The following is a 50,778-nucleotide window of genomic DNA, read 5'->3' on the forward strand; positions in this document are numbered from 1 at the left end:
AACCTATTTAATATAAGTGCTTGTTGACATTAGAGGTTACTCTTCATACATTAAGGGCATGAATATAAAATACTCACTTACTTTCTTATCTTTTTTTAGCTTCTTTATATAGAAGAGGCTTCCCTGTTTGTGAGATAAAATCAATCGAATAGTAAAGCCTCCCAACTGGGAGGCTTTTTTGTTTACGCTGTTAAATACAGTGACATTTTTGGAATGAGGAAAACCAAATGAGCAATGATGTTTTAGACACGCTTAGGCACGATATAAATGAAATCGATTCTGACCTACTTGTGTTATTAGCGAAGCGACGCCGTATTAGCCATGGTGTTGTTGAATATAAGATAGCGAATAATAAACCAATTCGTGATGAAGCACGTGAATTAGCATTACTCGAAAAATTAATCGGTTATGGTAAATCTCTTGGTTTAGATGCCTACTATGTAAATAATGTTTTTCAAACCATATTAGAAGACTCAGTATTACATCAACAAGCTATGCTGCAAAAAAGCCTCAACCCTGATGCGCTAAGTGAAACCCATCGGGTGACCTATTTAGGCGGACAAGGATCTTACAGTCAACTTGCGTGTCATAAGTACTTTAGTCGCCGACCAGGCAAATTAATTGAAATTGGCTGTAGTTCTTTTGATGAGATCACCGGTAAAGTAGAAAATGGCCAAGCCGACTTTGGCTTGTTACCGATTGAAAATACCAGCTCAGGCAGTATTAATGAAGTATTTGATTTACTCCAGCACGCGCAAGTCTCTATTGTCGGCGAAGTCACTCACAGCGTAGAGCATTGTTTATTAGCCGCCCCAGACACAGAACTTAACCAATTAACCAAAGTGTTTGCTCACCCGCAACCGTTTGCTCAATGTAGCCGTTTTTTACAAGGGCTTGGCGATTTGCAACATGAAACCTGCGATTCAACATCGAGTGCATTAAAATCAGCACTTGAAACACCTAACAGTGCGGCTATTGGCTCTGCACAAGCAGGTAAAAATGTAGGGCTTGAAGTCATTAAGGCCAATCTTGCTAATCAAAAAGAAAACCATAGTCGCTTCATTGTGGTTGCACGTAAACCGCTACATGTATCTAAACAAATCCCCACTAAAACCAGTTTAATTATGGCAACTAAGCAGCAAGCAGGCTCACTCGCCGATGCGCTGATGATTTTTAAACAGCATAATATAAATCTAGTAAAATTAGAGTCTCGTCCTGTACCAGGAAATCCATGGGAAGAAGTATTCTATGTAGATTTAGAAGCGAACCTTGCTGATAGCCAAGTGAAACATGCGTTAGAAGAGCTTAAAGAGCATACCCAGTACGTACGCATATTAGGCTGTTATCAAAGCGAATCACTGCAAGCTGTGAGCGTACAAAGCTAGTCTAAAGCAACATTAAAAAAGGGCCTGCGGGCCCTTTTTTAGTTTTAATTAATCTGTCACGTTTAATCGAGTACTTTGGCGTCGTTCGCTTTATTTAATAAACTGCGACTTTGTGTCAAAAAGTGCGCTGTGGAGTCAGAAAAGTAGGCTTTTGCATCAGCAAAGGCATCGATTAAGGCTGGCTTATCCCCTGCTTTTAACTTTTTAAGCGTCTCTGAGAACAAACACTGATACTGCGCTAATAAGCTTTCTACATTATCAAATTGCGCCAGCATAATATCAGTATACAACTCTGGCGATTGCGCAAAGAGACGACCGACCATCATCAGCTCTAACTGATAAATAGGTGATGAGCAACTACGCAGCTCTGCCAGTGTATGTCCTTGTTTTGCTAAAAACTGACCGTACACAAAGGTGGTTAAATGGCGCATAACCTGAATGATTTGCATCGCTTCATCGTGTTTTTTAGCATCAAGTTCTACTAACTGACAGCCCCAAATTTGTAGCTGCTTTAATAAACCTTGTGCCATTTCAGGATTACGCCCTTCACATACCACCACAGTTTGTTTCACCCAATGAGAAATATCAGGACCAAACATGGGGTGTAAGCCAACAACAGCGCCATTGTGAACTTTTTTGAGCACATTTAACGGCGCTTGTTTAACCGATGTAATATCAACCAGCAAACAATCATCATCGAGTTTAGGTAACGCGTTAACAACCGTTTCGAGGGCATTAATTGGCACACTGATCATCACCAGTTTTGCGCCTTTTAAAATCTCTGCTGCCTGTGATTGCTGGGCTTTATCTAAAACTTTAACTTCGTAACCCGAGCGCTGAAATTGTTTTGCAAATAGCTGCCCCATTGCCCCTTCACCACCAACAATGACAATCGGAGATAGTTGTGAGTCGGCACAAGCTAATTTGGCCTGTTGATTTTGATAAGCTTCACGCATCATGCGCCTGAGAATGTCTTCGACTAAATCAGGGTTTACACCTTGATTAATTGCCTCTTGGCGTCGTGCAGCTAATAAATCAGCTTCTCTATCGGGTGCATGTAGTGGCGCGCCAGTTTGTTGTTTTATTGCGCCAATTTGTTGAGTAATACCATTGCGCTTTGCAAGTAAGGCAACCAGTTGCGCATCGCATTCATCTATACCTTTTCTTAGCTGCGCTAAATCACTTATCTCTGCCACGTTCTCATTCCATCCAAAAAAAGCAAAATCGTAAATAAATACTTACAAAAAAGTAAACTAATCAATACGATAAATACTAACAGGATACGTTAGGGGTTAAAAGGCTAATTAGTGAAAAGATCAGTATGAGTCACTCAACTGCGACCAAGGTAGGATAATTAAATGAATAGAACACAGCTTGCGTAAAGTGAATTAAAAAGCATATAAAAATGTAAGTCTATGCCGAGTTTAAACAATGAAAATTAAAGTGGCTTAATAGCCACTTTAATTAGCACTTTTTATCTAATATTCCAATGCCATAGTCGCAAGCGACATAACACTTTCGAATGATTCTGCACCGGCGATAAATAAGCCATTGTGACAAAACATAGCATCATCTATACCGGTCACTGCTTGAAATTCACTATCAGATAATCCAGCCCACGGTGCAGGTAATGGCTTTCGGTCTTCAAACGAGCCTAGCTCTGCAGGTACCGTTTGCACTATCCACTTACCAGAATGCGATGGATACACTACATATAGCGCCTCTTCTGATAAGCTATGTACGGTTTTTTTCCACGGCGTATAACGCTCTAGTACGATTAATCGTGGATCGTCTGCTTGTTTAATTGCTTGAGCAACAATCTTTTTAGCATTTAAACCACCCTGCGCTGAGGCAACAAAACGAAGCAGCAAAGTGTGTGCAAATTCCACCGCTTGATCAAAAGCAGCATCAAAATTACTTTCCTCTTCCCATGTTGGGTTAAACATAGAAATTGTTTGGCTTAAACTAATGCCTGTAGCAACACCTTCAACATGACCACAATCAATGGCATCAATAGTTGATACAAGCCCTGCATCAACTGCATTCGCCACATCTTGATTATCATCACATATTGCTAAGCCATATTTTTTCCACACCAAGCCAAATGACGAAAAAGGAATCCCATTTTCGCGAGCACCGGCACCGCCGCGCTGATGATGATCAAACCGGTCAGTTTCTGGGTCATATTGGCCGCCGACATCAATAACCACATCAGCGTCATTAATAATCGCATTATCGCGTGTGCGTATCAGGGTAAAAGAAGGGAAAATAATTTTAAGCGCAGCGATACTAAAAACATCATCTGCATGAAAATTGCCGTTGTGCGTAACTATCGTTTTATCATTCATTTTTGTACATCATTTTTTGCAAGAAGTGAGAAGATATTGTGCTTTGAAGTGAACCACACTTTAACGCATGCTGGTTAAGGTGTGTATTGGTTTTTAAATGTAGCGATATAAAAATTGCAATAGCATTAAAACCAAAACGGGTTGCAACCCAAAGGTTGCAACCCGTTTTTTTGCGTTGATAAACAGCGCGTATTAGTTAAGTTTTTCTCTAATACGTGCAGATTTACCAGAACGCTCACGTAGATAGTAAAGCTTAGCACGACGAACCGCACCGCGACGCTTAACTGTTACGCTATCAATAAGAGGGCTGTGCGTTTGGAATACACGCTCAACACCTTCACCGTTCGAGATTTTACGAACTGTGAATGCTGAGTGAAGACCACGATTACGCTTAGCGATTACAACACCTTCAAAGGCCTGTAGACGCTCTTTAGCACCTTCTTTTACTTTTACCTGTACAACTACTGTATCACCAGCGCCGAATGCAGGTACGTCTGTTTTAAGCTGCTCATCTTCAAGCGCTTTAATAATATTTTGGTTTACTTTTGCCATTATGTTTCTCACTTTCCTAGGTGTAACTGTCTTCTAGCCACAAGCTTTTTGGTACTCTTGCTGAAATTTCGCGAGTAATACCGCTTGCTCCTCAGTCAGAGCTAGGTTATGCAACAAGTCAGGACGGCGAAGCCAAGTTCTACCTAATGACTGCATAAGCCGCCATTTTGCTATCTCTTGGTGGTTTCCGCTGAGTAATACAGCAGGCACCTGTTTGTCGTCCAATGTTTCTGGCCGTGTATAGTGAGGACAATCTAGCAAGCCATCCGAAAATGAATCTTGCTCTGCTGACTGGTTGTGTCCTAACACCCCTGGCACTAATCGCGCAACTGCGTCAATTAATGTCATGGCAGGTAGTTCACCCCCACTCAAAATAAAATCACCAATTGACCATTCTTCGTCAACGTACGACTCTATTATTCTCTCGTCTATACCTTCATAGCGACCGGCAATTAAAATCAGTTTTTCAGAGTTTGCGAGTTCGCTAGCCCCTTGCTGATCTAATTTGCGCCCTTGTGGCGACATATAAATTACTTTTGCACCATCACCTGCAGCCTGTTTGGCTTCAAGAATGGCTTGTTTTAATGGTTCAACCATCATTAACATGCCTGGCCCGCCCCCGTAAGGACGATCATCTACGGTTCTATGCTTATCAGTTGCATAGTCACGTGGATTCCAGCAGTTAAAATCGATTAAGCCATTTTTAACAGCACGACCGGTTACACCTTGCGTTGTAATTGCATCAAACATATCCGGGAAAAGGCTGATAACCCCTACCCACAACGAACTTGTTTGACTCATTAAAAGCTTGGATCCCAATCTACAGTAATTTCTTTCGCATCATATTTAACTTCTTGAATAACTGAATCAGTTAAAAAAGGAATTAAACGTTCTGCTTGGCCAAATGCATCTTTACTGTTTGCTTTCACAACCAGTACATCATTTGAGCCTGTCTCCATAAGGTCATCAACAATGCCTAAGTTATAACCTTTATCAGTTACAACCGACATGCCGATGAGATCTCGCCAATAGAATTCACCTTGCGGTAATTCTGGTAGCTGCGCTGAATCAACAGAAATTTCTACATTGGTATAAGCCATTGCTTGGTCTCTGTCATTTACTTGCGCAAACTTAGCGATAAAGCCTTTGTTGTGGCGACGCCAGTCGACCACTTCTAAGGATTGCCATTTACCTTGCTGCCCTATCAACCACGGGCTGAAATCGAAGATCCCTTGGGGATCATCAGTAAATGAATGCACCTTAAGCCAGCCCTTTATACCATATGGGGCGCCGAGCTTTCCTACGACAATTATTGATGAGGTGTTCTCTTGACTCATGGTTACACTTACGCCTATTAAGCCGCTTTACGAGCGTCTTTAACTAATTTAGCTACACGATCTGAAAGACCTGCGCCTTGACCTAACCAGTGTTCAACACGTGGTAAATCTAAACGAAGTTTTTCTTCTTGACCTGAAGCAATTGGGTTAAAGAAACCTACTTTCTCGATGAAGCGACCGTCACGCGAGAAACGGCTATCCGCAACCACAATTTGATAGAAAGGGCGTTTTTTAGCGCCACCACGTTGCAAACGAATAGTTACCATACCGTCCTCTAAATAGATTGACTGTTTTCATTAATAAGATTTACTCCCCAGTATGGGGAGCCGGTGAATTGTACGAGTTTTTAGCAACAATGCAAGTAAGAAGTGATGCAAAAAGCCAGTTTAGTAGATTAAACCGTGATCCAAGATGAAAAAGTATATGAATAAGCTATTCTGTGCATAGTTTATTCAACAATAAAGAGGCATTTTGCCTCTTTATTGATTACTTTTTATCTCGTATTGGGGGTATTAAAGGTTAAATTATTAAAATTTTGGACCACCGCCACCCATCATGCCAGGTGGTAACATCCCTTTCATGCCACGCATCATTTTTTGCATGCCACCTTTACCTTTCATCTTCTTCATCATTTTTTGCATTTGCGTAAATTGCTTAAGCAGTTTATTGATCTCTTGTACTTGCGTACCAGAGCCCGCAGCAATACGCTTTTTACGCGAACCTTTGATGATTTCTGGGCGTGCACGCTCTTTTTTGGTCATAGAGCTAATAATCGCTTCCATTTGAATAAAAGTTTTATCACCCATTTGCCCTTTAACCGCATCTGGGATGTTTTGCATGCCAGGCAGTTTATCGAGCATCGACATCATGCCACCCATGTTTTTCATTTGCTTTAGTTGATCAGCAAAGTCATCCAGCGTAAAGCCATCACCTTTAAATACTTTTTGTGCTACTTTTGCCGCTTGTTCTTTGTCTACTTTCATCTCGACTTCTTCGATTAATGAAAGTACATCACCCATGCCTAAAATACGTGAAGCAATTCGGTCTGGGTGGAAAGGCTCAAGGGCATCAGTGCGCTCACCCACACCCATAAACTTAATTGGCTTACCAGTAATATGACGAATAGATAAAGCAGCACCACCTCGGGCATCACCATCTGTTTTAGTCAGTATCACACCGGTCAGCGGTAAAGCTTCGTCAAATGCTTTTGCTGTATTTGCCGCATCTTGACCTGTCATTGCATCAACAACGAATAGCGTTTCGATTGGATTAATTGCATGATGCAAGGCTTTAATTTCATCCATCATGTCGCTATCAACATGCAAACGACCCGCAGTATCGACTAATACAACATCAATAAATTTCTTTTTCGCATGAGAAATGGCGGCAGTTGCAATATCAACTGGTTTTTGCGAAATATCACTTGGGAAAAATTCTACATCAACTTCTGTTGCTAAGGTTTCTAATTGCTTAATTGCTGCTGGACGATACACATCGGCACTTACCACTAGCACAGACTTTTTCTTGCGCTCTTTTAAAAACTTAGCCAGCTTACCCACACTGGTGGTTTTACCCGCACCTTGAAGACCAGCCATCATCACTACCGCCGGTGGCTGTGCGTTAAGGCTTAGCTCTTCGTTGGCTTCACCCATGGCTTTTTCAAGTTCTTCGCGAACAATTTTTATAAATACTTGGCCAGGGCTCAAGCTTTTGGTGACTTCAACACCAACCGCACGCTCTTTAACTTGCTTTACAAACTCGCGAACAACAGGCAACGCCACATCGGCTTCTAAAAATGCCATTCGCACTTCACGAAGTGTATCTTTAATGTTGTCTTCAGTTAAGCGACCACGGCCACTAATATTTTTTAGGGTTTTACCTAATCGTTCTTGGAGGTTCTCAAACATGTAACGGTTCCGAAAAGACGTTTATATCAACTCTATTAATAAGGTCGATGTTATTAAAATTCAATTGAAAATAGTATACCGTAAATGGTGGCATACAATACAGTGTTGAAGTGCTGCTTATTGAGTTTCTTTTTACAGGGTCTATGCATTTGCGTTGCTATAAAATACAATGACCAGATAACGAACACGAATTATTTGACTTCAATTAAGTGGCCAAAGCAAAATGCTGATTATTAGTTTAACTATTATTGCCAGTTTATTTTATGTGTTAGCAACGTCTCACGTGCTTTCGCGATTGTTTCATCGTCAGGGACCAAGCCAAAAAATTACCATAATACTGAGCACTGTCGCTATTTTGGCGCATATGCTGCTTTTAGTAAACTCGGTGTTTAGAGCCGATGGCCAAGATTTAAGTATTGTTAATGTTGCATTACTGACTTGTTGGGTAATAGTGCTTTGTGTCACCACCGTCTCTTTGAAGTTCCCTGCGACACTGCTATTACCTGTTGTATACGGCTTTGCTGCCCTGTTAACTATTGCTAGCCTGTTTATTCCTCATCACGTTTTACTTCATAGCATTAATGTAGAGCTTGCGTTAGTTGCGCATATTTCACTGTCGTTATTAGCCTACTGTATCTTAATTATTGCCACCCTTTACGGCGTACAATTTTACTTTATTGATAAACGTTTGAAACGTAAAGATTTAGCAATAGTACATAGCCATTTACCGCCACTAATGGTGGTAGAGCGTCAACTTTATCAACTATTAAATTTAGGCACAGTATTATTAAGCGTGGCGCTGATTACAGGGTTTGTATTTCTTGATGGCATGTTTGCCAAAGAGTTTATTCATAAAACAATCTTATCTTTAGTTGCTTGGGCTATTTTTGCTACGATTGCCGTTGGCCATGTAAAACGAGGTTGGCGAGGGAAAATGGTGGTAGTGAGTATTATGATTGCAGCATTTACACTCACACTCGCTTATTTTGGCAGCCGTTTTATACAAGAAGTGGTTCTAAATAAGTTTTAACTTGACTCTGAAAGCTCACTCTAGCTTAATACGCATTGGTTTATAAAAAAAGGATCCATCGTTGGACGACATATCGACAAGTACGCTGTTTATCATTTTAGGTTTATTGGTACTTTTTTCTGCTTACTTCTCCGGGTCAGAAACCGGAATCATGTCAATCAACCGTATTCGTTTACGACACCTCGCTAAAGAGAATCATCGTGCTGCGAAACGCGTTAGTAAATTACTCAGTCGACCTGACAGGTTGATAGGTCTTATCCTTATTGGTAATAACCTTGTCAATATTGCGGCTGCCCAAGTTGCCACCATTATTGGTATTCGTTTGTATGGTGATTTAGGTATTGCTATAGCAACAGGTGCATTAACACTTGTGGTGCTGATTTTCGCTGAAGTAACGCCAAAAACACTGGCCGCCCTCTATCCTGAGCGAGTCGCTTTTCCAAGTTCGGTGATACTCAAAGGGTTACTAAAAATTCTCTTCCCATTTGTTGTCGTTGTTAACTGGATGACCAATGGTATATTGCGCTTATTTGGTATTAGCGCTGCACAAATAGATGAGCACAGCATGAGTAAAGAAGAATTAAAAACCGTGCTAAATGAATCGGGGGCGCTGATCCCCGCTCGTCACCAAAGTATGTTGACCTCTATTTTAGATTTAGAGCAAGTTACCGTTGAAGATATTATGATCCCTCGCAATGAAATTGTGGCGATTGATATTAATGACGATTGGAAAATAATCAGTAAACAACTTACTCACGCTCAACATACTCGGGTGCTTTTATACCGCGACAATATTGATGATGCTGTTGGCTTTATTCACTCTCGTGATGCGCTTCGCCTTTTAACTAAAGAGCAGTTTGATAAGCCTTCGCTATTGCGTGCGGTACGTGAAATTTACTTTATCCCTGAGGGCACCTCGCTGAACACTCAGCTACTAAAATTTCAGTTATCAAAAGAACGTATTGGTATTGTTGTTGATGAATATGGCGACATTCAGGGCTTAGTCACTCTTGAAGATATTCTTGAAGAAGTTGTGGGTGATTTTACTACCACTCAAACTCGGACACCGAGTGAAGAAGTAACCACACAAAACGATGGCTCTTACATTGTCGACGGCGGTGCTAACGTTCGCGACTTAAATAAAGAAATGGGCTGGGAATTCCCATTAGACGGCCCTAAAACATTGAGTGGCTTGATTGTTGAGTACTTAGAAGATATCCCCGATGCTAATTTAAGTATTCGTATTGCAGGCTATCCGGTTGAAGTACTTGAGGTAAAAGAAAACATGATTAAACAAGTTAAAATTCAACCAAACAAACGTAAAAAATAAACCAATAAAAAAGGAGCCTGCTGGCTCCTTTTTAATCTAATCTAAAAGAACAATCGCTCTAACCAACCTTTATCTAAATCATCTTCGCAGCGTCTTAGCTGTGCGCCATAACGGCTTGCCCGATGTTTTACTTTATTGGCAACGCTCATTAACCATTTTTTCTTACGATAGGTGCCTCGTTTATAACCGCCCCATCCCTCATGATAATTTAAATACTGTGCGTAGGCGTCCCACTTAGACACACCATTAACTTTATGGGTTTTATAAACAAACCACGCCATAAAATCAATCGCATCTTCAAATTCGTCTCTGTCGGCGCCACTGTTACCTGTTTCACGAATATAATCAGACCAAGTAGGCGTTTTAGCTTGAGAATAGCCATAGGCATCGCTTGCACGACCAGTAGGGATTATCCATAAGAAGTATTCCATAGGCGGTGCTGCATCGTGGCGAAAAGAACTTTCTTGATACATCATGCTCATTAACACATGTTTTGGGGAGCCCCACTTTTCCTGCGCGTCTTTGGCATCAAAATACCAGTCAGATTTCTCTTCGAAAATTTTACAAATATCTTCTGGTTGCTTTGGGGGAGCTGTTGCACACCCAGCTATAGTGAGCAGCAAAGATAAGGTAATAATATTTTTTTTCATTTTTTAAGATCTCACTGAACTTTTTAAAAAAGTGTGGGTCTGAATCTATGAATGCAGCAGTACAGCATTGTTTCATCCCTAAAGAATATTTACGCAGCTACTATGAGCTGCGTTTTTTTTTGCCTGCTACTTACTTGGGTCTGTTGACCTTTCAAGGTTGCATTTGCAGCAGTTTGTTTGGTATTTAGGCAAGGCAAAGCCTATGTGGTGTGGTTATTCCCCATAAATAGGCGATAACGCAGCATCAATGCCAAACAGGTGCTGCCCTTCGGGTTCTGCCTAGGAGCGATTTACTCTTTGTTGCTCGGTTTTTACCTAGCCCACTAGGTTACAAACCTCGCGCCGCGATTAAACCGCTCCTAGTTTGAACAAATTGTAATCCGCAAAGGTCAAAAGACCCTGAAATATGTATCTAAAAACGCGGTAAATGATTGTTTATCAGCGTGTTCAATTGCCTTTTGGGCTTGGTACGACTCTGCAGCTTGTTGCTCTAGCCACGATTTTGAAAATTCAGTATAACTTGCTGTTTCATGGCTTTGTTTGTACTTCTTAGCAAGTGACAGTGCAAAGTGGCCATTATCTAACCCTGACGCTTTTAACTGCTCAACATAACGACCAGAATACGTTAATGCCGGATCATGAATCCAAGTCGCCATGCGCTTAATAGTGTTTGAGTAGTAGTCAACATCGTAAGCAGTATCCATCCACTGAGCAACATCACTCAGCTGACTAAATATTTCATCACCCCAAGATTCTAGGCTGCGCTGCTCATTATTAAAATTAAGCATCAAGCCTTGTTCTCGACCTTGGTTAACCACAGTATCAAGATTTTCAGTGCTACGAGTTTGCTCTTGCCAATCCATAGACGCTGAATCTTTTAATAAACAATAAGTTAAAAACACATCTAAAAAGTGTATTTGCTCTAAGTCAATCCCAACTTCACTAAACGGGTTAACATCCAATGCACGAATTTCAATATATTCTATACCCGCTCTTAGCAATGCATCGGTGGGCGTTTCACCATTTTTTGCATTACGTTTAGGACGAATTGGCGAGTAAAACTCGTTCTCTATTTGCAAAATGTTTTTATTTAATTGCTTTGGCGTAGCACTGGTGTAATCGTCAATACTGCCGTAAATATCTGAAGGCGTATTTATGGCTTTTTTAAGTCCTGCAACATATTCATCTAATGAGTTATACATTACTCGTAATGACGATTGTGCGCTATTGGTATAGCCTAAGTTACCTAATCGTAATGCGGTACCCACTTCCAAATATAAAGTGCCTTTACCGAGTTTTTTAAACGGTAAGTCGCTTTTACGCCCTTGTAAAAAAGAACTACATAATGCCGGTGATGCGCCAAACATGTAGCTAATTAACCACAGTTCGCGTTTAAAGTTACGAATTAACGCCAAGTAACTATCCGATATGAAATCTTCAAGTTTCGCATTACTTTGCTTTAATGAGTGCAGTGACTGCCATAGCGTTTGTGGAAAAGAAATATTGAAATGCACGCCTGCAATCGCTTGCATCATACTGCCGTAACGATTCTTCAAGCCTTCGCGATATAGGGTTTTCATTTTACCGACATTAGAGTCGCCAAATTGTGCCAATACAATATCGTCTTGATGATTTATAAAGCACGGCATACTAATTGGCCACAATAATTCATCGCCCATATGTTCTAGGGTGAACTTTTGTAAATCTTTTAGCTGCTGCAAAGTTTGCTTTGATGACTCGCTAACCGGTGTAATGAACTCAAGTAAAGACTCAGAAAAATCAGTGGTAATATGCCCATTGGTGAGCGCACAGCCCACCCCTTGAGGATGAGCCTGTTTAGAAATAGAACCATCGTGGTTAATTCTTAATGATTCTCTCTCAATACCGCGCATAATGCCTTTAATAGCCTGTTGATTATCTGCATTAGATAGCGCGTTGAGCGTGTTCTTTAAATTATAAGTTGTCAAAAAAAAGTTTCCTCGAGCCAAGTGGCTTAATCATAAGGTTATGGGGTCTTTTTACCTTTACTCAAGATTAAACGATGAAAAAACTATATGAATTTATTAGATATAGTTTTTACTGGATTTTAAACACGCTTTGTTTCACGCTATAAAAGATAATCTTGCCATTGCCACTACGAATATACAATTTCTTTTACATATTATTTGCCATAACCCCCCGCTGACAACATGGCGTTTTAAAACGCTTTGATAAGATACAGTTAAACCCTAAAAGTTTGTCATAACTGAAAAATTCAATTACGCTTAATATTGATAAAGATCATATAAATATCAAAAAAAATGTCTTATTCCTGCTATTTTACACATATCACTAACGTACATTAGTTTTAGTAATTACAATAGCCGCCATAATAAAGAATGATAAAGAGTCACTATGCGTCGTAATCAAAGCTTAATAGATGAAGAAGTTAACTTCGAAGAACACCAAGAGTTGGTTTCAACCACTGACTTACGCGGTGTTATTACTTATGCCAATCATGAGTTTTGTAGTATCGCAGGCTACGAGATGGATGAACTGATAAATAAAAATCACAATATCGTTCGCCACCCTGATATGCCAAAAGCTGCATTTAAAGAAATGTGGGACACTTTAAAACAAGGCCATTCGTGGCGTGGCGCGGTAAAAAACTTATGTAAGGACGGCCGCTATTATTGGGTTGATGCATTTGTAACGCCTATTTTTGAGCATGGCCAACTTATTGGTTATCAGTCTGTACGAATAAAACTAGAGCAACGCGCAAAACGCAGAGCGCAAAAGCTCTATGCCAAAATTAACGCTAATAAATCATTATTTAGCTGGCGCGAACGCACATCATTAAGACAAGGTTTGAGCATTGCGGGTATTTTAATTTGGTTAGCCAGTGTCGCAATGTGGGGCTCTCTTTCGCTTGCCGCGATTAACTTATTAGTATGTATTGTTATTTTAGTTTTAAATTATGATGAGCTGGTAATAACACCTGCAACCCTCAAACAACAAAAAAGCCAAGCAGACTCTGTATCTCGTTATGTGTTTAGTGGCTCGCACCCACACAGCATTAGTGAGTATAGAGAGCAGATGCTCAGTGCTAAATTAAGAACGGTACTGGGACGGGTAAAAGATTCAACCTTGAGTTTTAATTCGATTGCCCAAGGGTTAGATCAACAATCGACGTTGACCGAGCAAGGTATTTCTTCTCAAGGCACTCAGCTAGAACAAATTGCTTCAGCGATGTCACAAATGAGTACCACGATTGGTGAAATCTCTAACAATACCAATAACACAGCTGATAAAGTGGGCATTACTTATCAAAGCTGCTCTGATATCAAGAATCATATTGCAGATAACAGTAAAATGGTGTCTGACTTAGCTGTACAAGTTGAGCAAGCGGCCGCCACAGCAACGGGGCTTGCCTCTGAAGCGGATAAAATTGGCCAAGTCATGAGTGAAATAGAAGGGATTGCTGAACAAACTAACTTATTGGCACTCAATGCGGCTATTGAAGCGGCACGCGCCGGTGAGCATGGGCGTGGTTTTGCAGTCGTTGCCGATGAAGTAAGAGCGCTGTCGTCACGAACTCAAAACGCCACAGCACAAATTCATAGCTCAATTAAAGAAATTCAAGATACCTTGTTTAGCTGGTCTAAAATCATGCAGAGCACAAAACAACAAGCCGATGACTGTGTTAATACAACAGGACAAACACAACAAGAGCTTGATAGTATTTTTATTCAAATTAGTGAAATTTCACAGCTCGCCACGGATATTTCAGCCGCAGCAGAACAGCAGCAGGTTGTAAGTAAAGACATTGGTAGTAATGTTGAAAAGATTAAAGGCTTAGGGGATGACAATTTACAATTGAGTTTTAGCGTAGCGCACGGTGCGGCTGAACTAGTTGAAGGCTCAAGAAAAGTGAATGACTTATTACTGACTTTTAAAGTTTAACAAACGCCCTAAAATAGAAACAAAAAAGCCGCTGTAAACAGCGGCTTTTTGCTGTGCTCAGATTATCGACTCGTAAACGCTAAGCCGTCTTCGTTAGCATCAATGACAATGATACAACCTGGTTGAAATTCATTATTAAGCAGTTTTTGTGCTAATGGATTTTCAATGGTTTGCTGTATTGCCCGTTTAAGTGGACGAGCGCCATAGACAGGATCAAAGCCACTGGCAGCAATTCGCTCAAGAGCAGCATCTGTCAACTCAAGTAAATACCCCATCTCTGTCAATCGTTGACGTAATTTACTTAACTGAATATCTGCAATTTCTTTAATATGATTATGTGAAAGTGAGTGAAATACCACAGTTTCATCAATACGGTTAATGAACTCGGGTCTAAATTCATTATGTAAAACACCCATGACTTTTGCTTTAAGCTCATCATAGTCATTACTTCCCGCTTGCTCTTGAATGATATCTGAGCCCAAGTTAGAGGTCATAATGATAACCGTATTTTTAAAATCAACCGTACGCCCTTGGCCATCCGTTAAACGCCCGTCATCAAGGACTTGTAATAAAATATTAAACACATCTGGATGCGCTTTTTCTATTTCATCAAGCAAAATAACCGAATAAGGTTTACGACGAACAGCTTCGGTTAAATAACCACCTTCTTCGTAACCTACGTACCCCGGAGGCGCACCGACTAAACGTGCAACTGAGTGTTTTTCCATAAACTCAGACATATCTATACGCACCATGGCACTTTCGGTATCAAACATATAGCCTGCTAGTGCCTTGGTAAGTTCTGTTTTACCAACCCCTGTAGGCCCTAAAAATAAGAACGAGCCAATTGGACGATTGGGATCAGCAAGCCCTGCACGCGAACGACGAATGGCATTAGCCACCGCAATGACGGCCTCATCTTGACCAATGACTTTGTTATGTAACTGCTCTTCCATTTGTAATAGTTTTTCACGTTCACCTTGAAGCATACGCGCCACTGGGATCCCGGTCCAACGTGATAAAATTTCTGCAATTTCATCTTCGCCCACCTGATTTTTAAGCAAGCTCATTTCTTGCATTTCTGCTTGTGATGCTAAATCGAGTTTGCGCTCAAGCTCAGGTATACGTCCATATTGCAGTTCAGACATACGCTGCAAGTCACTTGCTCTGCGAGCCACTTCTAAATCAAGTCGTGCCTGCTCTAGCTCAGCTTTAATAACCTGCGTGCCTTGTAAAGACGCTTTTTCTGCATTCCATACTTCATCTAGTTCACGGTATTGCCCTTCAAGCTCAGTGATCAGCTCGACCATTTCTGTACGGCGCTTTTGACTTGCTTCATCTTTCTCTTTGGCCAGTGCGTTATCTTCAATTTTTAATTGGATAATGCGGCGCTCTAATTTATCTAAAGCTTCTGGCTTTGAATCAATTTGCAAGCGAATAGAAGAGCCCGCTTCGTCAATTAAATCGATTGCTTTATCGGGTAATTGGCGATCACTAATATAACGATGCGATAACTGCGCTGCGGCAACGATTGCAGGGTCGGTGATCTCCACTGAATGGTGTAATTCGTAACGCTCTTTCAAGCCACGCAGAATAGCAATGGTGTCTTCTACTGAGGGCTCTTCTATTAATACCTTTTGGAAACGGCGTTCAAGCGCAGCATCTTTTTCAATGTACTTACGGTATTCATCTAAAGTGGTTGCGCCTACGCAATGGAGTTCACCGCGTGCTAAGGCAGGTTTTAACATGTTACCCGCATCCATAGCGCCATCACTTTTACCAGCACCAACAATGGTATGAATTTCATCAATAAATAAAATAACTTGGCCTTCTTCTTTAGCCAACTCATTAAGTACTGATTTTAAACGCTCTTCAAATTCACCTCGGTATTTTGCACCAGCAACTAATGCGCCTAAATCAAGTGATAATACGCGCTTGTTTTTTAAGCCCTCAGGCACTTCACCATTAATAATACGCTGCGCAAGCCCTTCAGCTATGGCTGTTTTACCCACCCCTGGCTCACCAATTAACACAGGGTTATTTTTGGTACGGCGTTGTAATACTTGAATAGTGCGGCGAATTTCATCATCACGACCGATTACAGGGTCAAGCTTACCTTGCTCTGCACGCTCAGTTAAATCGATGGTGTACTTTTCAAGTGCTTGACGTGTTTCTTCCGCATTAGGATCGTCAACTTTTTGGCCACCACGAATCGCCTCAATTGCCGTTTCAACCTTACTCGCAGTAATGTTAAGTGCTTTAAAAACACTGCCAAGCGGGCCTTTATCTTCACACGCAACTAATACAAACAACTCACTTGAAATGTATTTATCTTTACGTTTTTGGGCGTATTTATCACATAGGTTTATCAGTGAAACCATGTTATTTGACAACTGTACATCGCCACCAACACCTTCCACTTTAAATAACTTTTCTATCTCTTGTGATAATTTAGTGTTGAGTTCATCAACGCTGATGCTCATTTGTGCAAATAGTGCACGCACACTTGAGCCGCTTTGTTTTAACAAAGCGTACATTAGATGCACAGGTTCAATAAATTGATGATCGCGACCTAGCGCTAATGATTGCGCATCTGAAAGCGCAGACTGAAATTTACTTGTAAATCTATCTAAACGCATGGGGGTTTACCTATAAAAAAACGAATTACTTAATAGATGGGTATGTTAGCGGGTTTGTTCAAGGTATTGTGGGAAAAATAATCACCTAATGATTATTTACTTGCGCCAGATCAAACTTGCCATACGACCGGTTTGGCCATCGCGCCGATAAGAAAAAAACAAGTTAGCTTGAGTTACAGTGCAATATTCACCCCCGCTAATGTTTATAACGCCCTGTTGATTAAGTAAAATAGTTGCTATTAGATAGATATCAGCTAAATACTTTTCATTATTTTGAGCTTTGAACGCGCTGTGCATTAGGGGGTTATTTGCTGTAAATAACTCGACTACCTCTTGACCGACTTGAAATTGATTAGCCCCTATTGCAGGACCTAACCAAGCATGTATATTCTCCGAGGCATTTTTAAAACATGCCAGCGTATTGTTGATCACCCCTTGCTCTAACCCTCGCCAACCAGCATGAATTGCGGCCACTTCTTGCCCGTCACTCGATGAGAGTAAAATAGGTAAACAATCAGCGGTCATTATGGCTAAAGGTTGATTGCGTAATTGCGTATATAGCGCATCGGCTGTGAGTGTTTGGTTGGGGTCAAATCGCTCATCCACTGTAATTACATCAGCGCTATGAACCTGATTTAACCAAATTGCCGGTTTAGGCAAATGAGCATTTACACGTGCTCTGTTATTTAATACATCTTGGCTGTTATCACCTACATGCAACCCTAAATTCAAACTATCGAATGGAGGCTTAGATACGCCCCCTTCACGTGTAGTACTCAATGTATCTACACCATGAAGAGATTGCCATGTAGCTGATAAGCCAAACATTGTTAACTCGCTATATCAGGGTTTGCTTTTGTGTCTTCACGCAGTGCTTGAGTCATTTGGACCATATCATCAGGGATAGGCGCTTGCCAGGTCATCATTTCACCGGTGATTGGATGCGCAATACTTAATTTAACGGCATGAAGCGCTTGGCGTTTAAAGCTACGCAGTAACTCAAATAACTCAGGCGTTGCCCCTTTTGGTGGACGAGGACGACCGCCATAAGATTGATCGCCAATTAATGGGTGGTTTAAGTACGCCATATGCACACGAATTTGGTGTGTACGACCTGTTTCAAGACGTAAACGCAAACGAGTATGGGCGCGGAATTTTTCGGCAACACGGTAATGCGTAATAGCTGGTTTACCCATTTCATGAACTGCCATATGCGTACGCTGCGTAGCATGACGACCAATTGGTTTTTCAACCATACCACCGGCTGTCATAGTGCCATTACATAACGCTTCATATTCACGTGTGAAGTTTTCGCGCTTTTGCAGTGCTTTAACTAAATGTGTTTGTGCCTGAATCGTTTTAGCAACAACCATTAAACCTGTTGTGTCTTTGTCTAAACGATGCACAATACCCGCTCGTGGTACGTTAATAATTTCTGGGTAGTAGTGTAGTAAAGCATTTAACACCGTACCATCAGGGTTACCTGCGCCAGGATGAACCACTAATCCCATTGGTTTGTTGATCACTAAAATATCATCGTCTTCATAAACGATGTTTAATTTGATATCTTGTGCTTCGTATTCACGAGGTGCTTCTATTGTTGTTTCAACAGCTACAACTTCACCACCGAGTAGTTTTTCACGCGGGGTGTTGAAAATTTCACCATCAACGGTGATTTTATCATCTAAAATCCACGTTTTTATCCGTGATCGTGAATAATCAGGGAACAATTGTGCTAATACTTGGTCTAGACGTTTACCACCTAAGTCTGTTGGGACCTCGGCTTGGAGAGATATTTGCTCTGACATTAGTAACTTTACCCAATTTACCAGTGCAAGCTTTGCTTGACTGGGTTAGAATCGCTTTTAATAAAAGCATAACATAATACGCATAGTTTACTCGGTTTTACCCACTTGGCCTAGCCGAAGACATCGAAGGTAACAAATAAAATGATAAATAAAATAGGGAAACGTGCATTCGCCATTGTTTTTTCAGTTTCAGTGCTTAGTTTAGGGGCCTGCTCGTCTGCACCTGACCAAGAAGATATTCAACGCGTACCCAACAGATCGGCACAAGCACTATACGAAGATGCAAAACAAACGCTTGATTCTGGTTTATACGCTCGTGCAATTGAATTATTAACGGCAATTGATTCTCGCTACCCGTTTGGTCCGTTTTCAAAACAAGTCCAAATGGATTTAGTGTATGCACATTACCAATCAGGTAATACAGAGCAAGCGCTTGCTACAATCGACCGTTTTATTCGCTTAAACCCAAACCACAAAGATTTAGATTACATGTACTACATGCGTGGCTTGGTTAATATTAAGGCGGATAAAAATGCTTTCCAAGAATACTTTGGCGTAGACAGAGCCGACAGAGATGCTAAACGCACCCGTGTTGCTTATACCGACTTATCAACTTTGGTTAAACGTTTTCCAGAAAGTGATTATGCGCCAGAAGCAAAACGTCGTTTAGTTTGGTTATTAAACCGCATGGCACGTTATGAGCTAAAAGTGGCAACTTACTATTACGAACGTGAAGCCTATTTAGCAGCCGCAAATCGCGGTAAATATGTGGTAGAGCACTACTCACAAAGTAGTTATCTTGATGCGGCACTCGCCATGATGGAAAAAAGTTACGAGAAGCTTGGCTTGACTGAACTAAGTCAGCATGCAGAGCAAACGCGTAAATTTAATAGCAGAAATAAATAACACGAAAAAGGCGCTAGTTATAAAATTAGCGCCTTTTTTTACGAGGTTTACTCGACTATATAGCCTCTTCATCCTCTTCTGCAGTACGAATTCGAACCACACGTTCTACGTCAGTGACAAATATTTTACCATCACCAATTTTGCCAGTTTGTGCTGTTTTAACAATAACATCAATAGCACGTTCTACGTCTTCATCACCGAGCACAATATCTAGTTTTACTTTAGGTAAAAAGTCAACCATGTACTCAGCACCACGGTATAGCTCTGTGTGGCCTTTTTGACGCCCAAACCCTTTTACTTCACTTACTGTCATACCCGTAATGCCTACATCAGATAATGCTTCACGCACATCATCGAGCTTAAACGGTTTAATGATTGCTTCTATTTTTTTCATAGTAATTACTTTTGAAAGCTTCAGTTGCCTCGATTTTAGACAATCATGAGGTTCATAGCAAACAAAGAGATTGAATAGCACCGGTGAAAAATAATCATGGTATGATTATTTTAATAAAAATAACTATACTAAAACATCACCGAGTTAATGAGATTTATATGAAAACTAAGCACCGTGGATTTACCTTATTAGAGTTAATGGTCACCGTGGCCATTGTTGGCATTATAGCCACTATTGCGTTGTGGAACAGTAGCGATATGCTGGAAGAAAACCGAGGTGAAAATTTTTTATTAGAACTTAAACGTAATATTAGCTTTGCACGCTCACAAGCGGCTAGTACCGATGAGATCGTAATTGTGTGCGCTGCTCCAGGTACAAAAGTAAAAAGTAGTGATAAAACCCTAACTTGCTCAAGTAAATGGGATGTTGATCAAGTAATTATTACCTTTATAGATGCTAATAATAATGGCCAATATAATAATGAAACAGATAGCTTGATCAGAGTCATGGAGGAAATTAGTCCTAATGATCGCGTTTCATTTACAGATACCCGTATACGATTTAATACCAGCGGACGTATAACTACAAATCCTGGGAACTTCATATTTTGTCCTAACGGCGACAACAAAAACCAAAAAGCGTTAACATTAACGCAATCAGGCACCGCTTTTTATTTAGGGGATACCACAGAGAGCTGTGGTTAAAAGCCATTTCATACTTTGTCGTTTTTTTGATTGTTTACTAAACTAATATAATGGACTGTTCAATGAAAGGCTTCAGGGATGAAGTTAATTATAAGTGTTCACAAAAATGGTGGCGTTACATTATTAGAATTACTAGTAACCATTTCAGTTATAGCGATACTAAGCCAACTTTCTTTATGGTTTTTTCCTGATTTCTTGGCGCTCAATCGCGCAGATAACCAGATTAATCTATTACACAGAAACATTAATTATGCACGTCTTTATGCAATAGAAAATAATAGCTACGTCACTCTATGTGCCTTGAAAAATAATGAGTGTTTAGAAGATGATTGGGACAATCAGGTGTCACTTTTTATTGATAACGACAAGTCAACCTCTTTGGATGATGACGAGCGCCTTATTAGTACCTTTGAACATACCCATCCCTCTGATAGCTTAGAGTATCCTCGGGATGCCATCACTTTTAGACCCGACGGCTCTTTAAACGGCTTTCAAAACGGTACTTTTATCTATTGCCCAAATAACGAAAAAGCAAGCCTTGAGGGGCTTGCTCTGTCAATAAGTCAAACTGGGCGAATACGAATAAAATCTACCAACAAATGCCAAAAATAACTAATGTTATCTACCCCAGCAATAGTTGATGTCGGTATTGCCTTTACTACCCGTTGCTCCTTTTAAGCCAACGTCATTAATGGTTAATGACGTGCAATCAGCATCCCCTTTCACGGCACCAGCAATGGGTTTAGCAGTGATTGTAAATTCATTGCTATTAACCACATTAATTGTTAGCTCAAAATGACCGTTTTCAGTTTTACTTTGAATACCTAAGTCGCTAAACGAAGTTGAATATGCTCGGTTATCCACAAAGTATTGCTCTTGCTTGTTTGCCGCATCTAAAAGCGCAGAAGCGGCTTCTGCGCGTGATGCCCTTTTTATATATTCACTGTAATTAGGCACTGCAATGGCGGCAATGATGCCAACAATCGCAACGGTGATCATTAACTCAATTAATGTAAATCCTTGTTGTGTCTTATTCATATACAGCCCTTAATTGTTGATCTCATCGTTTTCTTCACGCTTATAAATATATGTTTGCTGCGTTTTAAAACCAAAGCCAATGGGTTGTTTATCATTCACTAGCTTAATTTTACCATCTACCACTTTTAAGCCAGGTCCTGTAATTTCTATTGGCTTAAGTGGATTTTCAGCTTGTTCCCCTTTGATCCCAGGGCCAATTAGAAAAAACTGGCTCTCTTCGATAACATCTTCCTCTGGATTATCATCACATTTTCCATCATTGTTAGAATCAGCACAGGAATTAGTCGCACCAAAATAAAGCTGTGGTGTATCTGGCACATCATAACTGGTTGCAAATTTTAGTTGTTCATACACTTTAGTACCGTAATGCAAATGAAAAGCATAAAGTGCGCCGCCACCGCCACTTAAAGAACATTGATTCTCTACAACTTCATCAGATGCTGGCGTGAAAGAGGTAAAATAAGCAACCCCACCAACAACGGTAGCTGCAGCTAATGACTTTTCACCTTTCGCTAGCTCATAACGCCACCCTTTCTTTTTCGCCAGTTCAGCTTCAACAAGGGTGAAACCATCTAAGTCATCTAAAGTATTACCAAAGGGGTCACTATTCATCACCATTAAATCTGCAGGCACAATTGGCGCAGGAGCATTAGTTTTAAATGAACGCGTCAGAGTATTCTCATCACGGATCATAAACAATTGATCTTGCTCGTTTGTATTCGTTGGTTTTGAACGGTTACCGCTGCCAATAACAACTGCATCATAAGGAGTATCTAAACGAGTAATCACTTTATTACCATTAACCGTGGTCTCTGTTACTTTACTAAACAAAGTACGCGCAACCAATGGCTTATAAAAGAAGCGTCTATCTTGAGTATCTTGATTACTACCTAGCTCTGCAAGTTTGAAATGGCTAAACTCACTGCTATCTTCTCCAGGCATATCAATTCGCCAAATATTACCACCGGTATCTGAGGCATAAATTCTATCAATGTAGCCATCATAATCTGAATCAAGCGTAGTTAAATCAGCAGCAATACTGTGTTTACCTTTAAAGCCATTACTGTCTGGGGTTAACGCCCAAACTAAGCTGCCTGTTTTTGCCTCAACAATATAAATACCACGCCCTTTTGAGTCCTCTGCTCTTATTGCCGCATCTTTATTTGTATCGTAACCCGCGCCAAACACAAGCAAAGGCTTATTACCAAAAGCTTTAATATAAGCTATTTGTGGCTTTGACCACGTTTGTGCCAATTCAGTAAAGTCGCCTTTACCCCCTTCAATTGGTTTGCTCCAAAGACGTTTTGGCTGATTAGGATTTGTAATATCTAAACCATAGTAGTTTTTACCACCACGGCGCATTCCTGCAAAAGCCCATACCTCGTCTCCTTTGCTAGCATCTATAATACCGTCATTCAAACCTTCACTATTTAAGCTTTTATTACTAAAGTAGACACTGATAGGGCCATCCATACCATATACTTTACTATCTGCTTGTTTATTTCTAAGTGGTTTAATAATGTCAAACAGTGCTGAAGGTATAAATGCCCAACTTTCACTTACAGTCTCACCGGCATCTTTAAACATATGTAAGAAGCCAGCATTTGTCCCTATGAGGATGCGAATATCATCATTACCATAATCAATTGCAATTGGTTTTGAATGCAAAGGATCACCAAATATATCAGCGCGTTGGTCTTGTGATGAGCCATCTTTGTCCTCATCATCAACATCTACTCCTCTTGCCCAATTAACATCTTGAGTGGATAAGGTCAGCGGGTTATTAACAATGCCACTGAGAATGTCACTAACAGCCGAAGTATCAAAACTAACAATCGAGCCTTGATTCTCCGTAAATAAATTACGAGCAAGTGGATCTATGGTGCTTAAATAATGGTTTACCCCCCCCTGCGCAACCGCGTTACCATCAGCGGGTTGGCCCGCAGGTAACCAAAATGTTTTTGCCTCTTTTGAAATTAAACCGTCACTATTAAGGGCTTGTTTGTTGGTTGCATCGACTATTTGGCTGCCCGATACCTTTAACTTTTTCAGGTTACCACGCCAGCGCGCCCCGGTTTCTGGATAAAACATAGCAAAATAAATAGCATCACGACTTCGAGTTTGATCTACATTGTTACTCGCCACTGACGGCGATGAAAAACTGTCATTTACTTCACGAATACGAGAAATCGTATTTTTAAGTGCATCAGATAGTTGCGCAGCTGTATTCGCATGTAAGTATTGCCCACCACCGTAATCTGCAGTCTCAGTAAGTAAGTTTTTACCTGAGTCACTCATACCCGTACCAAAACCGATAGGAAATACACGTCCTATGTCAAGTACGTTCTTAGTTTTGCTATACAAGTCAACTTTTACATCATCTGTACCGTGAATAATTTTTGCTAGCGCCGCCAAATAGCTGTTACTAACAGCAGGCGGATTACCAGAGAAATAACTATTATGAAGGTTGTATATATCATTATTTCTATTTGAATCGTTGGTTGGATCGCCGTCTGTCATTAAAATAATATTAATACTGTTATCACACCTAAGTGGCTCGCCAGTAACAGGCGCAAAGGGTGATTTATATATCCCTGATGACTCTGCTGTAAAATCTCGTTCATTAGTATTTCCCCCGTAATATACGTTTTGTCCCGTGATATACAGGTAGGCTTCCCAGAGTGTTTCTGTTAATGGAGTTGAACCACTTGCAGGTAACTCTTCTACTTTATTTAGTAAAAATGACTTTTCAGCCCCTACTCTGGCTAAAACATACCCACCATTACTACCATTAAAGCGCATTAAACCAAATTCAATATCATCGTTATCGTTCACTAATTGGGTGATAGCATTTTGCGCAACTCTTAAGCGGCTATCACTACATGTGGGTTCATAATTGTAGTAACTAGTTCTTTTATAACATTGCTCATTTCGTTTATAACTGTCTTTACTTTCAAAGCAATCAACCTCGTAATAACTACTACCGCTTCTTTTATAACAGGCATCACCATCATTTACATCCCATGCCATACTTCCCGATGTATCAAAAATCATGATTACGCGAGGCTTTTCATTGGTTTGTACATTATGATTAACATACAGCTCTATATCTTCAGCGCCTGCTGACATGCTAAGCATTATTCCTATTAAAGAAATGAGTGCTTTATTTAGTATCAGTTTCATTTTAAATCCCCTTGCTTAGGCTAGCCATCTCTTGGGCTACGCCTGTCACAATTGTTAGTTGGTGCTTACTTTTAGAGCCATACTCAATAGTTGTTGAAACTTGTACCATGTTGCATGAGATCCCAGCTGTAAAACTAAAACGACGAGGACATTCTAAATCAAGCACGCCTTTATTTAAGTTAATCATTCTACTTTGCATATCATTATGTTCGGCTATAACCATGCCTTTTTCATTACCAGAGGCCATGGAAGTTACTTCCTCTGGCGTTAAGAAAAATTGATTTGTTGCACCATTGCTCGCTTCATCGGCAATCATGCGCTGCACTTCGCCGATAAGTTCATTTTCGGCAACTTCTCGCTCTTGTGCTGAATTAGTAATTTTAATATCTATACTACTGCTACTCATTAAGGTCACTGCAATACCTGTAACGGCTATGACCATTATTAGTGCAGTGATAAGCACCACACCTTGCTGTTTATTTTTCATCGGGATTAAATACGCCATAAATTTGCTCCCACGTTATTTAAACGGATAGTTGTTGTGAATACAGTACGTCTAAAGTTATCTGAAAAAGTAAGGGTGCGTTTATTAGTATCTTCCCCTAATACATAGGTTTGGTTTTTGAGTGTAATACCTGGATCAGGTTGCAGTGCTCTAATCAATAAAAAAACTTGTACCGTTAAAATACCTTTGCGGTTTTCCCAGTCTGTGGCTGTCATGTTATTAATGCTTTTATAGGTATCCACGCGACTATCGGTGGTGGTATCTAAACCAAACACAAAACGCATATTCTCCACGCCTTCCATTATAGTTTCTGTATTCATAGAACCAGCTACTAAACGTTTTCGCATGAGTGCGGGTACAGTAATACTTTTATTATTGACTGTATAAGTTTGCTCAGCAATATAATAACTATGATGGCTATAAGGCCAAACACTGGCATTAACATTTAAACTATCAGGGTCGATAACACCTCGAACAAAGCGTGCATTTTCTTGCTCAGCAATAAAGTAATTCTCATCACTTTGCGTTTCATTAACACCTGCGGCATCAACTTCTAGTTGGTGACCTTGTAAAAACTTAACCTGTAAAATATCAGTACCCGCTAAAGGGTTATTAACACAATTAAGTTCACTTGAACTTGCCGCTGTTTTTGCATAAAGGGTTTTAAAATTACTGCTGCTGGTTAAATCAGGAAAGCTGCCATTGTTGAGACCTTCAAAGCAATCACCCGTAGGATTTGTTAATGATGATGTATTTATTGCAGTAAACGAATCATCATAAAATGTTCCCCAAAAGCCTACTTGTTCTATATCGCGTTGCATAATATTAATGGCTAATCGACCAGACTCTTGCAGCTCACCTATTGTCATCGTATCGCGGGTCGTCACTTTCATACCAATATAGGTAAACATTACGCCACCCAAAATTAATCCCCCTATAAATAAAGAGATCATCATTTCAATGAGTGTAAAACCGGCTTGCTTCATCTTAGCTCCTAACGTAAATATAGCTAGTAAGTACAACTAAACGGCGCCTTTTATCTGCTACACCACAGCTAATTTTGCCTGTTGCCTCACTCGCCTTAAATTCTTGACGACCCTGCCAAGAAACAATGACCTCAATATTAAACGCCTTACCGCCAGAGCCTGCTACCGACTCTGGATTAATACATACGGTGGCACCATCAAGTGATCCCGTATTTTCGCGGGCACGAATAGCACGCTTCCACTGCTCTATATCTAAACTCGCAATTTGTGCATTACTGCATGAACTTGTAAAACAGGTTGTAGAGGAATTAATACTTGTCTCGCTGGTAAACTCAAGGTCGTATAATGTAGCTAGTTGCGATGTATCGTTAGCCCGAATACGTTGGATAATATCATTACCAAGCGCAACAGCAGCAGCACGTTGCATTGAATCAAAGCTTGCTTGTTTTGCTTTTGCTTGCAGGGCTACAGCCCCCAATAAACCAAAGCTAAGAATAATAAACGCAATCAGGACCTCAATAAGGGTAAAACCTTTTTGCAATTTAAACGTGCTCAAAGACATAGTAAAACCAAATAATAATTATCTGATACTAAGTGTATGCAATAAAAAAATAGATTCAACTAGGACCACGACCAACGGTTAATTATGTTGATAAGCGGTTAATAGGTCGGTGTGCTAAAGTACGCTTTTTACGCTTTTGAGCGCTCGACGACTAACAGCTAAAAAAGGTGAACACCCTTTGAGTTCAATAACATGTTGATGGTTTTTAAGTGTATGGAGTGCCAAAATTTTATTTTTATTCACTAAGGTATTTCGATGAATTCGCAATAAGTGACGAGGATATTGCATTTCAAGTTGCTTTAAACTGTCTTCAATTAGAGCCTCCCCACCATCGAACACAACTTTGGTATACTTTTCCTGTGCATAAAAATAAAAAACATTTTCTATTTTTATACTTCTTACGGTGCCTGCTAATTGATAGGTTATTTTTTCTGTTTGTTGTTGTTGCAGGTGTACTCTGTTTAAACGTCCTAGCTGTTGTAATGCATGTTGCAAACTTTTTTCTGATATAGGTTTTACCAAATATCCGGCTGCATTTAACTGCATCGCATCAAGTGCATGCTCAGGATGAGCAGTTATAAAAATAATCGCCGGAGGTACCGCTAGATCATTGAGTTGATTGGCCACTTCGATGCCATTTAAGCCTGGCATATCAATATCTAAAAACACTAAATCAGGCTGCTGCTTTTTCATTTGTGTTAAAGCGTCATTGCCATTACTAGCCTCTCCTTGCACATGAATGGATGTATGGTTCTCAGCGAGTAAACGCTTCAATCGTGCCCTTGCTAAGGGTTCATCATCTACAATCAATACATTCATAACGTATTCTCTGCTTGTTTTGGGATGACTACTTTGACTCTAAATTGATTATCTTTGTTGGTTATTGTCAGTTGCGCCCGACCTTTATAATAAATACTTAAACGAGAACGAATATTATCAAGAGCCATACCGTTATGCTCTCTAGTATTTTCAGTTTCAGTAGGTACAGGATTAGTTACAATTAAGGTTAAATAATGTGTTGTCACATGCAGTTCAATACTTATAGTAGCACCACTTTGGCTTGGCTCAATGCCATGACATACTGCGTTCTCTACCAAAGGTTGTAATGTTAGATATGGAATATATAGCGCAGGGAGATGTTCTGGTAATAACCACTCAACCTTTAAGCGCTCTGCAAAGCGCCATGATTCAAGCGCAATATACTGTTTAGTTAATGTTATTTCATCACTGAGTAATACACTTTGACCTGAACGCATTGCAGCTTGAGACAGCGCTGCCAGTGCTAAAATTGCATGCTCTGCAGCCTCAACGTCATGATGCGTTAATTCTGCCGCCGTATTCAAGCTATTATATAAAAAGTGGGGTCGGATCCGTGCCTGCAAAGCATCAAGTTCTGCACGAGAAAGTGCTTTGGTTTGCTGCTCTTTTTCAAAATGAATAAGCAAAAATTGTACAAACAGTAAGGTAAGCAAAAATACAATAATGCAATTACGCAGCACAAAAAACGTCAGTTGTTTTTCGTTTTCAATATCAAAAGCAATATGAGAAAACACCAGACTAAATACAGCAGTACTGAGACTATATGAAGCAATAAAAAAACTGATCTGAATAAACTGAGTCTGTTTTGCGAGTAATCGACGACAAAGATATAAAAAAGAGGTACTGACCAGCACAGTTACATGGAGAAACAAACTGATCGCCCCCAAATGCAGCCATATGTCATCGCCAGCATTAGGAGCAAAAGCTAATATAATAGCCACAACCTGTGTTACTACGAGGGATGCAAGCACACCACGCTCATTAAAAAGGGCCGAAAAAAGTAACGCATCTGGTGACAGTTGCTTACCCATTCGACCCTCCTTTTATGATTTATCTCTAAGTTAACGCAGCTCTACTGGTACAGCAAAAACAATGTTTTCTTCTTCACCAGGGTTTTCTGTTACTTGGTTACCACCGAGCTCTTTTAAGCGGGTAATCACTTGCTGCACTAGCACTTCAGGTGCTGAGGCGCCTGCGGTAACCCCCACACTATTGATACCATCAAACCATGACGCTTCAACATTGCTGGCATCGTCAATTAAGTACGCACGCGTGCCCATTTTATCAGCTAGTTCTCGTAAACGATTGGAGTTAGAGCTATTTTTAGCGCCTACAACCAATAGCACATCGACTTTGTCTGCTAAGTCACGTACTGCATCTTGACGGTTTTGAGTTGCATAACAAATATCATCTTTACGCGGACCATCAATAGCAGGAAACTTGCTGCGTAAGGCATCAATCACATCCGCAGTATCATCTACCGATAAGGTTGTTTGGCTGCAATAAAAAAGATTATCTGCGTTCTTAACATCAAGCTTTAACACGTCATCAACGGTTTCAACTAGGTAAATGCCACCTTGTTGATTGTCGTATTGACCCATAGTGCCCTCAACCTCGGGGTGTCCATGGTGACCAATTAAAATGCATTCAATGCCTTTTCTGCTGGCACGGGTAACTTCCATATGCACTTTAGTCACTAACGGGCAGGTTGCATCAAATACTTTAAGCTCACGGCGTTTTGCTTCACTGCGTACAGCCTGTGATACACCATGAGCACTAAATATAACAATACTGTCATCCGGTACCTGATCAAGCTCTTCAACAAACACGGCGCCGCGATTTTTTAAGCCATCAACCACATAACGATTGTGTACCACTTCATGGCGCACATAGATTGGTTTTTCAAAAATATCTAAAGCGCGCTCAACAATGCTAATTGCGCGGTCAACACCGGCGCAAAAGCCTCGTGGATTAGCTAATAATATTTCCATTAACCTTGCACCTCAATAATATCAACTTCAAACGTTAAACGCTGGCCCGCTAATGGGTGATTAAAATCGATAGTAACTGACTCGCCTTGCACTTCACGAACCAAACCCGGAAGCTCGGTGCCATCAGGTTGAGTAAACGCAATAATAGCACCTACTTTAGCCGGCGTTTCTACACCAAACTTACTACGGTCCACATAATAAATATTATCTGGGTTTGGTTGACCAAAGGCATCTTCCGGCTCAAGTTCAAATGTTTTGCTCTCACCGGCCGTTAGGCCAAGTAAACATTTTTCAAAATTAGCGGTTAAGCTGCCATCACCCATAGTGAGCTTAGCCGGCTTGTTATGCACTTTCGTTGAGTCAGCGGCAGAGCCATCTTCTAGTTTAATAGAAAAATGAAAAATAACGTCTGAGTTTTCACCAATTACAGCTTGGCTCATGCTTTGTGCTCCTTTGGATTTTCGCCGGTAAAGGCGTCAAATAGTAATAATGCAGCACCAATACAAATAGCGCAGTCTGCAATATTAAATACGGGAAAATGTGAGTCTTCGTAAAACACATGTAAAAAATCAATAACGTAACCATAAGCAATGCGGTCGTACAAGTTACCAATAGCACCGGCTAAAACTAACGAGTAAGCACCACATAATACTTTATTAGACGCTGGAAGACGTTTTAACCACCACACCAACAAACAACTAATCGCGATTGCTATTGCACTTAAAAACCAACGCTGCCAGCCACCCGCTTCGCTTAAAAAGCTATAGGCTGCACCGTAGTTATGCACATAAGTAATGCTAAAAACAGGCAGTAAATTAATTGACTCACCATACGCCATGGTGTTTACAACCAGTGTTTTACTGGCAAAGTCTATTACAAGCAGTAATAGACTCAACCAAAGCCACACTAAACCACTTTTTTGGGTTAGTTTGCTCACTAAAAACAACTCCTAAGCGAATTGACGCTTTTCACCTTCACCGTCAACGTTACTTACACAACGACCACAAATTTCGGGATGAGCAGGCTCAACACCTACATCTTCACTGTAATGCCAACAACGCTCACACTTTTTAGCATCTGTTGCTGATACGCTAATGTATAAACCATCAATTTCAGTAGTTTGTGAATCTGCAGGTTGACTATCTACCTCGGTAACGTTAACCGCAGAGGTTAACAACACAAAACGTAGCTCATCGCCTAACGCCGCAAGTTTTGCTGCAAGCTCTTTGCTGGCAAACAGGTTTACGGTTGCTTGTAATGTTGCGCCAATCACTTCTTCTTTACGTGCAGCTTCTAACAGACGGTTCACTTCGTCACGCACATTTAAAATAGCTTGCCAGTCTTCATTACTAAACTTGGTCGTTGTTGGTGCTTGTAATCCCTCATACCATGTTGAAGTAAACACGTAGTCACTGCGCTCACCAGGAAGTGCTTCCCAAATTTCTTGCGCTGTAAAGCTCATGATTGGTGCCATCCAACGCGTCATTGCTTCAGCAATATGATAAAGCGCTGTTTGACAAGAACGACGTGCATGGCTGTCGCTTTTTGCCGTGTACTGACGGTCTTTTATAACGTCTAAGTAGAACGAACCAAGCTCACCGGTACAGAAGTTCATTAGCTTTTGCGTTACTAATAGCATTTGGTAGCTATCGTAAGCCGCTAAAATATCATCTTGCAACTGTGCTGCGCGCCCTACAATCCACTTATCAAGTTCAACCATATCATCAACAGCAACTTGATCCGTTTTTGGATCAAAACCACTTAGGTTAGCAAGTAAGTAACGGCTGGTGTTACGAATACGACGGTAACGATCTGCCGAACGTTTGAATATTTCATCGGATACAGTCATTTCTGCCGTGTAATCAGTTGATGCTACCCATAAACGTAAAATATCAGCGCCCAGTTTATTCATCACATTTTGTGGCGAAATAACATTGCCTAATGACTTAGACATTTTGCGGCCGTTTTCATCAACCGTAAAGCCATGCGTAAGCACTTGCTTGTATGGTGCATGGCCATTAATTGCCACTGAGGTCATCATTGATGACATAAACCAACCACGGTGTTGATCAGAACCTTCAAGGTATAAATCTGCAGGACCAACTAAATCTTCACGCGCATCAACAACACAGGCATGAGTCACACCTGAGTCAAACCACACATCTAGCGTGTCTTGTACTTTCATGTACTGTTTAGCGTCTTCTTCACCTAGCAAAGTAGCAGGCTCTAGGTCATACCATGCTTGAATACCTGATTTTTCCACAAGTACTGCAGCTTGTTCAATCAGCTCTTGAGTATTTGGGTGTAATGCACCCGTGTCTTTATCAACAAACAATGCAATAGGTACACCCCACGTACGTTGACGCGAAATACACCAATCAGGGCGGCCTTCAACCATGTTGGCAATACGGCTTTCGCCCCATTCAGGTAACCATTGAGTATTTTTAATTTCAGCCAGTGAATCTTTGCGTAAGTTAGCCTGATCCATGCTAACAAACCATTGTGGTGTGGCACGGAAGATAATAGGCGTTTTATGGCGCCAACAATGTGGGTAGCTGTGAGTTAATGCATGATGATGCATTAAAGCATTATTTTCTTTTAATACCTCAATTACACTCGCATTGGCTTTAAACACATGTTGACCGGCAAATAATTCAGTGTCAGGTAAGTACACTCCGTTTGCGCCAACTGGGTTAGCCACTTCAAGATTATACTCAAGGCCTGCCACGAAATCTTCTTGACCATGACCAGGTGCAGTATGTACAACACCCGTACCAGAATCTGTGGTTACGTGTTCAGCTACAATAACCGGTACGTTAAAGTCGTAAAATGGGTGTGCAACGTTTAAGTTTTCAAGTGCTGCACCTTTAACATAGCCAAGGATATGGAAGTGGTTAAAGCCAAAACGATCCATCGCATCTTTAACAAGCTCAGAACCTAAAATCAGACGCTGCTGAGCACCTTCATCGTCTACTTGTACTAGCGCGTATTCTAAATCAGCATGCACAGCAACCGCACGGTTAGCTGGCAAAGTCCACGGTGTCGTAGTCCAAATAACAGTCCCTACACTGCCAGTGCCTTGATGGCCATCAGCCAAGTTAAACGCATTTACTACTGCGTCTTGATCAGCAAAAGTAAAACGTACATCGATAGCTGGCGATTGTTTATCTTGGTATTCAACTTCTGCTTCTGCTAATGCAGAGCCACAATCTGTACACCAATGCACAGGTTTTGCGCCTTTATGTAGATGGCCATTTTTTATAATGCGACCTAGTACACGAATTGCATTGGCTTCAAAGTCAAAGTTCATGGTTAAGTAAGGCTTATCCCAATCACCAAAAACGCCTAAACGTTTAAAGTCTACTTTTTGGCCTTCCACTTGCTTTTTAGCATAGGCACGACATTTTTCGCGAAATTCTGCAGCAGTTACCTTAACACCGGGTTTACCGACTTTTTTCTCAACCATTAACTCGATCGGTAAACCATGGCAGTCCCAACCCGGTACGTATGGCGCATCGAAGTCTGATAAGGTTTTAGACTTAACAATAATATCTTTTAATATTTTATTTACTGAATGGCCTAAATGGATATCGCCGTTTGCATACGGAGGGCCGTCATGCAAAATGAAAGTTTTTTTACCTTTCTTTGCGCTGCGAATTTGACCATACAGGTCGTCTTCATACCATGCTTTAAGCATTTTTGGTTCACGTTGTGCCAAATTGCCACGCATTGGAAACATTGTTTCCGGTAAATTCAAAGTATGTTTGTAGTCGCTCATTAATCCTACTTTCCGTTTCTATCGGCTACCTAATTTAAACCAAAACACTGCTTAGCGGCGGCAACATCGGTTGCTATTTGTGCCGTCAGTTGTGTTAATGTCTCGAATTTTTTCTCATTGCGGAGTTTTTCAATTAACTCCACATGCATAAATTGTCCATAAATATCTTGTGCAAAATCAAAAAGGTGAACTTCTAATAAAGCACGAGTTCCATTAAACGTGGGTTTGTTTCCAATGTTAGCCACCCCAAAAACGTGTTTTCCTGCGATCATTACTTGAACCGCAAATACGCCATTAACCGGACAAACTTGACGCTTTAGGGCAATATTTGCCGTTCTAAAACCTAGTTCTCGGCCTTTTTTCCAGCCGTGAATAACCCGCCCAGATATCGCATAATTATGCCCAAGCATGACTTTTGCACTAACCAAGTCACCCTCAGCAAGCGCTTCTCGTATCAAAGTACTGCTTACTCTAGCATTTAATTGCCTAAAGCTGGCAGTGCTTTTAACACTCATTCCCGCTTGGGTGCCCATAGTTGCCAATAGACTAAAGTTACCTTGGCGCTGTTTACCAAACCTAAAATCATCACCAACCGTTAATGCTTTAACGCCCAGCTTTTTAATTAAAATATCGCTCACAAACTGCTCTGCATGCATATTTGCAAACGCTTGATTAAAGCTAATACAAATAACGCGCTCAATCCCCAAGTTACTCAATAGACGAAGTTTATCACGCAGTCGAGTAAGCCTAGCCGGGGCATTGTTTTTTGCAAAAAACTCTTGTGGCTGAGGCTCAAATAACATTACAGTGCTGGGTAAATTATTTTCTTTGGCATCCGCTAACAGCCCTTTTAATACGGCAGCATGACCCAAATGAACACCATCAAAATTACCAATGGTTAGCACACAACCAAAGTGTTGTGGGCGTATATTGTGTATACCTCTAATTAACTCCATGCCACCTAATGCCTTTTTCAGCGAGCGATAAAATGCGACCTTGGGCCGCAGAGTGTCCGATTATAATCTTTTTTTTAATTTGATTCAGTAATTGCTACACTTTTTATCGTATTTAGTCTAACGCCCATCAAAAACAACATAAAAAAGTAACTAACAACCGCAATAATTAATAACACAACCAACAACATAACTTGTTCACTAAAGTGCCAGCTAGGCCAATCATAGTGTCTACTGGTAAACCACACTAGTGCGCCCATCGTCACACTCGCCAGCAAACACTTCAAAGTGAAGTAGCCACTCATGCTGGAGAACTGGTAAACATTCTCTTTTTTAAGCTGTCGGTACAGTAAGTAGGCATTACAACTAGCCGACATAGAGGTTGCCAGGGCTAAGCCTAAATAGCCAATAAAGGGCGCCAGCATAATATTAAACACCATGTTAAGCACCAAAGTGACAATACCAATGCGCACCGGTGTTTTCGTATCTTGGCGAGAATAAAACCCAGGCGCCAACACTTTAATTAACATAAAGCTGACTAATCCCACCGAGTAGGCAACCACCCCTGAGCTCACAGCCTTAACGTGATCAATACCAGCCTCTTTAAACGCGCCGTGATCAAACAGCACAGTAATAATCAGCGGGCTTATAATCATCAACCCTATCATGGCCGGGAGCCCTAAAAAAATCACAAATCGCACTCCCCAATCTAGGGTATGTTGAAAGTCGCTACTTTTTTTACTGCTGTGTAATTTTGATAGCGCAGGTAAAATAACCGTCGCAATACCAATACCAAATAAACCAAGTGGGAATTCAATCAGTCTATCTGAGTAATACAGCCAAGCGATAGAGCCTGTCATCAATAATGAAGCTATTACCGTATCGAGTAATAAGTTAATTTGACTAATTGATACACCAAATAACGCTGGGAGCATTAATTTACGCACTTTTTTAACATTTTCGTCTTGCCAACCCCATCGCGGGCGGGCCAACATTTTTGCTTTATATAAAAACGGCAGTTGAAATAATAGCTGTACCACGCCCCCTAAAAATACGCCTATTGCTAATGCATATGCACCAACAGAAAATTGGTCATGCAATAAAATGGCACAACCAATAATAGAAACATTAAGTAATACAGGAGTAAATGCGGCAACTGCAAAACGGTTGTACACATTCATTACAGCGCCACTAAGCGCCACTAAGCTTACAAAAAATAAATAAGGAAAGGTCAGCTTTAACAGTGAACTAGCAAGCTCAAACTTTTCTGCGTCAGGGCCACCTTGCCACCAATCAATAAACCAACCAGTACCAAATAAAGCGGCGATAACGGGGGATGCCACAACACCAAAAAGCGTAACGAGTAGTAAAATTGTGCCGAGTGTACCTGCCGCCTGCGCAACAAATATTCTGACTTTATCATCGCCTTGTTGTTCTTTGATTTCACTTAATACAGGTACAAACGCCTGTGCAAAAGCCCCTTCAGCAAATAAACGGCGTAAAAAATTAGGAATACGGTTTGCAAATAAAAACACATCGGCAGCAGCCCCTGCCCCCAACAAGTTAGCAACAACAGCATCACGCACTAGCCCTAAAATACGCGAGATCATTGTCATTGCACTTACAATCATCCCGGAACGAAACAAACCTTTTGACACTATAAATCCATATTAAAAATCAGCAATTAAGTTAATTATGCCATAGTCTTTTTTATAAATCGCTTTAAAGCACTAGGCTCGAACCCCTTGCTTTGTTACAATAGCGCCATTAACTGCTAAAGCGGCAAATTGATGTTCGTTATAAGGAGCAGTTTTTCTTGGATTGTTAAAATTAAATTGACATTCATGATAAAAACAGGCATATTCCACGGCCTTTAATTTAAGCTTTATTTAAGATTGTTAGGAGCAAACCTTGGCTAACATCAAGTCTGCAAAAAAACGCGCTATCACAAGCGAAAAAAACCGTCAGCACAACGCAAGCCGTCGTTCAATGATGCGTACTTACTTCAAAAAAGTAATCGTAGCTATTGAAGCTGGCGATAAAGAAGCTGCACAGCAAGCTTTTTCTGTTGCTACACCTATCCTAGACCGTTACGCAACTAAGGGTCTAATCCACAAAAACAAAGCTGCTCGTCATAAGAGCCGTTTAGCTGCTAAAATTAAAGCGCTATAATTTGTTTTTGCAAGATTAAAAAAACCGGCTTTTGCCGGTTTTTTTTTGCCCAAAATAAATACGCTTTTTAAACGTTATCGAGCTCTGGATAAAACTTTTTCAGCATCGCCGCAATTTTCTTCGGAGAAAATGGCTTAACCACAAATCCTTTTGCCCCTCTATCTATTGCATCCTTCACATTTTCAACGCCTGAATGCGCCGACACCATCACCACGTTTGTCTCTGGTGATAACTCATTTATCTGCGCAATAAGCTCTTTACCATCGCCGTCAGGTAGCTCTATATCTAAAAATATAATGTTAAAGTTTGCTGCACGGCATTCACTTATGCACTGCGCGGCCGTAGACGCTTCTTTTACATTCTCTATCCCTAAATGCATCAATGTTTGACTTAGAAAGCTACGCACCGTGCTAACATCATCAACTATTAAAATAGATAGCTGCGTATTCATATATAATCCTTATAGGCTAAAAGCCGTGTCTGCGAAATTGGTGATTTGCTTAAAATACAAATATTTACTTTATTATAGAGAGCTAAGCCAAAAAGGCCAGATTTGCTTTATGTCGAAAAATACAAAAAAGAGTCGTCGCAAAAAAAATAAAGCGGCCTATGTTAAACCAATACCTAGTAACAAGCCTGCAAACCTTGGCTCACAATCAAACCCGCGCGCAGTAAGTGTAAAACGTGGCGCCAAACTAACCGCATTTTTTATTTTCACGATATTATTACTTATATTTGTTTTAGCGCCAAAGCCTAGTTTACTCACCTATAAAAAATCAGCCATGGTTAGCAAAAGTATTTATTGGCCAGGGCTATTTGCCAATAAACCAAAGCTACTGGATTCAACGCTGCACCCTAGACTAGATAAGCATCGCAGAACACTATACCTCTGTGTAGATCTTCAGCAACCACAAAGCTGCCAAAAATATCATGTTATTGCTGAAGAGGGATTATTTTCGGTATTAATGACCTACCTTTAGCATTAAAAAAACTAATCTGAAAATTTAAAATTACTTGGTTGAAAGCTGTGCAAAAGATCAACATAATGGCGCTCCTTTTTTCAACAACTGAACTATTGAAACGACCATGCTAAACGAGCTAGATTGGCTTTTAAATACATTACTACTTGCACTAGGTTTAGGTGCATTCTTTATCAACCAACTGACACTGCTTCGCGTTGCTGCGATTAGTGCGTGTGGTTTGTTATTCCTATCATTTAGCTTAGATCTTATGTCGTCGAGTATTATTTCAAATATGAGTTTAGTGTTGATCAACACATTTTACTTGTTCAAAGTTTATACGTTTGGGCAATTTAGCGTATCTCAGCATTAATTACTTCCCCTTAGAATATTTTATAGCCCAGTTTTTCTGGGCTTTTTTTTGCTGCAGCTTTAAAGATCTTGGGTCTTAGTTTGAACTAAGTTAAAATTTATCTCGTAATAGGGTCTGTTGACCTTTCAAGGTTAAATTTGCAGCAGTCTGTTTGGTATTTAGGCAAGGCAGAGCCTATGTGGTGTGGTTATTCCCCATAGATAGGTGATAACGCAGCATCAATGCCAAACAGGCGCTGCCCTTTGGGTTCTACCTAGGGGCGATTTACTCTTTGTTGCTCGGTTTTTACTTAGCCCACTAGGTTACAAACCTCGCGCCGCGATTAAACCGCCCCTAGCTTGAACAAATTTTAATCCGCAAAGGTCAACAGACCCTTGCCTAATTTGAGATAAGCCCATGCCATTGTCAGATTTCGATTTATTCTTATCTTCTATAGAAGATGTTACCCCCATAACGCATGACACTGTGACCTTACCACCTAAAAACCATAAAGCGGTCATCGCCCAGCAAGAAAAAAATAAAGCAGCACAATCAGATTTAGTCTCTGAACAGTTCAATCCGTTGGATGAACCACTTGAATTACTCGATCCACTTGCCATATTAAGCTTTAAAAAAGAGGGCGTACAAAGCGCGGTTTTTAAAAATGTAAGATTAGCGAAATATCAGCTTGATGCGACGCTTGATTTACATGGGCAACTTTTAAAAAATGCACACGCATCATTATTAGCCTTTGTTCAAGACTGCCATCAGCGAAATATAAGAATGGTACTCGTTCGCCATGGCATAGGTATTAAAAATAAAACCAAGCCAGGGATATTAAAAAGTTACGTAAATCAGTGGTTACAAACAATTCCATGCGTTTTAGCGTTTCATACTGCACTTAGGCAGCATGGAGGAAGTGGTGCGACGTATGTTTTATTGAAGAAAAGTGATGATAAAAAGCATCAAAACAGAGAAATACACAGCAAGCGTAGCTAAATCTTGCTGTGAAAATAAGGGTCAGATCAGCAGCGCTGCCGCATTGGCTTGATTAAACCAGGCAGATATTCCTAATATAATGATAGATACAACCACGATGCTAATTTTTGCGCCCCCTTGATTGGGTTTCATAATTCATCCTATTTTTTTATTATTGTTAGAACTGTTTTTAACAATAATAAAAATTACAAATGTTAACAAGCTGTTTCTGTTAAAAATTAAACAAATTTTAATCCTTGAAGGCCAACAACTGCCAATTAATAACCTTGCTGCTTATCAATGCAATTTATTAATGGCTGTTTCGCTTTTAAACGCAAAATGTTTTCTGCTATTTGTTCAATAACACTATCCAGATCTGACAACGCAGCACAGTGCGGTGTTAAAGTAATACCTGGATGCAACCAATAAGGGTGTTCGCTTGGCAGTGGTTCACTGGCAAACACATCAAGCGTTGCTGCGCGTATACGTGTATTGTTAAGTGCATCAAGTAAATCAGCTTCTACTATATGCCCACCTCTGGCCACATTAATCACCACAGCATGTTCAGGCAGTTGCTCAAGTAACTGTTTATTAATAATGCCTTGGGTACTGCTGGTAAGCGGTAATAAACATACTAAATAATCGGTTTGCGCAAGCATCTGTGTTAAGCCGTCATCACCATGATAGAGTGTCGCAATGTTTGATGTTTTAGGGCTTCGGCTCCAAGCATTTACGTTAAAACCGTTATTAACCAGCCTATGTGCACATGCTTGACCTAGTTCGCCAAACCCTAAAATGCTTACTTGATTATGTTTATGCGCTCTTTTAGGTTTCCATATACTTTGCTGTTGCTTTATTGCATATTCTTTTAATCGCAATTTTTGTGCTAATACATGGGTAAGTACGTATTCAGCCATATCGTTGGCTAACTGTTTATCAACAATACGCACGACCTCTACATCCGCAGGTAATAAACTTAAATCAATGCTATCAACGCCTGCGCCAAATGATGACACAGCCTTTAGGTTTGGTAACGTGGGCCACAGTGATACAGGCGCATTCCACGCTAAAACGAACTCTACACTCTCTAAATTTTGGCAATCATTAAGTTCTTCAATTCGAATACTAGGCAATCGTGATTTCATTTTTGCTATTAATTTTGTGTTGTCTCGGCCTGTTATAGCCACCAAAACTGACATGATGATTCCTTAAAAAGTAACCCTAAATAATAGTACTGGTATGGTTCAATTCAATAGTATGTAAACGGTTTTAAAAAGTCACACAACTGACCGCGTATTGTCATATCCGCACTCTAAGCTAAACATATTGGCTTTAGCCTAGTATAAAAAAGAGGTGCGTATGATCAGTGTAGATAAAGTAATTGCGACTAACTTACCGCAGTTAACTAACTCATTTAAAATAAAAAAACTGGTAAAAAAGAGCCTTAGCTACTTATTACATGAACAAGAGTTTACAAACTTTGCAACAACTTATCCCCATCTTCAAGGAATAGAATTTGTCGAGCAAGTACTTGATGAACTTGATTTTGACACTCGCTATAAAGCTAAGCAAATAGAAAATATTCCCAGTGAAGGGAAAATTGTCATTATTGCTAATCATCCAATTGGATCCTTAGATGCGCTTGCATTAATTAATGTGTTATCGACGGTGCGTGCCGATTTAAAAGTCGTGGCTAACCGAATGCTAATGACCGTTGATGCAATGCATTCATTATTACTACCCGTTGATAATTTGTCGGGGCAAAGTAAAAAACAAGAGCTTAGTAATATCCACCAGCATTTAAAAAATGAAGGAGCATTACTTATTTTCCCTGCGGGTGAAGTTTCTCGACTTCGACCAACAGGGATCAAAGACTGTAAATGGAACAGCGGGTTTTTACGTATCGCTAAAAAAGCCAATAGCCCAATTTTACCCATACATATAAAAGCCAGAAACAGCCCGCTTTTTTACGGTGCCTCTATGCTATATAAACCGCTTGCCAGTTTATTACTAGTCAAAGAAATGTTTAAACAGCGCCAAAAATCGCTCGAATTTGAAATAGGCGCCTCCATTGCTCCTGAATCTTATTTAATACCCGATTTAAAAGACAAGGAAGTGGTCGAGCTTATACGAAAACAGCTGTACCGTTTAACCACTAAAAAAACACTGCCACTAAAAACTCATGCCCCTATTGCCTCACCAGAGTGTAAAAAAGAATTAAAAAAAGCCATCGAAAGCTGTGAACATTTAGGTAAAACCAGTGATGGCATGGTTATTTATTTATACCAATACCAAGGCAGCTCACCGTTATTTCGTGAACTTGGCCGCTTACGGGAAATTGCCTTTCGTGCAGTAGGTGAAGGCAGTGGCAATCGCCGTGATATAGACAAATACGACATGCATTATCAACACTTAGTCTTATGGGATGCACAATCACTCGAACTAGTTGGCGCTTACAGATTAGCCTGCGCGCAGGATGTGATTGAACAGCACTCTCAACGTGGGCTTTATACCGATAGCTTATTTAATTATACCCAAGAGATGACGCCATACTTCAAGCAAGGCATAGAATTAGGCCGTAGTTTTGTACAACCCAAATACTGGGGAAGAAAAAGCCTCGACTATTTATGGTATGGCATTGGTGCCTTTATTAACCGCTACCCTCAGTATCGTTACTTATTTGGTGCCGTGAGTGTGTCAAACGCACTGCCAGAGCAAGCAAAATCCTTACTGGTACATTATTATCAGCACTATTATGGCTCTGAAAAGTCACTCGCAACGCCTAACAATGCTTTTCGTCATACCCGTGAGCAGCAGATTCAATGCACTAATTTGTTTATGGGTAACAACATCAAAGAAGACTTTGTAGAACTTAAACACATACTGGCTAATATGGGCACCCATGTACCCACACTATTTAAACAATACACCGAGCTATGTGAGCCAAATGGGGTAACGTTTTTAAGTTTTAGTATTGATCCGCAATTTAATAATTGTATTGATGGATTGGTATTGGTCGACCTTGAGAAAGTAAAACCGAGTAAAGCAAAACGCTATTTGGGAGCGCAAGACACCGCCTCAATAAACTGAGTTTTGCCGTTAAAATATTAACTTAAGCGCCTAAGCTTGGGCGCTTAAACTTAAATACTTAAACTTAGGCAATTTCATATTTATCAAATCCCCTGATTATTAGACTGGCTAAATATATGTACTAATAGTTGGGTGTATATTTTCTCTATTTGTAACAAGTCGCTAATGGGCACATGTTCATTAACTTGATGAATGGTCTGGTTTAAAACCCCGCACTCTATCACTTGCGTGTTTTTACTTGCAAAAAACCGCCCATCTGAAGTCCCGCCGCTGGTACTAAGTACTGGATAGCTTCCGGTCACGTTAAATATTGCCTGCTCTAGCTGGGCGAGTAAGCAGCGCTCTGCCCTATGGCTTGTATAATAAGGTTCACATGGACGCTCCCATTGCACCGTTAAATATTCGTTTAAATCATTCAGTGCAGTAAGTACCAGCTGTTTCACATCTGTACTTTTATACCCATGGCTGTAGCGAATATTAAACGTAATATCACATTGAGCAGGCACTAAATTATCAAGCACGTTATCAATATTAATACCGGTAACTTGCAAGCTTGTTTTTGAGCTTGGCTCATCTAAAAGCCAATCAATTTGGGTTAATCTATTCATTACTTCAGCGCTGATATGCGCAGCATTGATGGTATTTTCAGGATAGGCCACGTGTCCTGCTTTTCCTTGAATGGTTAAACGCGCTGACAGCGCGCCACGTCGGCCATTTTTTATGGTGTCGCCCACTTGCAAGTGACTTGTTGGCTCACCAACAATACAGCCATCAAGCACAACACCTTGTTGTGCTAGGCGTTTCGCAATCAACACTGAGCCATGCTCTGCTTCACCTTCTTCATCAGAGGTGATCAACCAATACAAGGAGCCCTGCTTTTGCTGCGCACTATGTATTAGCGACTGCGTTGCACTGAGCATGGCTGCAATGCCCCCTTTCATATCAGCTGCACCACGCCCATAAATCGCATCATTAATTATTTTTCCGTCAAACGGATCAGCTAACCAGCCACCTTGCGCAGCAGGGACCACATCAATATGACCAGAAAATGCCACCACAGGACCTGCTCCAAAAGATATTTTAGCAATTAAATTAGTGACATTATGGGCACTAAACTGCTCAATGCTAAAACCTAAATCAGTTAGCTGATGTGCCAGCCACTCAATACCACCTGCCGAATTAGGCGTAATTGACTTAAATCGGATCAGCGTTTGTAAGTGACTGAGCGTTTTTAACTGTGGAATAGTTAAGTACGGCGCGGGTACTTTTTTGTTGATAGCTTTTGTCATAATAAACACACCTCGTTTTAGCAGTGTATTTATTACAACGACTTTTTATGACCGCATTATGAAAATACAGGCTAACGTGTGCCCTCTTCTATTAATGTTTCTCGTGTCACCTGCACAATGTGTTTATCTTCTTTGGTTAATCTGGTTTTTTTCCATGCGCCACGCATAAACCAAGCGAACGCTATCAGTGCGATGGTTATGTTCGTAATTGCAAACGAATACCATATTCCCTGATCGCCAAGCAAAGTGTGATTAGAAAGAATATAAGCGGCAGGAAACTGCACCACGCATTGTGATAATAACGCGATAACCATGGCATTAAGCATATTCCCAGAGGCACGAAAAGCAGCAACAATACAAAGCTGTACACCAATTCCCCCCCAGCTTAAACACATCACTTGAACAAACTGCGCGCCTTTATTTATTACACTGTTATCTTCGGGAATAAAAAATGCCACCAGCGTATCAGCATACAAGTAAGCAATGCCCCCAACAAAAGAAAGGCCTATTAATCCCCACATACTGGCAAGCTTCGTTATTTGCTCAGCCCGTTTAATATTTCCGGCGCCCATATTTTGCCCCACCAAGGTTGATACCGCCATTGATAAACCCATGGCAGGGATCATCACCATTTGCAAAATATTAGAGCCCACGCCATAAGCCGCAATAGTAACGGTTCCAAAGCTTGCCACTAAAAATGACATGATGATCAAGCCAAAAGCACGTGTTGATAATTCAATAGAGCCAGGCGCTCCTAAGAAAAAAGCCCGTTTCATATATTGCCAATCGGGATAGAAACTTTTTAGCTGTAATTGAATCCCATGGCGACCGCGTAAAAATATAATAATGCCCGCAAGCGCCGCTAAACTTTGTGTAACTAAAGTCGCTAGCGCAGCGCCCATAACGCCAAGCCCTTCAAAACGGCCATAACCAAAAATAAATAGCGGATCGAGAATAAAATTAAGTAACACGGTGGTGCTAACTATGATTAAAGGTACTTTAGTTTGCCCAATGCCCCGCATTAGTGATTGAAACATAGCGTAAATAAACACAAAAATAACGCCAATAAAGGACACATGCATAAACTTAAGCGCATCACTGTAAACCGCCTGCTCAACGCCTAGCAGTTTTAAAAAGTATGGGGAAAGTACATAACCAAGTAGCCCTAACACTAAGGCGGTAAATGCAACCATTAACACCGTTTGCGCTGCAACATGGTTCACTTTATCTTGCTGACCTGCGCCCATGTATTGCGCCGATAAAATAGCACCGGCCATTGCAAGCCCAGAGCCTATAGCAATGACTAAAAAAGTGATCGGGGTACTAATAGACACTGCAGCGACTTGGGTTGCTCCTAATCGCCCAACCCAAAATGCATCCGTAAGCTGATAAGCCGACTGCAATATATTAATGAGGATAATAGGAATACCTAATTTCAACAGCGCTTTAGCAATGGAGCCTTGAAGAAATAGTTGACCAGAGGGATTCATGAGGTCGCTTACTTTTATTAAACCGTGAACATAGCCTTAGTTTAACAAAACTAGCTGATTATATTATGAATACTTCGTTTGCGGCTTGTATTTAAGTGATCAGTCAATAATTTTTAAGCACTAATTAAGTAAAAGTTTAATCTAAATCAATAAATAGAGGCTCTTTACTCATCCGCTTTTGAAACTTTGATCTAGAACAGGTTTTTATTTTTAACCTCGAGCAATAATAGCCTCAATCAACAAATAGTCACACAGTAGTTCACGGAGAACAACATGAAAACTAAACTAAGCATTGCAATACTTACTTCTTTACTGGCTCTTTCTCCTGCAGCACACGCTAACTTTAGTGTTAATGTTGGCGCAATTAATGTTAATCCAGATAACGATGGTTCAAAAATTAACGAAGCACCCACTCTAGGCTTAAAAGGCGACTCAGATACTCAGTTAGGTATTACTGTAGATTACGCATTTAACGACCAATGGGTATTAGAGCTTATTGCAGCAACGCCGTTTTCTCATGATGTAGAAGGTACTGGTGGTTTAGCTGGTAATAAAATTGCTGATATTAAACATTTACCACCATCACTGGTTGCACAGTACCACTTTTTAGATAGCAGCTATGCACTTCGTCCGTTTGTAGGTGTGGGAATTAACTATACGACCTTCTTTGACGAACAGCCTTCTGCAGCACTTAAAGCAACGTTAGGAACTAACGATGTAGAAGTAAAACTAGATGATTCATTTGGTTTTGTTGCTCAAGTAGGTGCTAACTACAAGATTGATGAAAAATGGGGCCTACACGCTATGGTATCTATCATGGATATTGATACTGATGCGACTGTTTATGCTAATGGCGCAAAAGCATTAACATCAACCGTGTCACTTGACCCTGTTGTTGCCATGTTTGGTCTTAAATACTCGTTTTAATAACGTTTATGTGTGTGTTAAAAAGGCCGTTAGGCCTTTTTTTTTGCCTGTGTTTAGCGAGGTAAGTTATTTACTTTTTTTTGCTCAAGCATTTCTTTCCAGTGAATTATTTCAGCCGGTAAAATGGGTGCAACCCCGTCAAAGCCTGCAACCTCGAGCATATGCTCAACACTGACCACCCCTTTCTTACTTTTAAACACGCCGCGCACATAAGCAATGGCATGTAAGCCACGCTCTGAATGAAACTTTTGTTCAATGTAAAAGTATTTATGATCCCAGCCAACCAAACGCGTACTAATGGTAAAACGTTGCATTGGCTTAATATCGCGGATGTAGGTAATGGCTGTCGCATTAACAATAGGGAACCAACGACGTTTCATTATTTGCTTAAGCAAACCAACCCGTTCAGTCATCCAGGTACGCGACAAGTCCATCATCGCTAAATAGCGCGAATTGGTTAAATGCAAATTAATATCGCAGTCACTTGGTAATGCTTTGTAGTCTATATCAACCGTATCTAACAACGATTGATAGTCACGATTACGTTTAATTTTAAAAAATAACAGCAGCAGTCTAAAATATAAGTTCACAGTAGAGGTCTTACCAGTTGAGTTTTTATCAGTGTATCATAGCGATTGACTCCTTTGGTTGTTTTTAAACCAAGGAATCAATCACTAAATGAGGATGTTTGGGTATCTATTTTTAAACTTTAACCGTTTTGCGGTTAATGCCGTAATCACGCAATTTATTAGCCACAGCAGTATGACTTAGTCCCAAGCGTTTAGCTAACTGACGAGAGCTAGGATAGGCAGGATAAAGCTTACGCAGTAAGGTGGCTTCAAAACGCTTAACCGCTTGATCAAGCGAGCCCTCAAAATCAGACTCTAAATAGCCTAAATCATGGGTAAACGTAGGTAACTGTAAATGTTCAACGCGCAGTTCACTGTCTTCTAACAACGATACCGCACGGTAAATCGCGTTTTCTAATTGGCGTACATTGCCAGGCCATGGGTAATCTTGTAAAAACGTTAAACATTCTTCAGATAACTCGGGGACTGTATGGCCATTTTGCTGCGCATATTTTTGAATAAAGTGTTCAGCAAGTGGCCCAACATCCGCTTTACGATCTCTAAGCGGCGCAATTTCCAGTGTTAATACATTAATTCGGTAGTATAAATCTTCTCTAAATACGCCCTCTTGAACCATTGCTGGTAAATCTTTTTGCGTGGCAGCAATAATACGCACGTTCACTTTAACTTCGTTTTCGTCGCCAACTTTTCTAAATGTACCGTCTTGTAAAAAACGTAGCAATTTAGTTTGTAGCTGCGTCGACATTTCACCTACTTCATCTAAAAATACCGTTCCACCATCCGCTTGTTCGAGTACACCACGTTTAGGCGCTGCGTTTTCTTCATACCCGGCATAACCGAATAGTTCGGACTCAGCAACATCATCTGGTAACGAGGCACACGATAAAGCAATAAATGGTTTTACTGAGCGGTTAGATGCATAGTGACAAGCTCGTGCTAGCAACTCTTTACCCGTCCCCGTTTCACCCGTAATAAGAATGGGAGCTTCAAGTTGCGCCATTTTTCGCGCTTCGCGAACCACACGGCGCATCGCCGTGCTAAAGTTATGAATAGTCGCGAAGCTTTCTTGGCCATAACGCCTAAAAGCACTCACTTGCTGACCTAAACGGCTTTGCGATTTTATATTAATTACCGCACCCGCTAATACATCGCCTTCGCTGCCTTGAGGGACCGCAATAGGCAGAATATCAGCAATAAAATCTTCACCAGCTACTTCAACACGCGTGGTTTGCCCCAGTACTTCTTTGCCCTCTAACCAACGGGTAAAGTTAAAGCCTTTGAGCAAATTATTAATATTAGCACCGGTGACTTCTTTTTCTGTGAGTTGTAAATCTTTGCAGGCTGCGTCGTTACACAGGCGTACCCACCCTTTAGCATCAATAGATATAACGCCATCAGGAAGTGCTCTTAATAAGGTGTTAAGTTCATTATGCTCACGTTCAGACGGTAAAAACGCGGTTGTGCGTACATCATGTACACCATCGATTAAGCGAATAGACGGCATGATTTTTTGAAATTGTTCAAATTCAATCTCAGGAAAACTCACATACATACGACAATTTACTGAGTCGACTTCAATCCCTTTTAAGTCAACATTGTAGCTAACTAAAATATTAAGAATCTCTTGAGCAATACCAACTCGGTCTGCACAGTGAATATCTAAACGCATACACCCTCAGGTAAGGAAAAACTAGTTGGCGTGAATAATACGCTAACTCTGTTTACGAGCATAGTTTATTGTAAAGAAATTTGGACGAAAAAATGTTTTTTTACTAACTAGAGGGCTTTTTCAAGCACTTAACGCATTCAAGCTTGGCTGTTCACTAAAAGTCGGGGTTATTGCAACTCAATTTAGTCTAGCTGGCCTTGTATAAATTATATGCTGCAATGAGCGAATCATTACTGTCCATACGCCAATATTCGCTCATGTTTAATCTAAGTGGTGATTATTAAATTAAAGTAGTAAAGGTTAACTATTATTAAAAATTTAGTAGCTGTAACTACCCGTAAAACAAAGCTTTTATTTATTTTTCAAGCTGTATTTAAACAGTGTTAAAGATAACGTTGGTATGACAATGTTACCTATGATGTTAAAGATATTTTTTGATAAGTTTAGGTGTTTACTGCAGCAAATAGGGGTTCACACACTGGTATTTAACAATTACATAACCGATGTATGATAGCGCGCTCAACGCTTCCCCTCGCACAAAGGTCTATGTATACTTAGGCGCAATTGTAACTAGGATAAGGGTGTGACGCTTACCTAAACGTATAGCTGCGTTTAGCAAACCATTACCTTAGCTGCATAAAAACACTGATGATCGAGCATTTATTATACTTTTTATGAGTAAAAATTTAGCTAAATAAAAAACCACAAGGTCATCAAAACAATAATGAATTAGGAAGTAAATATGAGTTCAAATTCTGACAGTGGCTGGTTTGGTCACCCTAAAGGACTTTCAACCCTGTTTTTCACAGAAATGTGGGAACGAATGAGTTACTACGGTATGCGAGCGATGCTCGTATTATTTATGACAGCAAGTTTACAACAAGAAGGCCTAGGATTTACCGTTGCTTCTGCTGCTGCAATTTATGGCTTATACACAGGTTCAGTATACTTTTTAGGTTTACCTGGTGGTTGGTTAGCAGATAGATTGTTTGGTGGCCAAAAAGCAGTATGGTATGGCGGTATTATTATCATGTGTGGCCATATTATTTTAGCCGTGCCACATGAATATTCATTTTTCATTGGTTTGATCTTTGTTGCAACTGGTACTGGTTTACTTAAACCTAATATCAGTGCCATGGTTGGTCAGCTTTATACTGACGAAGATGAGCGCCGTGATGGTGGTTTCGCTATTTACTACATGGGTATTAACTTAGGTTCTTTAATTGGTTACTACGTGTGTGGTTACTTTATGGAAAACGTAGGTTGGCACTGGGCATTTGGTGCCGCGGCTGTTGGTATGGGTATTGGTTTAATTCAATACAAGCGCACACTTAAAAACTTACCAGATCACAGCGCCTTACCTGCTAACCCATTAAGTCCTAAAGGTACTTCGCGCGCATGGGGGGGTATTGCAGCATTTGTTATCGCGACCGCCGGTGTTACCGCTGCTGCGATGACAGGTGCTATTGTCATTAACCCATCGATTGTTGCAGGGTACACCGCAGTTATATTTACTGTTATCTTTTTCGTTTACTTTGGCCTTATATACTTCAAAGGCAAACTAACCGATGCTGAAAAACAAAGAATGTGGGCGCTATTTTTAGTCTGTGTCGCTTCAGCCTGTTTTTGGTCTGGCTTTGAACAAGCCGGTTCTTCATTAAATCTGTTTGCTCGTGACTATACAGACCGTCTGGTTGGCACATTTGAAATTCCAACGACCTGGTTCCAATCTCTAAATTCATTGTTCATTATTGCGCTATCACCATTCTTTGCCGCTTTTTGGATTAATTTATCTAAAAAAATGGTCTCGCCTACTTACAGCGTAAAATGTGCGTTGGGCCTCGTTATTATGGCTTCAGGCTTTTTAGTAATGTTTATGGCAGCACACTATGCCGCTGAAGGCTTAAAAGTAGCACCTTATTGGCTTGTTACTACGTATTTCTTACACACAGTGGGTGAGCTTTGTTTAAGCCCAGTTGCATTGAGCGCTGTAAGTAAGTTATCGCCTCGCCGCTTTACTGGTCAAATGATGGGGGTATTCGTACTTACATATTCTATCGGTAACGTTATTTCAGGATTACTTGCTGGTAACTTTGATCCTAACAATGTTGAAGAAATCCCGAACCTTTACCTACAAATTGCCTTATTTAGTATCGGTGTAGGTATCATCTTAGTACTGATGAGTTTTAAAGCTAAAATATGGGAAAAACAAGGTTTAGAACAAACCGCACCAACACAATAATTTAGATTTATCACACGCATAATTATGAGCTTTGATAAATGATATCAAATACCTCCTGTAGTTAACTGCAGGGGGTATTTTTATGGCCGCTTGATTAAACCCCACAATTTTTACATTCAGCCGTTTATTATTTATACCTCATCACTGTGCATAAACGAGTTTATAGCAGCAAACCATCAATACTCTTTGATTTTATATATATCGCAGCTAACCAAACTCATTAAAAGTGTAAATAATAAAATACAAAAACCGCACTTTTTTAAGCGCAAAAAA

The 50,778-nt window shown here is 40.4% G+C and carries 46 protein-coding genes and 1 other annotated feature; of the genes, 14 read left to right on the top strand and 32 right to left on the bottom strand.

Annotation, left to right across the window (positions count from 1 at the left end; translation table 11 throughout):
* Positions 1 to 60: 60 nt before the first annotated feature.
* Positions 61 to 183, top strand: a sequence feature (Phe leader region).
* Between the two features lie 44 nt (positions 184 to 227).
* A complete protein-coding gene (locus A9479_RS12300; protein ID WP_064663565.1) occupies positions 228 to 1,385 on the top strand; it encodes a chorismate mutase in 1,158 nt (385 codons plus the stop codon).
* 62 nt (positions 1,386 to 1,447) lie between these two features.
* Here A9479_RS12300 and tyrA read toward each other — a convergent pair whose 3' ends face one another.
* The 7 genes from tyrA to ffh form a co-directional block, all read right to left on the bottom strand.
* Positions 1,448 to 2,581: a bifunctional chorismate mutase/prephenate dehydrogenase gene (tyrA, locus tag A9479_RS12305; RefSeq protein ID WP_024602820.1), complete on the bottom strand. Its 1,134-nt coding sequence runs from the start codon at positions 2,579 to 2,581 to the stop codon at positions 1,448 to 1,450.
* 282 nt (positions 2,582 to 2,863) lie between these two features.
* Positions 2,864 to 3,733, bottom strand: a complete 870-nt coding sequence (locus A9479_RS12310) for an MYG1 family protein (protein WP_013464495.1) — start codon at positions 3,731 to 3,733, stop codon at positions 2,864 to 2,866.
* A 192-nt stretch (positions 3,734 to 3,925) separates the two neighbouring features.
* Positions 3,926 to 4,285 carry a 50S ribosomal protein L19 gene (rplS, locus tag A9479_RS12315; protein WP_011327636.1) on the bottom strand — a complete coding sequence of 120 codons (360 nt, stop codon included), beginning with the start codon at positions 4,283 to 4,285 and terminating at the stop codon, positions 3,926 to 3,928.
* A gap of 33 nt (positions 4,286 to 4,318) precedes the next feature.
* Complete coding sequence (gene trmD / locus A9479_RS12320; protein WP_008114471.1) at positions 4,319 to 5,086, bottom strand: tRNA (guanosine(37)-N1)-methyltransferase TrmD; 768 nt, start codon at positions 5,084 to 5,086, stop codon at positions 4,319 to 4,321.
* Positions 5,086 to 5,622 carry a ribosome maturation factor RimM gene (gene rimM, locus A9479_RS12325; RefSeq protein ID WP_008114470.1) on the bottom strand — a complete coding sequence of 179 codons (537 nt, stop codon included), beginning with the start codon at positions 5,620 to 5,622 and terminating at the stop codon, positions 5,086 to 5,088. The genes trmD and rimM overlap by 1 nt, the downstream gene beginning before the upstream one ends.
* 17 nt (positions 5,623 to 5,639) lie before the next feature.
* Positions 5,640 to 5,888 carry a 30S ribosomal protein S16 gene (gene rpsP / locus A9479_RS12330; protein WP_008114468.1) on the bottom strand — a complete coding sequence of 83 codons (249 nt, stop codon included), beginning with the start codon at positions 5,886 to 5,888 and terminating at the stop codon, positions 5,640 to 5,642.
* A 261-nt stretch (positions 5,889 to 6,149) separates the two neighbouring features.
* The gene (gene ffh, locus A9479_RS12335) at positions 6,150 to 7,529 is read right to left on the bottom strand and encodes a signal recognition particle protein (protein ID WP_008464738.1); all 1,380 of its coding nucleotides are present in this window, start codon (positions 7,527 to 7,529) and stop codon (positions 6,150 to 6,152) included.
* Between the two features lie 223 nt (positions 7,530 to 7,752).
* Here ffh and A9479_RS12340 point away from each other — a divergent pair, with 223 nt between their 5' ends.
* The gene (locus A9479_RS12340; RefSeq protein WP_013464492.1) at positions 7,753 to 8,559 is read left to right on the top strand and encodes an inner membrane protein YpjD; all 807 of its coding nucleotides are present in this window, start codon (positions 7,753 to 7,755) and stop codon (positions 8,557 to 8,559) included.
* Between the two features lie 61 nt (positions 8,560 to 8,620).
* A complete protein-coding gene (locus tag A9479_RS12345) occupies positions 8,621 to 9,889 on the top strand; it encodes an HlyC/CorC family transporter (protein ID WP_013464491.1) in 1,269 nt (422 codons plus the stop codon).
* 41 nt (positions 9,890 to 9,930) lie between these two features.
* Here A9479_RS12345 and A9479_RS12350 read toward each other — a convergent pair whose 3' ends face one another.
* Positions 9,931 to 10,539 carry a transglycosylase SLT domain-containing protein gene (locus A9479_RS12350; RefSeq protein WP_013464490.1) on the bottom strand — a complete coding sequence of 203 codons (609 nt, stop codon included), beginning with the start codon at positions 10,537 to 10,539 and terminating at the stop codon, positions 9,931 to 9,933.
* A gap of 389 nt (positions 10,540 to 10,928) precedes the next feature.
* A complete protein-coding gene (gene gshA, locus A9479_RS12355; protein WP_064663566.1) occupies positions 10,929 to 12,506 on the bottom strand; it encodes a glutamate--cysteine ligase in 1,578 nt (525 codons plus the stop codon).
* 427 nt (positions 12,507 to 12,933) lie between these two features.
* Between gshA and A9479_RS12360 the strand changes: the two genes are divergently transcribed.
* Positions 12,934 to 14,481 carry a PAS domain-containing methyl-accepting chemotaxis protein gene (locus A9479_RS12360; protein ID WP_064663567.1) on the top strand — a complete coding sequence of 516 codons (1,548 nt, stop codon included), beginning with the start codon at positions 12,934 to 12,936 and terminating at the stop codon, positions 14,479 to 14,481.
* Positions 14,482 to 14,543: 62 nt separating this feature from the next.
* Here A9479_RS12360 and clpB read toward each other — a convergent pair whose 3' ends face one another.
* The 3 genes from clpB to rluD all read right to left on the bottom strand — a co-directional run bounded on the left by clpB (position 14,544) and on the right by rluD (position 18,928).
* The gene (gene clpB, locus A9479_RS12365) at positions 14,544 to 17,120 is read right to left on the bottom strand and encodes an ATP-dependent chaperone ClpB (RefSeq protein ID WP_064663568.1); all 2,577 of its coding nucleotides are present in this window, start codon (positions 17,118 to 17,120) and stop codon (positions 14,544 to 14,546) included.
* A 96-nt stretch (positions 17,121 to 17,216) separates the two neighbouring features.
* Positions 17,217 to 17,948 carry a peptidoglycan editing factor PgeF gene (gene pgeF, locus A9479_RS12370; protein ID WP_064663569.1) on the bottom strand — a complete coding sequence of 244 codons (732 nt, stop codon included), beginning with the start codon at positions 17,946 to 17,948 and terminating at the stop codon, positions 17,217 to 17,219.
* Positions 17,949 to 17,950: 2 nt separating this feature from the next.
* Complete coding sequence (rluD, locus tag A9479_RS12375) at positions 17,951 to 18,928, bottom strand: 23S rRNA pseudouridine(1911/1915/1917) synthase RluD (protein ID WP_013464485.1); 978 nt, start codon at positions 18,926 to 18,928, stop codon at positions 17,951 to 17,953.
* A gap of 141 nt (positions 18,929 to 19,069) precedes the next feature.
* Here rluD and A9479_RS12380 point away from each other — a divergent pair, with 141 nt between their 5' ends.
* Positions 19,070 to 19,834 carry an outer membrane protein assembly factor BamD gene (locus A9479_RS12380; RefSeq protein WP_013464484.1) on the top strand — a complete coding sequence of 255 codons (765 nt, stop codon included), beginning with the start codon at positions 19,070 to 19,072 and terminating at the stop codon, positions 19,832 to 19,834.
* 55 nt (positions 19,835 to 19,889) lie between these two features.
* Here A9479_RS12380 and A9479_RS12385 read toward each other — a convergent pair whose 3' ends face one another.
* Positions 19,890 to 20,228 (bottom strand): P-II family nitrogen regulator, encoded by a 339-nt coding sequence (locus A9479_RS12385; protein ID WP_013464483.1) that lies wholly within the window; start codon positions 20,226 to 20,228, stop codon positions 19,890 to 19,892.
* A 158-nt stretch (positions 20,229 to 20,386) separates the two neighbouring features.
* Between A9479_RS12385 and A9479_RS12390 the strand changes: the two genes are divergently transcribed.
* Entirely contained in the window at positions 20,387 to 20,932 is a 546-nt protein-coding gene (locus A9479_RS12390) for a GspH/FimT family pseudopilin (protein WP_064663579.1), read from the top strand.
* Positions 20,933 to 21,010: 78 nt separating this feature from the next.
* Positions 21,011 to 21,544, top strand: coding sequence for a GspH/FimT family pseudopilin (locus A9479_RS12395; RefSeq protein WP_028835385.1), 534 nt, complete (start codon positions 21,011 to 21,013; stop codon positions 21,542 to 21,544).
* A 6-nt stretch (positions 21,545 to 21,550) separates the two neighbouring features.
* Here A9479_RS12395 and A9479_RS12400 read toward each other — a convergent pair whose 3' ends face one another.
* From A9479_RS12400 to murJ, 13 genes are all read right to left on the bottom strand, one after another.
* Positions 21,551 to 21,970 carry a type IV pilin protein gene (locus A9479_RS12400; protein WP_013464480.1) on the bottom strand — a complete coding sequence of 140 codons (420 nt, stop codon included), beginning with the start codon at positions 21,968 to 21,970 and terminating at the stop codon, positions 21,551 to 21,553.
* A gap of 9 nt (positions 21,971 to 21,979) precedes the next feature.
* Positions 21,980 to 25,153 (bottom strand): pilus assembly protein, encoded by a 3,174-nt coding sequence (locus A9479_RS12405; protein WP_064663570.1) that lies wholly within the window; start codon positions 25,151 to 25,153, stop codon positions 21,980 to 21,982.
* Between the two features lies 1 nt (position 25,154).
* Entirely contained in the window at positions 25,155 to 25,658 is a 504-nt protein-coding gene (locus tag A9479_RS12410; RefSeq protein ID WP_064663571.1) for a hypothetical protein, read from the bottom strand.
* Positions 25,646 to 26,644: a PilW family protein gene (locus A9479_RS12415; protein ID WP_064663572.1), complete on the bottom strand. Its 999-nt coding sequence runs from the start codon at positions 26,642 to 26,644 to the stop codon at positions 25,646 to 25,648. Before A9479_RS12415 ends, A9479_RS12410 begins: the two co-directional genes overlap by 13 nt.
* Before the next feature lies 1 nt (position 26,645).
* Positions 26,646 to 27,206: a type IV pilus modification protein PilV gene (gene pilV / locus A9479_RS12420; RefSeq protein ID WP_024602830.1), complete on the bottom strand. Its 561-nt coding sequence runs from the start codon at positions 27,204 to 27,206 to the stop codon at positions 26,646 to 26,648.
* A 114-nt stretch (positions 27,207 to 27,320) separates the two neighbouring features.
* Positions 27,321 to 28,025, bottom strand: a complete 705-nt coding sequence (locus A9479_RS12425; RefSeq protein ID WP_024602831.1) for a LytTR family DNA-binding domain-containing protein — start codon at positions 28,023 to 28,025, stop codon at positions 27,321 to 27,323.
* Complete coding sequence (locus A9479_RS12430) at positions 28,022 to 29,056, bottom strand: sensor histidine kinase (protein WP_013464474.1); 1,035 nt, start codon at positions 29,054 to 29,056, stop codon at positions 28,022 to 28,024. The genes A9479_RS12425 and A9479_RS12430 overlap by 4 nt, the downstream gene beginning before the upstream one ends.
* A 30-nt stretch (positions 29,057 to 29,086) precedes the next feature.
* Positions 29,087 to 30,016, bottom strand: coding sequence for a 4-hydroxy-3-methylbut-2-enyl diphosphate reductase (ispH, locus tag A9479_RS12435; RefSeq protein ID WP_013464473.1), 930 nt, complete (start codon positions 30,014 to 30,016; stop codon positions 29,087 to 29,089).
* Positions 30,016 to 30,456 carry an FKBP-type peptidyl-prolyl cis-trans isomerase gene (gene fkpB, locus A9479_RS12440; protein ID WP_013464472.1) on the bottom strand — a complete coding sequence of 147 codons (441 nt, stop codon included), beginning with the start codon at positions 30,454 to 30,456 and terminating at the stop codon, positions 30,016 to 30,018. The genes ispH and fkpB overlap by 1 nt, the downstream gene beginning before the upstream one ends.
* The gene (gene lspA, locus A9479_RS12445; protein WP_013464471.1) at positions 30,453 to 30,953 is read right to left on the bottom strand and encodes a signal peptidase II; all 501 of its coding nucleotides are present in this window, start codon (positions 30,951 to 30,953) and stop codon (positions 30,453 to 30,455) included. Before lspA ends, fkpB begins: the two co-directional genes overlap by 4 nt.
* Before the next feature lie 12 nt (positions 30,954 to 30,965).
* Positions 30,966 to 33,794 (bottom strand): isoleucine--tRNA ligase, encoded by a 2,829-nt coding sequence (gene ileS / locus A9479_RS12450; RefSeq protein ID WP_064663573.1) that lies wholly within the window; start codon positions 33,792 to 33,794, stop codon positions 30,966 to 30,968.
* A gap of 29 nt (positions 33,795 to 33,823) precedes the next feature.
* Positions 33,824 to 34,750 carry a bifunctional riboflavin kinase/FAD synthetase gene (gene ribF, locus A9479_RS12455; RefSeq protein ID WP_064663574.1) on the bottom strand — a complete coding sequence of 309 codons (927 nt, stop codon included), beginning with the start codon at positions 34,748 to 34,750 and terminating at the stop codon, positions 33,824 to 33,826.
* A 74-nt stretch (positions 34,751 to 34,824) separates the two neighbouring features.
* Positions 34,825 to 36,405: a murein biosynthesis integral membrane protein MurJ gene (gene murJ, locus A9479_RS12460; RefSeq protein ID WP_269453428.1), complete on the bottom strand. Its 1,581-nt coding sequence runs from the start codon at positions 36,403 to 36,405 to the stop codon at positions 34,825 to 34,827.
* Between the two features lie 253 nt (positions 36,406 to 36,658).
* On the opposite strand from murJ, the gene rpsT reads away from it, so the two are divergent.
* A complete protein-coding gene (gene rpsT, locus A9479_RS12465; protein ID WP_008114420.1) occupies positions 36,659 to 36,919 on the top strand; it encodes a 30S ribosomal protein S20 in 261 nt (86 codons plus the stop codon).
* Positions 36,920 to 36,986: 67 nt separating this feature from the next.
* Here rpsT and A9479_RS12470 read toward each other — a convergent pair whose 3' ends face one another.
* Complete coding sequence (locus A9479_RS12470) at positions 36,987 to 37,370, bottom strand: response regulator (protein WP_008114419.1); 384 nt, start codon at positions 37,368 to 37,370, stop codon at positions 36,987 to 36,989.
* Between the two features lie 109 nt (positions 37,371 to 37,479).
* Here A9479_RS12470 and A9479_RS12475 point away from each other — a divergent pair, with 109 nt between their 5' ends.
* The 3 genes from A9479_RS12475 to smrA all read left to right on the top strand — a co-directional run bounded on the left by A9479_RS12475 (position 37,480) and on the right by smrA (position 39,229).
* Positions 37,480 to 37,899, top strand: a complete 420-nt coding sequence (locus A9479_RS12475; RefSeq protein ID WP_028835392.1) for a hypothetical protein — start codon at positions 37,480 to 37,482, stop codon at positions 37,897 to 37,899.
* Between the two features lie 106 nt (positions 37,900 to 38,005).
* A complete protein-coding gene (locus A9479_RS12480; RefSeq protein WP_013464466.1) occupies positions 38,006 to 38,251 on the top strand; it encodes a hypothetical protein in 246 nt (81 codons plus the stop codon).
* A 396-nt stretch (positions 38,252 to 38,647) separates the two neighbouring features.
* Complete coding sequence (gene smrA, locus A9479_RS12485) at positions 38,648 to 39,229, top strand: DNA endonuclease SmrA (protein WP_064663575.1); 582 nt, start codon at positions 38,648 to 38,650, stop codon at positions 39,227 to 39,229.
* 257 nt (positions 39,230 to 39,486) lie between these two features.
* Here smrA and A9479_RS12490 read toward each other — a convergent pair whose 3' ends face one another.
* Complete coding sequence (locus tag A9479_RS12490) at positions 39,487 to 40,407, bottom strand: glyoxylate/hydroxypyruvate reductase A (RefSeq protein WP_064663576.1); 921 nt, start codon at positions 40,405 to 40,407, stop codon at positions 39,487 to 39,489.
* A gap of 160 nt (positions 40,408 to 40,567) precedes the next feature.
* Between A9479_RS12490 and A9479_RS12495 the strand changes: the two genes are divergently transcribed.
* The gene (locus A9479_RS12495; RefSeq protein WP_024602838.1) at positions 40,568 to 42,298 is read left to right on the top strand and encodes a lysophospholipid acyltransferase family protein; all 1,731 of its coding nucleotides are present in this window, start codon (positions 40,568 to 40,570) and stop codon (positions 42,296 to 42,298) included.
* A gap of 83 nt (positions 42,299 to 42,381) precedes the next feature.
* Here A9479_RS12495 and dapE read toward each other — a convergent pair whose 3' ends face one another.
* Positions 42,382 to 43,587: a succinyl-diaminopimelate desuccinylase gene (gene dapE, locus A9479_RS12500; protein ID WP_064663577.1), complete on the bottom strand. Its 1,206-nt coding sequence runs from the start codon at positions 43,585 to 43,587 to the stop codon at positions 42,382 to 42,384.
* Positions 43,588 to 43,658: 71 nt separating this feature from the next.
* Complete coding sequence (locus tag A9479_RS12505; RefSeq protein WP_064663578.1) at positions 43,659 to 45,077, bottom strand: MATE family efflux transporter; 1,419 nt, start codon at positions 45,075 to 45,077, stop codon at positions 43,659 to 43,661.
* 273 nt (positions 45,078 to 45,350) lie between these two features.
* Here A9479_RS12505 and A9479_RS12510 point away from each other — a divergent pair, with 273 nt between their 5' ends.
* On the top strand, positions 45,351 to 46,004 hold the full coding sequence (locus tag A9479_RS12510) for an OmpW family protein (RefSeq protein ID WP_013464458.1): 654 nt from the start codon (positions 45,351 to 45,353) through the stop codon (positions 46,002 to 46,004).
* 53 nt (positions 46,005 to 46,057) lie between these two features.
* Here A9479_RS12510 and A9479_RS12515 read toward each other — a convergent pair whose 3' ends face one another.
* Together A9479_RS12515 and tyrR are read right to left on the bottom strand one after the other, a co-directional pair.
* The gene (locus tag A9479_RS12515) at positions 46,058 to 46,594 is read right to left on the bottom strand and encodes a thioesterase family protein (protein ID WP_016899430.1); all 537 of its coding nucleotides are present in this window, start codon (positions 46,592 to 46,594) and stop codon (positions 46,058 to 46,060) included.
* Positions 46,595 to 46,706: 112 nt separating this feature from the next.
* Positions 46,707 to 48,263 carry a transcriptional regulator TyrR gene (gene tyrR / locus A9479_RS12520; protein ID WP_013464456.1) on the bottom strand — a complete coding sequence of 519 codons (1,557 nt, stop codon included), beginning with the start codon at positions 48,261 to 48,263 and terminating at the stop codon, positions 46,707 to 46,709.
* Positions 48,264 to 49,005: 742 nt separating this feature from the next.
* Here tyrR and A9479_RS12525 point away from each other — a divergent pair.
* Entirely contained in the window at positions 49,006 to 50,505 is a 1,500-nt protein-coding gene (locus A9479_RS12525) for a peptide MFS transporter (RefSeq protein ID WP_013464455.1), read from the top strand.
* Positions 50,506 to 50,778 lie beyond the last annotated feature (273 nt).

Source organism: Pseudoalteromonas sp. MQS005, from assembly GCF_001661605.1.
GTDB lineage: Bacteria > Pseudomonadota > Gammaproteobacteria > Enterobacterales > Alteromonadaceae > Pseudoalteromonas > Pseudoalteromonas tetraodonis.

Coding starts and splice junctions, on each gene's coding strand:
- A9479_RS12415 (WP_064663572.1), bottom strand. CDS start 26,644: ATGAAGCAAGCCGGTTTTACACTCATTGAAATGATGATCTCTTTATTT.
- pgeF (WP_064663569.1), bottom strand. CDS start 17,948: ATGTTTGGCTTATCAGCTACATGGCAATCTCTTCATGGTGTAGATACA.
- A9479_RS12475 (WP_028835392.1), top strand. CDS start 37,480: ATGTCGAAAAATACAAAAAAGAGTCGTCGCAAAAAAAATAAAGCGGCC.
- A9479_RS12495 (WP_024602838.1), top strand. CDS start 40,568: ATGATCAGTGTAGATAAAGTAATTGCGACTAACTTACCGCAGTTAACT.
- A9479_RS12425 (WP_024602831.1), bottom strand. CDS start 28,025: ATGAATGTATTGATTGTAGATGATGAACCCTTAGCAAGGGCACGATTG.
- A9479_RS12405 (WP_064663570.1), bottom strand. CDS start 25,153: ATGAAACTGATACTAAATAAAGCACTCATTTCTTTAATAGGAATAATG.
- A9479_RS12395 (WP_028835385.1), top strand. CDS start 21,011: ATGAAGTTAATTATAAGTGTTCACAAAAATGGTGGCGTTACATTATTA.
- ispH (WP_013464473.1), bottom strand. CDS start 30,016: ATGGAAATATTATTAGCTAATCCACGAGGCTTTTGCGCCGGTGTTGAC.
- fkpB (WP_013464472.1), bottom strand. CDS start 30,456: ATGAGCCAAGCTGTAATTGGTGAAAACTCAGACGTTATTTTTCATTTT.
- A9479_RS12505 (WP_064663578.1), bottom strand. CDS start 45,077: ATGAATCCCTCTGGTCAACTATTTCTTCAAGGCTCCATTGCTAAAGCG.
- clpB (WP_064663568.1), bottom strand. CDS start 17,120: ATGCGTTTAGATAGATTTACAAGTAAATTTCAGTCTGCGCTTTCAGAT.
- rimM (WP_008114470.1), bottom strand. CDS start 5,622: ATGAGTCAAGAGAACACCTCATCAATAATTGTCGTAGGAAAGCTCGGC.
- ileS (WP_064663573.1), bottom strand. CDS start 33,794: ATGAGCGACTACAAACATACTTTGAATTTACCGGAAACAATGTTTCCA.
- A9479_RS12490 (WP_064663576.1), bottom strand. CDS start 40,407: ATGTCAGTTTTGGTGGCTATAACAGGCCGAGACAACACAAAATTAATA.
- A9479_RS12340 (WP_013464492.1), top strand. CDS start 7,753: ATGCTGATTATTAGTTTAACTATTATTGCCAGTTTATTTTATGTGTTA.
- rplS (WP_011327636.1), bottom strand. CDS start 4,285: ATGGCAAAAGTAAACCAAAATATTATTAAAGCGCTTGAAGATGAGCAG.
- trmD (WP_008114471.1), bottom strand. CDS start 5,086: ATGAGTCAAACAAGTTCGTTGTGGGTAGGGGTTATCAGCCTTTTCCCG.
- A9479_RS12390 (WP_064663579.1), top strand. CDS start 20,387: ATGAAAACTAAGCACCGTGGATTTACCTTATTAGAGTTAATGGTCACC.
- A9479_RS12385 (WP_013464483.1), bottom strand. CDS start 20,228: ATGAAAAAAATAGAAGCAATCATTAAACCGTTTAAGCTCGATGATGTG.
- rpsP (WP_008114468.1), bottom strand. CDS start 5,888: ATGGTAACTATTCGTTTGCAACGTGGTGGCGCTAAAAAACGCCCTTTC.
- pilV (WP_024602830.1), bottom strand. CDS start 27,206: ATGTCTTTGAGCACGTTTAAATTGCAAAAAGGTTTTACCCTTATTGAG.
- A9479_RS12510 (WP_013464458.1), top strand. CDS start 45,351: ATGAAAACTAAACTAAGCATTGCAATACTTACTTCTTTACTGGCTCTT.
- dapE (WP_064663577.1), bottom strand. CDS start 43,587: ATGACAAAAGCTATCAACAAAAAAGTACCCGCGCCGTACTTAACTATT.
- A9479_RS12400 (WP_013464480.1), bottom strand. CDS start 21,970: ATGAATAAGACACAACAAGGATTTACATTAATTGAGTTAATGATCACC.
- A9479_RS12410 (WP_064663571.1), bottom strand. CDS start 25,658: ATGGCGTATTTAATCCCGATGAAAAATAAACAGCAAGGTGTGGTGCTT.
- A9479_RS12525 (WP_013464455.1), top strand. CDS start 49,006: ATGAGTTCAAATTCTGACAGTGGCTGGTTTGGTCACCCTAAAGGACTT.
- A9479_RS12310 (WP_013464495.1), bottom strand. CDS start 3,733: ATGAATGATAAAACGATAGTTACGCACAACGGCAATTTTCATGCAGAT.
- smrA (WP_064663575.1), top strand. CDS start 38,648: ATGCCATTGTCAGATTTCGATTTATTCTTATCTTCTATAGAAGATGTT.
- ribF (WP_064663574.1), bottom strand. CDS start 34,750: ATGGAGTTAATTAGAGGTATACACAATATACGCCCACAACACTTTGGT.
- A9479_RS12360 (WP_064663567.1), top strand. CDS start 12,934: ATGCGTCGTAATCAAAGCTTAATAGATGAAGAAGTTAACTTCGAAGAA.
- A9479_RS12480 (WP_013464466.1), top strand. CDS start 38,006: ATGCTAAACGAGCTAGATTGGCTTTTAAATACATTACTACTTGCACTA.
- A9479_RS12470 (WP_008114419.1), bottom strand. CDS start 37,370: ATGAATACGCAGCTATCTATTTTAATAGTTGATGATGTTAGCACGGTG.
- A9479_RS12430 (WP_013464474.1), bottom strand. CDS start 29,056: ATGGGTAAGCAACTGTCACCAGATGCGTTACTTTTTTCGGCCCTTTTT.
- ffh (WP_008464738.1), bottom strand. CDS start 7,529: ATGTTTGAGAACCTCCAAGAACGATTAGGTAAAACCCTAAAAAATATT.
- A9479_RS12300 (WP_064663565.1), top strand. CDS start 228: ATGAGCAATGATGTTTTAGACACGCTTAGGCACGATATAAATGAAATC.
- A9479_RS12350 (WP_013464490.1), bottom strand. CDS start 10,539: ATGAAAAAAAATATTATTACCTTATCTTTGCTGCTCACTATAGCTGGG.
- rluD (WP_013464485.1), bottom strand. CDS start 18,928: ATGTCAGAGCAAATATCTCTCCAAGCCGAGGTCCCAACAGACTTAGGT.
- tyrR (WP_013464456.1), bottom strand. CDS start 48,263: ATGCGTTTAGATATTCACTGTGCAGACCGAGTTGGTATTGCTCAAGAG.
- A9479_RS12380 (WP_013464484.1), top strand. CDS start 19,070: ATGATAAATAAAATAGGGAAACGTGCATTCGCCATTGTTTTTTCAGTT.